Source organism: Roseiconus nitratireducens (assembly GCF_008629675.1).
GTDB classification, from domain to species: domain Bacteria; phylum Planctomycetota; class Planctomycetia; order Pirellulales; family Pirellulaceae; genus Stieleria; species Stieleria nitratireducens.
The window spans coordinates 1-57,671 of record NZ_VWOX01000016.1 but is presented as its reverse complement, the minus strand read 5'-3'; the positions used below and the strand labels follow the sequence as shown (position 1 = coordinate 57,671).

General features: G+C 61.0%; 41 protein-coding genes and 1 pseudogene (1 of these 42 running past the window's edge). 17 read left to right on the top strand and 25 right to left on the bottom strand.

Annotation, left to right across the window (positions count from 1 at the left end):
• Window positions 1–806, bottom strand: the 5' portion of a protein-coding gene (locus FYK55_RS22820; RefSeq protein ID WP_150078939.1) for a sulfatase-like hydrolase/transferase. The gene continues 550 nt to the left of window position 1, outside the view; the window shows 806 of its 1,356 coding nt (coding positions 1–806); the start codon lies at window positions 804–806; its stop codon lies beyond the left edge, outside the window.
• A gap of 451 nt (window positions 807–1,257) precedes the next feature.
• Here FYK55_RS22820 and FYK55_RS22815 point away from each other — a divergent pair, with 451 nt between their 5' ends.
• On the top strand, window positions 1,258–2,271 hold the full coding sequence (locus tag FYK55_RS22815; RefSeq protein ID WP_150078938.1) for a DUF1573 domain-containing protein: 1,014 nt from the start codon (window positions 1,258–1,260) through the stop codon (window positions 2,269–2,271).
• Between the two features lie 101 nt (window positions 2,272–2,372).
• A complete protein-coding gene (locus FYK55_RS22810; RefSeq protein ID WP_150078937.1) occupies window positions 2,373–3,947 on the top strand; it encodes a sulfatase family protein in 1,575 nt (524 codons plus the stop codon).
• Window positions 3,948–4,217: 270 nt separating this feature from the next.
• Here the strand turns inward: FYK55_RS22810 and FYK55_RS22805 are convergent, their stop codons facing one another.
• Window positions 4,218–5,171, bottom strand: a complete 954-nt coding sequence (locus FYK55_RS22805) for an SMP-30/gluconolactonase/LRE family protein (RefSeq protein WP_201743785.1) — start codon at window positions 5,169–5,171, stop codon at window positions 4,218–4,220.
• A gap of 218 nt (window positions 5,172–5,389) precedes the next feature.
• Complete coding sequence (locus tag FYK55_RS22800) at window positions 5,390–6,046, bottom strand: NAD(P)H-hydrate epimerase (RefSeq protein WP_150078936.1); 657 nt, start codon at window positions 6,044–6,046, stop codon at window positions 5,390–5,392.
• Between the two features lie 253 nt (window positions 6,047–6,299).
• Between FYK55_RS22800 and FYK55_RS22795 the strand changes: the two genes are divergently transcribed.
• On the top strand, window positions 6,300–6,527 hold the full coding sequence (locus FYK55_RS22795; protein ID WP_150078935.1) for an FmdB family zinc ribbon protein: 228 nt from the start codon (window positions 6,300–6,302) through the stop codon (window positions 6,525–6,527).
• 154 nt (window positions 6,528–6,681) lie between these two features.
• Here FYK55_RS22795 and zwf read toward each other — a convergent pair whose 3' ends face one another.
• The 11 genes from zwf to FYK55_RS29225 all read right to left on the bottom strand — a co-directional run bounded on the left by zwf (window position 6,682) and on the right by FYK55_RS29225 (window position 23,298).
• Complete coding sequence (gene zwf, locus FYK55_RS22790; RefSeq protein WP_150078934.1) at window positions 6,682–8,139, bottom strand: glucose-6-phosphate dehydrogenase; 1,458 nt, start codon at window positions 8,137–8,139, stop codon at window positions 6,682–6,684.
• A 241-nt stretch (window positions 8,140–8,380) separates the two neighbouring features.
• Complete coding sequence (gene bcp, locus FYK55_RS22785; protein WP_150078933.1) at window positions 8,381–8,851, bottom strand: thioredoxin-dependent thiol peroxidase; 471 nt, start codon at window positions 8,849–8,851, stop codon at window positions 8,381–8,383.
• 356 nt (window positions 8,852–9,207) lie between these two features.
• Window positions 9,208–9,780, bottom strand: coding sequence for a keratin-like protein (locus tag FYK55_RS22780; protein WP_150078932.1), 573 nt, complete (start codon window positions 9,778–9,780; stop codon window positions 9,208–9,210).
• A gap of 425 nt (window positions 9,781–10,205) precedes the next feature.
• Window positions 10,206–10,499 (bottom strand): hypothetical protein, encoded by a 294-nt coding sequence (locus FYK55_RS22775; RefSeq protein WP_150078931.1) that lies wholly within the window; start codon window positions 10,497–10,499, stop codon window positions 10,206–10,208.
• Between the two features lie 47 nt (window positions 10,500–10,546).
• On the bottom strand, window positions 10,547–13,636 hold the full coding sequence (locus tag FYK55_RS22770) for a valine--tRNA ligase (RefSeq protein WP_150078930.1): 3,090 nt from the start codon (window positions 13,634–13,636) through the stop codon (window positions 10,547–10,549).
• 88 nt (window positions 13,637–13,724) lie between these two features.
• Window positions 13,725–15,320: a citramalate synthase gene (gene cimA, locus FYK55_RS22765; RefSeq protein ID WP_150078929.1), complete on the bottom strand. Its 1,596-nt coding sequence runs from the start codon at window positions 15,318–15,320 to the stop codon at window positions 13,725–13,727.
• Between the two features lie 392 nt (window positions 15,321–15,712).
• On the bottom strand, window positions 15,713–16,105 hold the full coding sequence (locus tag FYK55_RS22760) for a hypothetical protein (RefSeq protein WP_150078928.1): 393 nt from the start codon (window positions 16,103–16,105) through the stop codon (window positions 15,713–15,715).
• A 302-nt stretch (window positions 16,106–16,407) separates the two neighbouring features.
• Window positions 16,408–17,907, bottom strand: a complete 1,500-nt coding sequence (locus FYK55_RS22755; RefSeq protein ID WP_161604694.1) for a tetratricopeptide repeat protein — start codon at window positions 17,905–17,907, stop codon at window positions 16,408–16,410.
• 1 nt (window position 17,908) lies between these two features.
• Window positions 17,909–19,795: an exosortase U gene (gene xrtU / locus FYK55_RS22750; protein WP_150078926.1), complete on the bottom strand. Its 1,887-nt coding sequence runs from the start codon at window positions 19,793–19,795 to the stop codon at window positions 17,909–17,911.
• 186 nt (window positions 19,796–19,981) lie between these two features.
• Window positions 19,982–22,747 (bottom strand): polysaccharide biosynthesis tyrosine autokinase, encoded by a 2,766-nt coding sequence (locus tag FYK55_RS22745; protein ID WP_150078925.1) that lies wholly within the window; start codon window positions 22,745–22,747, stop codon window positions 19,982–19,984.
• A 404-nt stretch (window positions 22,748–23,151) separates the two neighbouring features.
• Window positions 23,152–23,298 carry a hypothetical protein gene (locus FYK55_RS29225; protein WP_161604693.1) on the bottom strand — a complete coding sequence of 49 codons (147 nt, stop codon included), beginning with the start codon at window positions 23,296–23,298 and terminating at the stop codon, window positions 23,152–23,154.
• A gap of 12 nt (window positions 23,299–23,310) precedes the next feature.
• Here FYK55_RS29225 and FYK55_RS22740 point away from each other — a divergent pair, with 12 nt between their 5' ends.
• Window positions 23,311–24,297, top strand: coding sequence for an SDR family oxidoreductase (locus tag FYK55_RS22740; RefSeq protein ID WP_150078924.1), 987 nt, complete (start codon window positions 23,311–23,313; stop codon window positions 24,295–24,297).
• 204 nt (window positions 24,298–24,501) lie between these two features.
• Here FYK55_RS22740 and FYK55_RS29220 read toward each other — a convergent pair whose 3' ends face one another.
• A complete protein-coding gene (locus FYK55_RS29220) occupies window positions 24,502–25,194 on the bottom strand; it encodes a BON domain-containing protein (RefSeq protein ID WP_161604692.1) in 693 nt (230 codons plus the stop codon).
• Window positions 25,195–25,644: 450 nt separating this feature from the next.
• Between FYK55_RS29220 and FYK55_RS22730 the strand changes: the two genes are divergently transcribed.
• Both FYK55_RS22730 and FYK55_RS22725 read left to right on the top strand, forming a co-directional pair.
• Window positions 25,645–27,597, top strand: a complete 1,953-nt coding sequence (locus tag FYK55_RS22730) for a hypothetical protein (RefSeq protein ID WP_150078923.1) — start codon at window positions 25,645–25,647, stop codon at window positions 27,595–27,597.
• Complete coding sequence (locus tag FYK55_RS22725) at window positions 27,594–28,502, top strand: alpha/beta hydrolase (RefSeq protein WP_150078922.1); 909 nt, start codon at window positions 27,594–27,596, stop codon at window positions 28,500–28,502. The genes FYK55_RS22730 and FYK55_RS22725 overlap by 4 nt, the downstream gene beginning before the upstream one ends.
• Before the next feature lie 157 nt (window positions 28,503–28,659).
• On the opposite strand, the gene dnaB is transcribed toward FYK55_RS22725, so the two are convergent.
• Complete coding sequence (gene dnaB, locus FYK55_RS22720; protein ID WP_150078921.1) at window positions 28,660–30,123, bottom strand: replicative DNA helicase; 1,464 nt, start codon at window positions 30,121–30,123, stop codon at window positions 28,660–28,662.
• A 452-nt stretch (window positions 30,124–30,575) separates the two neighbouring features.
• A complete protein-coding gene (locus tag FYK55_RS22715; RefSeq protein WP_161604691.1) occupies window positions 30,576–32,465 on the bottom strand; it encodes a DnaA/Hda family protein in 1,890 nt (629 codons plus the stop codon).
• An 828-nt stretch (window positions 32,466–33,293) separates the two neighbouring features.
• Between FYK55_RS22715 and lexA the strand changes: the two genes are divergently transcribed.
• On the top strand, window positions 33,294–33,902 hold the full coding sequence (gene lexA / locus FYK55_RS22710) for a transcriptional repressor LexA (protein ID WP_150078919.1): 609 nt from the start codon (window positions 33,294–33,296) through the stop codon (window positions 33,900–33,902).
• 341 nt (window positions 33,903–34,243) lie between these two features.
• On the opposite strand, the gene ndk is transcribed toward lexA, so the two are convergent.
• The gene (gene ndk, locus FYK55_RS22705) at window positions 34,244–34,702 is read right to left on the bottom strand and encodes a nucleoside-diphosphate kinase (protein ID WP_150078918.1); all 459 of its coding nucleotides are present in this window, start codon (window positions 34,700–34,702) and stop codon (window positions 34,244–34,246) included.
• A gap of 305 nt (window positions 34,703–35,007) precedes the next feature.
• Between ndk and FYK55_RS22700 the strand changes: the two genes are divergently transcribed.
• A complete protein-coding gene (locus tag FYK55_RS22700) occupies window positions 35,008–35,760 on the top strand; it encodes a hypothetical protein (protein ID WP_150078917.1) in 753 nt (250 codons plus the stop codon).
• Window positions 35,761–35,776: 16 nt separating this feature from the next.
• Here the strand turns inward: FYK55_RS22700 and FYK55_RS22695 are convergent, their stop codons facing one another.
• Both FYK55_RS22695 and aroH read right to left on the bottom strand, forming a co-directional pair.
• Window positions 35,777–36,796 (bottom strand): hypothetical protein, encoded by a 1,020-nt coding sequence (locus FYK55_RS22695; protein ID WP_150078916.1) that lies wholly within the window; start codon window positions 36,794–36,796, stop codon window positions 35,777–35,779.
• Between the two features lie 3 nt (window positions 36,797–36,799).
• Window positions 36,800–37,228 (bottom strand): chorismate mutase, encoded by a 429-nt coding sequence (aroH, locus tag FYK55_RS22690; RefSeq protein WP_150078915.1) that lies wholly within the window; start codon window positions 37,226–37,228, stop codon window positions 36,800–36,802.
• A gap of 511 nt (window positions 37,229–37,739) precedes the next feature.
• Between aroH and FYK55_RS22685 the strand changes: the two genes are divergently transcribed.
• Complete coding sequence (locus FYK55_RS22685; RefSeq protein WP_150078914.1) at window positions 37,740–37,994, top strand: hypothetical protein; 255 nt, start codon at window positions 37,740–37,742, stop codon at window positions 37,992–37,994.
• Between the two features lie 56 nt (window positions 37,995–38,050).
• Here the strand turns inward: FYK55_RS22685 and FYK55_RS22680 are convergent, their stop codons facing one another.
• From FYK55_RS22680 to def, 3 genes are all read right to left on the bottom strand, one after another.
• Window positions 38,051–38,290, bottom strand: a complete 240-nt coding sequence (locus FYK55_RS22680) for a hypothetical protein (RefSeq protein ID WP_150078913.1) — start codon at window positions 38,288–38,290, stop codon at window positions 38,051–38,053.
• A gap of 415 nt (window positions 38,291–38,705) precedes the next feature.
• On the bottom strand, window positions 38,706–39,659 hold the full coding sequence (gene fmt, locus FYK55_RS22675; RefSeq protein WP_261344963.1) for a methionyl-tRNA formyltransferase: 954 nt from the start codon (window positions 39,657–39,659) through the stop codon (window positions 38,706–38,708).
• 58 nt (window positions 39,660–39,717) lie between these two features.
• Window positions 39,718–40,302 (bottom strand): peptide deformylase, encoded by a 585-nt coding sequence (gene def / locus FYK55_RS22670; RefSeq protein ID WP_150078911.1) that lies wholly within the window; start codon window positions 40,300–40,302, stop codon window positions 39,718–39,720.
• 230 nt (window positions 40,303–40,532) lie between these two features.
• Here def and mch point away from each other — a divergent pair.
• The 4 genes and pseudogenes from mch to FYK55_RS22650 all read left to right on the top strand — a co-directional run bounded on the left by mch (window position 40,533) and on the right by FYK55_RS22650 (window position 45,992).
• Window positions 40,533–41,532, top strand: a pseudogene (gene mch, locus FYK55_RS22665) (methenyltetrahydromethanopterin cyclohydrolase).
• 11 nt (window positions 41,533–41,543) lie between these two features.
• Window positions 41,544–42,479 carry an ATP-grasp domain-containing protein gene (locus tag FYK55_RS22660; protein ID WP_161604690.1) on the top strand — a complete coding sequence of 312 codons (936 nt, stop codon included), beginning with the start codon at window positions 41,544–41,546 and terminating at the stop codon, window positions 42,477–42,479.
• A 12-nt stretch (window positions 42,480–42,491) separates the two neighbouring features.
• Window positions 42,492–44,174, top strand: a complete 1,683-nt coding sequence (locus FYK55_RS22655; protein WP_150078908.1) for a fatty acid CoA ligase family protein — start codon at window positions 42,492–42,494, stop codon at window positions 44,172–44,174.
• Between the two features lie 450 nt (window positions 44,175–44,624).
• Window positions 44,625–45,992 (top strand): rhomboid family intramembrane serine protease, encoded by a 1,368-nt coding sequence (locus FYK55_RS22650; protein WP_150078907.1) that lies wholly within the window; start codon window positions 44,625–44,627, stop codon window positions 45,990–45,992.
• A gap of 33 nt (window positions 45,993–46,025) precedes the next feature.
• Here FYK55_RS22650 and FYK55_RS22645 read toward each other — a convergent pair whose 3' ends face one another.
• Together FYK55_RS22645 and FYK55_RS22640 are read right to left on the bottom strand one after the other, a co-directional pair.
• Window positions 46,026–47,786 carry a divalent metal cation transporter gene (locus FYK55_RS22645; RefSeq protein ID WP_150078906.1) on the bottom strand — a complete coding sequence of 587 codons (1,761 nt, stop codon included), beginning with the start codon at window positions 47,784–47,786 and terminating at the stop codon, window positions 46,026–46,028.
• Window positions 47,787–48,098: 312 nt separating this feature from the next.
• Window positions 48,099–49,169 (bottom strand): NAD(P)/FAD-dependent oxidoreductase, encoded by a 1,071-nt coding sequence (locus tag FYK55_RS22640; protein WP_201743784.1) that lies wholly within the window; start codon window positions 49,167–49,169, stop codon window positions 48,099–48,101.
• Between the two features lie 255 nt (window positions 49,170–49,424).
• Here FYK55_RS22640 and FYK55_RS22635 point away from each other — a divergent pair, with 255 nt between their 5' ends.
• The 4 genes from FYK55_RS22635 to FYK55_RS22620 all read left to right on the top strand — a co-directional run bounded on the left by FYK55_RS22635 (window position 49,425) and on the right by FYK55_RS22620 (window position 57,482).
• Complete coding sequence (locus FYK55_RS22635) at window positions 49,425–51,308, top strand: carbon starvation CstA family protein (RefSeq protein WP_150078904.1); 1,884 nt, start codon at window positions 49,425–49,427, stop codon at window positions 51,306–51,308.
• A gap of 748 nt (window positions 51,309–52,056) precedes the next feature.
• Window positions 52,057–53,883 (top strand): sigma 54-interacting transcriptional regulator, encoded by a 1,827-nt coding sequence (locus tag FYK55_RS22630; protein WP_150078903.1) that lies wholly within the window; start codon window positions 52,057–52,059, stop codon window positions 53,881–53,883.
• Complete coding sequence (locus tag FYK55_RS22625; RefSeq protein ID WP_150078902.1) at window positions 53,884–55,128, top strand: glycosyltransferase; 1,245 nt, start codon at window positions 53,884–53,886, stop codon at window positions 55,126–55,128.
• Window positions 55,129–55,304: 176 nt separating this feature from the next.
• Window positions 55,305–57,482 carry a TolC family protein gene (locus tag FYK55_RS22620; RefSeq protein WP_150078901.1) on the top strand — a complete coding sequence of 726 codons (2,178 nt, stop codon included), beginning with the start codon at window positions 55,305–55,307 and terminating at the stop codon, window positions 57,480–57,482.
• Window positions 57,483–57,671: the final 189 nt, after the last annotated feature.

The window sequence follows — 57,671 nt, the reverse complement described above, 5'->3', positions numbered from 1 at the left end:
ATCACCAGCGTGTTGTCCGCCAAGCCACAGGCGTCGAGATGGTCGACGACTTTCCCGACCACCTTGTCCGTGTAACGCACCATCGCGTCCCAGTACTTGTCGTCTTTGTAGCCGCCCGGTTCGGATTTCTTGTCGCGCCACATCGTCGGATCCCAATCCGGATGGTCGGGTGTGGGAACGAACGGCCAGTGCGGCGCGATCATCGGGTAATACACAAAGAACGGCCGGTCGGCATGCTCGCTGATGAATGAATTGATGTAGTCCGATGCGACGTCCGGACCGAACTGGCCTTCCTTGAAATCCACCTCCCGACCGTCGATTTCGAATCCCGGATTCGGATAGCGGCTTGGCCGACGCGTCAGTTGCCACAAGCAATAACGGTCAAACCCGAAACGTCTTGGACCGTCGAACCCGCCGCCAAGCTGCCACTTGCCGGCGATGCAAGTCGCGTAGCCTGCCCCCCGCAGCGCATTACCAAAGGTGTAGGCGGCCGGATCCAATACGCCGAAACGCAAATAATTCCGGTTGTTGTAGATGCCCGTCATCAGCTGGACACGGCTGGGCGTACAAATGGGCTGTGCATGGGCGTTTTCAAACCGCATCCCCTGCTGGGCCAACCCGTCCAAGTGCGGGGTGGCGTACTGCTCGCTTCCGTAGCACCCCAGACATTCGACGCCGATGTCATCCGCCATGATCATCACGACGTTGGGCGGACGATCGCTCTTGTCAGCCGCTGCCCCCAGCGATGGGACCGCGACGAAGATCGTCCACAACAAACACAGAAAGAGCTCATTTCGATTTTTCATGGTGTCCCAGTCTAGCCGGAACTCGAATGCGAGCGGGACGCGTCGCGGGACTTTCGTCGTGGCGACCCACCCAAAATGAGGCCTCTTGGCAAGGTGGAAAACCTGTTGAAGATATGCGGATTGGCTTGTCGATTCCGGGGGATTCGGCCATCATGGCGCCGGCCGGCGAAACCGATCATTTGAACTCGCTTTCGCCAGCCCTTTGGCCGCTATCGACGACGGATTTCGCGGTGAACGACGGAAAATCGGCTGCTTGGGAGATTGCTCCCGCCAGCCCGACTTCTACCCGCCACCCGATCGACCGGCCGAATTTTACGGCTCCCTCAGGGGAGTTTGATGCCACCGCTGTCAGGATGACCTAGTGTCCCTCCAGTGGGACTCTTACGCCGATATCCCGCGCATTCCGAATTTGTCAAAAGACCCTTAGCAACACCCGGGGGGGACGACCAACATGCTGAGCGCAAGATCCGTCACTGCGTTTGCCTATGCCGTTTTGATTTCAAGCTGGTTCGCGGTACACGACAGCGCGTCAGCGGCTGCTCCGAAATGGCCCGACAACGCATTCGCGGTCCAAAAGCACAATTTCGGAACGGTCGCGGTGGCCGCAAAAACCGAATTCCGGTTCCCGGTCTTCAACCCCTACAACCAGCCGTTGCACATCCAGACGGTCCGGCGCAGCTGCGGCTGCACGACGCCGATCGTCGAAACGGAATACGTTCAACCCGGTCAGACGGGGTCGATTCTTGCGCGGTTCAATACCGACACGTTCCGCGGGACCAAGGGGGCCGACCTGACGGTCGTGATCGACCAACCGTTTTACAGCGAGGTCCGGCTTCGCGTGGACGGCTACATTCGCAGCGACATGGTGTTTCATCCCGGTTCGATCAAGTTCGGCAGCGTCAATCAAGGCGAGGCGGTTCGAAAGTCCACGCGCGTGATGTACGCGGGACGGGACGATTGGGAAATCGCCGACGTCCGCAGCAACGTTCCATGGTTGGTGCCGAGCAGAAAGCTGACCAGCCGCGGTGCCGGAAGCTGTGAATACGAATTGACCGTCGCGATCCGCGAGGACGCACCCACCGGTGTCTTCCAGAATGAAATCGTGGTGATCACGAACGATTCCAAACGGCCCGAGGTTCCCCTGCCGGTGTCTGGAAAAGTGAGCAGCCCGCTCAGCATCGCGCCTCAGGCGATTGCCTTGGGCAGTCTGAAACCCGGTCAGGAAGTCCGAAAGACTTTGGTCATCAAAGGCGATCAGCCCTTCACGATCAAGACGATCACTTGCGCCGGATGGGACGTCGAATTCCCCGAGGTACCGGTGGCCAAGACGATGCACATCGTTCCGACCCGGTTCATGCCGACCGATGCGTCCGGTCCCCAAAAGGTTGCCGTCGAGATCACCACGGCCGGTGAGGCGTCGGTGACCGCCAAAGCGATTCTGACGGCGGACGTCCGCAAAGAGTGAACGCGGAAGAAACGTGAAGGGGCAGATCGGCGGCGTGGTGTGTGCCGCGGCGCTGAAGTATGGTGGTGCGTTTATCCGACCACCGCCATGAGTTCGCTCCGATGCCCGTTGACTTCCCACCGGGCCGCCACCTTGGCGGCCACTTGATCGTTTGGCTTGCCGGCATGATCGGCGTGACGCTGAACCTGCCCGCGGGTGCCGCTGAGACGCCGCTGAACATCGTGTTCGTCCTGTGTGACGATCACCGCTTCGATTGCCTCGGTGTCGCCGGCCACCCCTTCTTGGAAACGCCGCACCTGGATGCCTTGGCGGCGTCCGGAGCACGTCTGACGAACGCCTACGTCACGACTTCGCTGTGCTCACCCAGCCGGGCTTCGATCCTGACGGGCCAGTACGCGCACAACCACCGCGTCGTCGACAATTATCACCCGGTCGATCCACGCCTGGTCTTTTTCCCTCAACACCTGCAACAAGCCGGCTACCAAACCGCTTTCATCGGCAAGTGGCACATGGGCGGTGACATCGATGATCCGCAGCGAGGCTTCGACCACTGGGTTGCGTTCAAGGGCCAGGGTACTTACTGGCCGGACGGACACGGGACGACGCGTGAAGTTCCGCAGACGACCTACGATGGATTGAATGTCAACGGTCAACGTGTTCCACAACGAGGCTACATTACCGATGAATTGACCGACTACGCCCTGGAGTGGTTACAGCGTCGCGATCGTGATCGGCCGTTCTTTCTGTACGTCAGCCACAAAGGCGTGCACGCCGATTTCGTCCCCGCGGATCGGCACCGGGGGCGCTATGACAACCAACCCCTTCCGATCACCATTCCCACACCGGACCAAATGCGTGAAGGCAAACTGCCGATGTGGGTTCGCAATCAGCGCAACAGCCGGCACGGCGTCGAGTTTGGCTACAACCTCGCGGACTTTTCACCGACGGTCTACTACCGCCGCTACTGCGAATCCATCCTGGCCGTGGACGACAGCGTTGGTCGGTTGAATCGCTACCTGAACGAAACCGGCTTGGATGACAACACGCTGGTGGTCTACATGGGCGACAACGGTTTTCAGTTTGGCGACCACGGGTTGATCGACAAGCGCACGGCCTACGAGGCGAGTGCCAAAGTGCCGCTGCTGATGAAGGCTCCCGGCCGAGTTCCGGCGGGCGAAGTGTTCGACCAACTGGTCGGCAACCTTGACATCGCACCGACGATTCTGGAGGCCGCCGGCGCTCCGCCCTTGCCGAACGCCGATGGCAGGAGTTTTTGGAAAGCCCTGTGCCGACAACCGACCGATCAGGCGCCCCGCCAACACCTGCTGTACGAATACTACTGGGAACGGAACTACCCGCACACGCCGACGTTGCATGCCGTGATCGGGGGCCGCTGGAAGTACATTCGGTGTCACGGCCTGTGGGACCGTGACGAACTGTACGATCTGGAAAACGATCCCGCCGAAATGCACAACCTGATCCATTCGGCGGAGCATCAGGAACGAGTCCAACAGATGAACACCTTGCTGTGGGATCTGCTTCAATCCAGCGACGGTGACGAGGTGCCGCTGCTGGAGGACCGAGGCCCGGTGTTTCCCTGGCGACACCCGGACCACAGTGGTCAGGCGCCGTTCCCGCAGGAGTTCTTTCGGACCAGCGAACACGCCGACGGCTGAGCCGCCGACGACCAAGATCAACCACCTCACGCCTCAGCAAAGAGCTCGTGCAGCTTTGAATCACCCTCCCTCCGGGAGGGTCGCGGAGGAGCTTGCGACGACGCGGGGAGGGTTGTCCGGCCCGATTGATTTCAGTGGGTTCACGAACACACCCTCCCCAAAGGCTCGTGCCTCGCCTTTGACCCTCCCGGAGGGAGGGTGAATTTCAGAAAAGCACGCTTTTTCCTGGATCGGAAAGCTGCACGACCTTCAAACCCCCGGGGATCAGGCTCAGGCGTCGAATCGAGGCGGTTGCCAGCCTTCGCTGGCGAACCCGCTGTCGGCGACGAAGATTCTTCCCGCGCCGGTGCAAACCGCCTGGTCGGCCGGCGTCATGTGCTCGACGGCGGTGGTGATCACCAGTTTCAACGTTCCCTGGTGCTGAACCAGCGCCGGGCAGGTGTTCTGGGGCGACAACGGAGTTCGCCAAACCTTTTGACATTGCCCGCTGGACAACTCATACAGCCGTGTCTGGCCATAGGCGGCTGATTCGGGCAAGAACATCGAAACGATCAATCCGGATGCGTCCGGCGTCAAAATCGCTCCATCGGGAACCGCCGCGTCATCGCTCAAATCCAACACGACTTCCGGCTCGCCCAACGTTCCGGCGTCGATGTCCAACCGATAGCGAACGACTTTGCGTGTGGGGGAATCGATGTCCAGCAGCCACAAAGATCCGTCTTCACCCAGCGTGGCCTTCCCGTTGCTGCAGATCTGGTCGTCTCGCAATCGGATCAACTTTTCGTCGCGTCCTCGGTAGAGATACAGACCGGCCTTCTTTGTTTTGAATTCCAAGTCCTTGGTTCCGAACACCAAATTATCTTCGTACGCCAGGCCGTCATTGATGATCGTGTTGCTGACGTCCGCATCGACCCCTTCGCAGAACGGCTGCCAGTCGCCGGTCGAAACGTCAAAGAAGCCCAGCGATCGCTCGCACCCCACGACAAATCGATTCTCGGTGTTGCATGGAAACGCGAACCCGGGACGCCCGGGCAGGTCCAGCGATACATTCTCCCCGGCGTTCAGGTCGTATCGATTCAGACTGCCGTGCTGGACGTCAGCGCCGTGCTGAATGGCCACCCAGGAAAACTGTCCCTCGCCGATCTGGTAGGGCCCCTCGGGCAAGTAACGCAGGGCGTCGGCATCAGATACATCCAACGGAACGGCTTCAACAACTTCGACCACGATGGGACCTCGGTGAATTTCAGTCAGAGTCAACGAATGGGCAAAGGTTGAAGCTAGCGCGTCAGCCGGACTCTGACAACCTCCCAGCCGCCAGTTGCGGGCCGCCCGAGCGACGCCTACCGGTCACGTGCGCCCGCCGCCCGCGTTCCGTCCCAGTGAGCCCCCGAGACATGCCGCGTGAAACGGGCCGGCGCAAAAGTCCGGCACGCGTCGCCCGTCTAAACCACGCCGAACCGCCGCAGCAACACCCGGGGAACGCCGATGCCCACGGTTTCAACGTGGCCCAGAAATGGAGCCGCGTCCGGGTTCTGGAACCCATCCTTCGCCGCCACAAACGTGATCGTCAAATCGGCGCGGAACGTCATCTCGCTGGGCTGCCCCGTGTCACAATCCAGCCCGGTGGGAAGATCGATTGCAACCCGTTTGCGATCGGTTGCGTTGGCCAGCCGGACCGCGTCGTGATACAGCCCCCGCGGGGCCCCCTTCGCTCCGGTCCCCAACAAACAATCGACCAACACGTGGTTCCCATCGATGGATTGTTCCAACTCCGAAACGGATTCCGCCGTGACAATCGGAATACCGGACCTTTGGGCGATCATCGCGTTGGCCGACGCATCGCCGGAAAGTTTTTCCGGTGGCACCAGTGCGACCAGATCGACCGCGAATCCCAACAGTTCCAGATGCCGCGCGATCACGTAACCGTCGCCGCCGTTATTGCCCGGGCCGCACAGAATTCGCACGGCATCAGAGCGATCACACCAGGCCGCGATCCGCTCGGCGGCTCCCCGTCCGGCATTTTCCATCAGCACCAGTCCGGAGATCCCGTACTCGTTGATGGCGATCGAATCGACCTGCCGGACTTCGTCACGTTTCATCCCAATTCCCCCCGGGCCGCAGTTGCCAGCCGGCGCGTTCAAGCTAAGAATAATCTGGTCTTCAAGGGTTCATCCTAGCACTGCCGGAGCGTCGCCGTTGGGGCGAGAGAGTCGAGTGGCTTCCACAGGCGGCTTCCGCGGACACGGTCCAACGGGATGCCTCAGCCAACCGACGTGATGGTGGCGTGGAACGTCCGGCGATGACGTTTGGTCCAGCCCTTTCCCCTTTGCGTCTGTCAGATCAGGTGTGCTGATGCCACTGTACGAATACGAATGCCCGCGTTGTGAACGCACCGTCGAACTGTTGGTCCGCTCCGGCGATGAGAAGGTTGCCTGTCCGGAGTGTGGCGAGGTCAAGCTGGAACGGTTGATGAGTGCCCCTGCCGCTCCGAACATGAACGGATCATCGCGTTCACTGCCGACGGCCGGCCCCGGTGAGGGTTGCGGTGCTCCGCGCTGCTGTGGCGGGATCTGCCAGTAGCTTCCCGAGCGGCCAGCGGGTTCAGACGCTCGTGCCCGGAGACGCACTGCGGCTGACTCGGCTTGCTCACGGAGCCGCGTGTCAGATCAGGCAGAGCCTGATACGCAGCGGGTTCCAAGGCGGGAGCCTTGGAACCAGGTGTTCGTTCCGTACTTCAGTGCTTGGTCAGCACCGGGCAGACGTCGAACCACTCTCTTCGTTGCGCCGCCATCCAATCGTTGGACTCTGGTGGTCCCCACAACCCGACTTCGTACGGAAACAGCGGCGGGGCAGCGGGGCTGCGCCAAGCGGCATCGATCGGGTCGACAATCCCCCACGCCAGTTCCACTTCGTCGCTGCGGGCGAACAGACTCGCATCTCCCAGCAACGCGTCCAGCAGCAATCGCTGGTAGGCGTCGGGCATGCCACCGGAGGCGGCCTGGTTGAAATCAAAGTCCAAGGTGCTCGTGCGGGTCTTCATTTCGCTTTCGGGGACCTTGGCTTCGAAATGCAGCTGGATCCCTTCGGCGGGCTGCACCTGGATGACCAATCGGTTCCCAACCGGCGTCCTCGTCTTGTGGCCGAACAGAATGTGGGGCGCCTGGCGGAACTGGATCACGATTTGAGTGGTGCGGCAGGACATGCCCTTGCCGCTGCGAAGGTAGAACGGCACGCCTTTCCACCGCCAGTTGTCACAGTACAGCTTTAACGCTGCATAGGTCTCGGTCTGGCTTCCCGGCGGGACGCCTTCTTCCTGCAGGTAGCCTTTGTACTGCCCGCGGACGGTATTGGAAGCGAAATCCCCACCGGACATTTTTCGGACGCTGTGCAAGACCTTGACCTTTTCGTCACGGACCAGTGATGCGTCGTACCGCGCTGGCGGCTCCATGGCAGTGATCATCATCAACTGCAACAAGTGGTTCTGGAACATGTCCCGCAGGATACCAGCCTTGTCGTAATACCCGGCCCGCCGCCCAATCACGACTTCTTCCGCGACCGTGATTTGCACGTGGTCGACGTAGTTGCGGTTCCAAATCGGTTCAAAAATCGAATTGGCGAACCGCAGGGCAAAAATGTTCTGCACCGTTTCCTTGCCCAGGTAGTGATCGATGCGATAGATCTGGTCCTCGCGAAAAACGCGGTGGATCGACGCATTGAGCGCCTCGGCGGTTGCCAGATCCGTGCCGAACGGTTTCTCGATGATGACTCGACGAAACCCGTCACTGTCGTCCGCAAGACCGGCATTGCCGAGCTGTTCGATCGCCTTCTCGTACAACTGCGGCATGGTCGAGAGATAGTACAGCCGACCGGCCTTGTCACCGTTCTCGATCTTCTTCAGAAACGTAGCCAGCTCCGTGAAATCCTTGGCTTCGTTGATGTCACCCGGCTCGTAGTACAGGTTCTCCGCGAACGCGTTCCAGCTCTCCGAATCGAACAACGATCCGGTGAATTTTTCCGTCGTTTCGCGCAACGAATCCCGGTACTCCTCGTGTTCAAACGGTGACCGCGACACGCCGACAATCCGCAGCGTCTCGGTCAACTTGTCTTTCTTGAACAGGCTGTAGAGGGCCGGGATCAACTTGCGACTGGTCAGGTCACCGGACGCGCCGAAGATGACAATGGTTTGAGCCATGAGCAGGGCGAAGGGCTGGCGAGAATGGATGGGATCGACAAATCCGCCTGGAATAGCCGCAGCCTATCCCGCTGCCCTGGGCCGTGCTAGGGGATGACGGGCGAGCCGTGCCGGGCAGGCGGTGCCGGGGGTCCGCCGGTTGGCGCACGGCCCAGCGGTGCAAGGTTGCGACCCGGTCGCCGCCCCCAGCACCCCGCGTTTGAGTCCGACGGATTCAGGGAGCAAGAATCTGATCGCGTGGCTAAAGTTCCTTCAGGGCGTCGATCACTTGCTGGTCGTGGCCGTCGACCTTGACGCGTTTCCAGACCTTGGCAACCTTGCCGTCGGCGTCGATCAGATACGTGCTCCGCTGGATCCCCATCGACTTTTTGCCGTACATGTTTTTCTCCCGCCAGGCACCATATTTTTCCAACATGGTGTGCTTGCCGTCGACCAGCAACGGAAAGGGCAACGAGTACTTTTCTCGGAACTTGGTGTGGCTTTCCGCCGTGTCGGCACTGACACCGTAAAGTTGCGCCCCCAGCTTTTTCAGTTCGTCGTATCGATCGCGAAAAGCACAAGCTTCTTTCGTGCAACCGGGCGTGTCGTCGCGAGGGTAGAAGTACAGGACGACCGGCTTGCCCTTCAATTCGCTCAATTTGACCTGATTGCCCTGATCGTCGCTGAGCGTGAAGGCGGGTGCTTTGCTACCGGGTTCCAACCAATCAGCCATCGATGGTGCTCCTTGAATCGTGTGGAATGTGAAGGCGTGCGGCCGACCGAAGTCCGGCCACATCGGTCGCCATGAGGTTCATCGAGGTGAGTGTATCAACGCGGCGATGGAACCGACAAGAATCGGGCGACATCCGGCGATCTAAGCATCAAAAAAAGCCCCGACGGCCGTCTGGCCATCGGGGCTCTTTTTCAGATTGCTTTTATCGGATTCGAAGGGGAGCGTTGCACCACTCGGCGGTGAGTTCCGGTGAGGGAGACGAGACCCGGAGGATCACGACCGAGTTGCTAGAACGTTGTGCTTGGCAGGGGCTCCGCTGAGGTTTCGAATCCGCGTCGCAGCATCCAGGGCGTCAATCAGTGACCGCAACCGCAGCTCGGTGCAGCAACTTCGCATCCGCATGCGGGCTCGATCACTTCGCAGCCGCAAGCCGGTTCAGCGTAGGTAGCGCATCCGCTGTCGCAGCAGTCGCTTTTGCAGCAGTTGAACAGCTTGTGCAGCAGTCCGAACTTCTTCTTGCCGCAGCATCCGCTGTCGCAAACCGGAGCAGCAACTTCGCAACCGCAAGCCGGTGCAGCAACTTCGCAGCCACATGCGGGCTCAACAGCGCAACCGGTGTCGCATCCGCAACCGCGATGCTTTCCGAACAGCTTGGCCAACAGGCCGTGCTTGTGTCCACATCCGGTGTCGCATCCGTAGGGCTCGCAACCACAAGCGGGCTCGACGATGCCACAGCCGCAAGTCGGCTCGGCAACTTCGCATCCGCATGCCGGTTCGATCACTTCACAGCCGCAAGCCGGTTCAGCGGCGCAGCCGGTGTCACAACCCTTGTGACACAACTTGTCAAACAGGCCGAACGCCGAAGCGTTGGCCGAAGAGCCTGCGACCATGACAACGGCCAGCAGGGCAGGAACGATTACACGACGCATCGTGATTCTCCATGAACGTACTTGGGAAGGGTCTTGCCAGCGCTCTCACTGTGCCCGACGGTGGGGTGGCCCGTTCGTCGACGAATCCGTTTCAGATCGTGTCTTGCAATTGCGATCTCGATTCGCCAGCACGATCGGCTGGGACACAGCGTTAGCAACACGGCGCTCGCAGACACCTAGGCCTGCATCATCCGTGCACAGACAGCTATCGGCCCGGCCGCAATCGATTCCCCGACTTTCCTTCAGAATTTCGCTATCAAGCCGCCCGCGGCGGTGCAGTCACCGCAGTTCTCTTGGACGTGACGGCTGTAGCGCCTGTTCCGCCCCACGATCGGCCAGCGGAAGCCCCCACAACTGGCGTGACCCGTCGGATTGGCACCGTCGTTGACCCAAGTTCAAGCCCGATCAACCACCGGCCGGCGCAATCACCACTGCAACTTCCAAGTCTCCGGCGGCTGCCGGAGATCGTACCAGCCGTCGAAATCCTCGCGGGCATCGCCAGGAGCCAGCTCGACGGCCCCCTGTTGGGCCAGGTCATAGATCAGGTCACCGACTTCAGAGCTGGAACCGAATCCCCAAGCGATCAGTTCATCCTTGCCGCGTTCGGCAAAGTGATCCACGGCCAATTCCAACAAGACGCGACACACGCCGCCCGCGTCCACGTGGCCGCGACGCGTCAGTTGGCGGTCCCGGAGCGCCACGCGCACGGCGTGCCGCACGAACTCGATGCGTTCGGGTTGGCCCGATTCGAATCTGGGATCGTGATTCAGTTTGATGACGCCTTCTCCTTCAGACGCTCGATGTCGCCCTGAACCGATTCGCGTTGAACCACCAAATCGCTTAACGATTCGCGTTCCTTTTCAACCACGTCGGTTGGAGCCCGAGAAACAAAGTTCTCGTTGGACAACTTCGATTCCTTGCCTTGAATCTGTTTGACCAATTGCCCCAACAGCTTTTCCAGACGCGTCAGTTCGGCTTCCACGTCGATGAACTTCTCCAAGTCCACGTGAACTTCCATGTCGATCGACGGCAAGGCCAGCGGGGCATCGGTGGCAAACGGCTTTGCGTCCGGCCCGAGCGCAACGACCTCGGCCCCGGCCAATGAGCCGAAATACGACTTCATGGGATCCAGCAACGCCTGGCTTGCCGCGTCGCAACGAATCGCAACCGGAACCGTCTCACGCGGAGCAATGTTCTGGCTGGCTCGAATCTTGCGCACCGCGCCGATGACTTCTTGGAACTGCGAAAACTGTCGCTCGATCGTTTCGTCAAAATGCTCCGCGTGACTGGTGGGCCAACTTGCCGTCATCGCGAATTCGGACACCTTGGCGGGCTGCAAGCCACGCTCGGGAGCCAACTGGCCCAGGTACTCCCAGATCGATTCGGTCACGAACGGCATGATCGGGTGCAGCAACCGCAGCAGTGTATCCAGTCCGTGCGCCATCACGTTTTGCGTTGCGGCCCGCAGCGAATCGTCGGCCAAGCGAGGCTTGGCGATTTCCACGTAAAAGCTGCAGAACTCGTCCCAGGCAAAGTCGTAGAGGATTCTTGCGTTCTCGGAAAACTTGAACTGATCGATCCCCTCGGTCACCTGCCGGGTCACCGTCGCCAATCGGCTCAGCAACCAACGGTCCTCCAACGGCAGGGTTTCGACATCGATCGGTCGCGGCTGGTAGTCGTCCAGATTCATCAGCACGAATCGGGCGGCATTCCAAAGTTTGTTGACGAAGTTGCGGCTGGTTTCAAACTTCTCGCTGACCACCGCGGCTTTAGGGAACGCACGATGCCCTTCCGTTTCCGCCCACTGCGTCGAAAACCGTTCCTTGCATGAGGGACAATCGACGACCGGAGCCGTGCGATTCTTCTTGGTTTGATCCACCAGCTTTTCGCAGTGCGGGCACTCGTATTGCACCGGCAGCCGAACGTCTTGCGTCTCGGTGGCCAAACGTGCCAGCCCGAAGCGAAGCGCATCAGGACCGAACTTGTCGATCACGTCGATCGGATCCACCCCGTTGCCTTTGCTCTTGCTCATCCGCTCCCCGTTTCCGTCCAGGATCGTGGGGTGGATGTAGACGTCATGGAACGGGACTTCGCCCAGGTTGTTCAACCCCATCAGCACCATTCGAGCAACCCACAGGGTGATGATGTCGCGCGACGTGCACAGGGTCGAAGTCGGATAGAAGTACGCCAGTTCCTCGGTCTGTTCCGGCCATCCCAACGTGCTGTGGGGCCAGAGGGCCGAGGAGAACCAGGTATCGAGCACGTCGGGATCGCGTTCCAAGCCCAACGCTTCAACCTTGGGTTCCAGCGGCGAATCTTCTTGCCGAAGACAGACGAACACGCTGAATTGGCCGGTCTCCTCGTCCGCCTGCACCTTGGCGTCGACTTCCCCGGAAGCACCCATCTCACTCGCCGCGGCGACCACCTGCTTCGCCTCACTCTCCCGGTCGTAGGTCGCCGACCAGATCGGAATTCGGTGGCCCCACCACAATTGGCGGCTGACGGGCCAGTCACGTTTTTCCCCCAACCAGTCCAGGTATCCCTTTTCGTACCGTTCAGGAATGATGTCGACCTGTCCGGAAGACACCGCGTCCATCGCGGACTGGGCCAGCTGGTCCATTGCGACAAACCATTGATCCGCCAGGTAAGGTTCGATCGCCGTCTTGCTGCGGTCGGATAACGGCATTTCGATGTCACGATCCTCGATGTCGCCCAGCAGACCGGCCGCTTCCAAGTCGGCAACCACCTGCTTTCTGGCCTGGGCAATGGTCAGCCCCTCGTAGGCGGGCGCGGCGGAGTTGATCGTGCCGTCGGGGTTCAGGATGTTGATCATCGGCAACGAACGCCGCATCCCGACCTCGTAATCGTTCGGGTCGTGGGCCGGTGTAATTTTCACGCAGCCCGACCCCAGCTCAGGCTTGGCCCACTCGTCCGCCACCAGCGGGATTTCGCGCTCGACCAGCGGCAGCATCAGCTTGCGTCCATCGGCCGCCATCTCGCGCAACATCTCCAGATCCGCCAGCATCGCATCCTGCCGTCGCTGAATCGCCTCCAACTGCTGCTCCAGTTCAGACTTTTCCTTGGCACTCGCCTGGGCGATCTTGCCTCGCAACTCTCGCTCGATCTTGGCGAAGGCCTGGGAAGGGTCCGGATGGACGGCAACTGCGGTGTCGCCGAGCATCGTTTCCGGACGCGTGGTCGCGATTTCCACGTGCGAGGGTTCACCCGGCTTAGGATCGATCACGGGATAGCGGAAATGATAGAAGTGACCTTTCCGCGTCACGTTCTCCACTTCGTCGTTGCTGACGGCCGTCTGCAGGAAGGTGTCCCAATTGACCAGCCGCTTGCCGCGATAGATCAAGCCTTTTTGGAACAGATCAAAGAAGGTGGCGCGGACCGCTGCGGCGCAGCGTTCGTCCAGCGTGAATCGCAGCCGTCGCCAGTCGCAGCTGCACCCCATCCGCTTGAGTTGTCCGATGATGCGTTTTTCGTACTGGTCCTTCCAAGACCAGATCCGCTGGACCAATGCTTCACGTCCGATGTCGTGACGCGTCAGGTTCTCCTGCTCCTTCAAGCGGCGCTCGACCACCGCTTGTGTCGCAATTCCGGCGTGGTCCGTCCCGGGCAACCACAACGCTTCAAACCCTTGCATGCGTTTCGCCCGGATCAAGATGTCCTGCAAGGTGTTGTTCAACCCGTGGCCGAGGTGCAACGCGCCGGTCACATTCGGCGGCGGGATCACGATCGTGTACGGTTCTTTGTCCGGCGAAACTTCGGCGTGGCTGCACCCGGCGTCATCCCACTTTGCCGCAATCGGCCCGGCGGCCGTCGTATGGTCGAATCGGTTGGGAATCATGTTGAACTGGCGAAACGCAAAAACGAGTTGAGTTGACGGAACAGGGAAAGTCGATCAAACGCAGGCGGCGGTAGCGGGACCTGCCCAGCTAAGTCGCTGGCGTCACGTTGTCCTTGTGCAATTTGTACTCGACCGAATCGATCAACGCTTGAAAACTGGCCTCGATGATGTTGTCACTCACACCGATCGTGCCCCAGGTTTCCTTGTGGTCACCGCTTTCGATGTTCACCCGGGTTCCGGCGGCCGTCCCGGCTCCGTTGTCGACGACGCGCACCTTGTAGTCGATCAGGTACATGTCGCGCAGCTGGGGATAAAACGGCAACAACGTTTCCCGCAGCGCGGTGTCGAGCGCGTTGACCGGCCCGTGTCCTTCGGCGGCGTTGAAACAATCCTGGTCACCGACACGGATCTTCAGAATCGCCTCCGCGTAAACATCTTTCTCGTCGGCCGAGGTTTCCCCGGCAACGACGCGGTATTTGATCGGACTGAAGTGCGGCGAGAAGGAACCGACGATTCGCTTGACCAGCAGATCAAAAGAACCGCCGGCGTTCTCGAATTGGAAGCCCTGGTTTTCCAACCGCACGACCTCCGCCAGGATCTTGTCCTGCAACTCGCGGTCGTCTTCGATGCTATGCCGCGTGGCGACGGCAACGATGTTGCTGCGACCGGACAACTCGCTGACCAGAATCCTGCGCTCGTTGCCGACCAAGGAAGGGTCGATGTGTTCGTACGTGGACGCGGCTTTGTTGATCGCGTGAACGTGCATCCCGCCCTTGTGCGCGAAGGCGCTTTGCCCGACGAACGCCTGGCCGCCACGCCATTGCAGGTTGGCCGTTTCGTAAACAAAGCGACTCAGTTCCGTCAGAGACTGCAGGCCCCGACCACCCAGTACGGAATAGCCCTTTTTCTTCAGGGCCAGGTTGGCCATGACCGAAATCAAATCGACATTGCCGCAACGTTCTCCGATCCCGTTGATCGTTCCCTGCACCTGAGTCGCCCCCGCGTCGACGGCGGCCAGCGAATTGGCCACGGCAAGTTCACTATCGTTGTGACAGTGGATCCCGAATGTCACCTGCGGAAAGTCTTTCAACGAATCGATGGCAACCGCAGTCACCTCGGCGATCTGTTCGGGCAGCGATCCGCCGTTGGTGTCGCACAATGCCATCACCGTCGCGCCGGCAACGGCCGCGGCCCGCAACGTTTTCAAGGCGTATTCCGGGTTGGCACGGTAGCCGTCAAAGAAATGCTCGGCGTCGTAGATCACCTCGGCATGGCCCGCCAGGAATTCGACGCTTTCGCCGATCATGTCCAGGTTCTCCTCCAACGAGACACGCAAGACCTCCGTCGCGTGGTAATCCCAGGTTTTGCCAACGACCGTGATCACGGGTGTCGCCGCCTGGACCAGCGCCTGCATCCCCGGATCGTCCTCCGGCTTCAGCCCGCGTCGCCGCGTCATTCCGAAGGCGCACACCTTGGCGTCGCCGAGATCCATTTCGCGGACCTGCTCGAAAAAAGCCACGTCCTTTTCATTGCTCAACGGATAACCGCCCTCGATGAAGTCGATCCCGGTCTCCGCCAGTCGCTTCGCGATTTGCAGCTTGTCGTTGAGTGAAAAGCTGACTCCTTCGCCTTGGGAACCGTCGCGAAGGGTCGTGTCGTAGATCTGAATTGGTTTTACGTTCATGGCAGTTTCAATACGAAAAAACCCCCGGAGCTTCTTCAAAGCCACGGGGGTCAAGCTGTGTCAGTCAGAGCTGTTGCAGACTGTGCCGGAACCGACCAGCGGCCACGGTCAACGACCGGCCGACAGGTGGTTCAGTCCCCCGCGTCATGACCGGCGAATGATGCCGGTGACGCGGCTGATAATGACTCGGCGGAAGGGCACAGTGTTCATGAAAGGTTTGGGGGGCTGGCAATTCAGGCCAGAGGATACGACCTGCAGGATCGTCCGTCAATCGCCGTCGCTGGTTGGCACTGCGGCGAAGGGATGCGCCCAGCCAAATCTCGAATGGTCGCTGTTGGGGACGCGAAAGTGGCTTCGATTTCGCGGCTCGCAGAGCGAAACGATCCTTGCCGTTAACCGCCGCTGCGGTTGAGGAACATCATGCGGAATTTACGCCGCGCCGACCAATTCCAGGCGTATGTCGCCAGGTACGCGATGCAAACGCCGACCATCAACAGGACGATCCGCGTGTAGTGCAGGTTCACCGCTCCGACGTTGCGCCACAGCGAAAACAGATGAATCAACTGGCCGAACCCGATCAGACACCCAAGCCCCCCCAGAAGTGCCGCGGTCGCCAGGGCCTGCTTGCGTCGGTGCGGGTTCAGTGCCACGACGCCGAAAAACAGGATCGGGATGCCCAGCATCATCGGGATGAACAACAGTGGTGCCTTGTCCAACGACCCGAACAGCGCCACGGTCGTGTCGATGCAGAGCAACAACCCGGAAAAAATGCCAAATCGAGCCATGGAAGTCCGTTGGAACAATTCGAAGAAACCGCCTCACGCGCCGGCGGAACCGCCCTGGGGAACCATTCCTGAGAGCCCAACCGCGCCAGTTTTCGTCCAAGTTTAACTTTCGGCATCCGGAAACGTCAGCCCAAACCGAATCAAGGAAATCCTAGCGGGGCAGGAAGGGCCATTTGGGTTATTCCGAGGGACCGGAAGATGACTTTGTCCGGCCGGGCATTTCGTCGCACTCGGGAGGCCGCCAAGCAGGACACGTGGTCTCGCCCCATCCGCTGCCGATCACCTGCGGGCGGACCGCCGGATCACGAATCGCCGGCCGCGGCGCGGTGCGATTCAGCCAACTCCTCGTCGCCTTCCTGCTGGTAACAATCGGCCAGCATTTGATGTGCTTTTTTGGACAGAGAAGGCTCGGCCAAGGCCCGTTCCAAATCCGGAATGGCCTGCCGAAACCGGCCCATCCGAAACAGGATCTGGCCACGGGTTTCATAGAAGTGCGGCGTCGGCTGTTCCACGAATTCGATCGCCGAGTTGGCGACCTTCAGCGCCCGCGGATAATCCGGTTCTTCCTTCATCGCCAACGCGACGGCCAAGTTGTTCAGGATCGCGCCGCTGCGAGGCATCATTTCGGCGGCCAGTCCCAGATGAAAGGAAGCCTGCTGGGCGTCTTCGGCCATCAGCGCCGAGGTGCCCTTGATGAAATGCGCGATCCCGGGCGAAGACCCGCTGACCAACGCCTGGCGAACGCTCTCCAATTCCGCCCGCCGCTCTCCGGCCGATTCGGAATCGCCCGAGTCATCGGTGCTGCGCAGCACGTGGTCGGCGACCAAGGTGACCACGCGTGGGTTGTTGGGGGCATACCGCAGAGCGGCTTGCAACATTTTCAACACACGCAGCCGTCCCTGGATGGTGTCCACCGGAGACTCTTCAATGAATTTGACCCAGGCGACGATGGCATCGCCGAGCGCCTGTGAAAGGACTTGGCGCTCCTCGGGCGTTTTGGCCACCTTGACGCTCCGGTCCAACGTCTTGACCGCATCGGCGTGTCGCTGCAGAAAGACCTGGTTGCGAGCCACCGCCATCGCCAACGCGGTATTGGTCGGGTCGTCCTTGGACATCTCGGTTACCCGCGAAAGCGCCCGCTCGGCAAATCGTTCCGCGGCAACCTTGTCGCCGATTTGCCGGGAAAGCGCCGCAGCCTGCAAGCCACGCATCGGTTCAACTTCGGAGAGTTCATCCAGCAGCGGAATCGCCGAGGCATATCGTTGCGAGACGATCAGGTACTCGGCGTACATCTTTGTCACCGCCGTGTCTTTCGGGGCGCTACGATGGATCATTGCCAGCACCTCGCCAAACTGATCCCGTTTCTCCGCGTCCAAACTGCCCCACTGTTTTCCGACAAATTCGTTCTTCAGCAACCATCGGGCCGCGGGCAGATGCCGGCGGTGCAATAACTTTTCCATCAATACGCGGGTCTCATCGGAAAAGCCTTGGGCTTCGCGGATCAGCGCAAAGCGATGCACCAGGTCGATATCGTCCGGGTCCGCGTCCAGTTGACGACGCACGACGATTTCGGCGGTGGCGAAGTCATCGCGGTCCAGCGAAACTTGCAGCTGTCGGTTCAACAATCGGTTGCGCCAACCTGTCCCGCCGCTGAACGCGATGAAGCCGGTCGTGAACAAGACGATCGTCAAGATGATCGCCGGAATCGCCTTGGGAGCGTCATTCCAGGGGATCGCCACGAACCATTCGTGCACAAACTGGCCGATCCAGCGGAACCAACGAAGCGGATTGAGGTAATGCATCTTATCGCTCCGTGCCGCTGGGGATGACAACCGAGCCAGGCACGAAACGCCCGCCCTTGCGATCGGCGTCTCCCGACGGCGGTGCGATCGAGCGCGTCGCCTGTTTGGGAAGCTCCCGCCCGGCATTCACCCGGATGGCGTCGGCGACCTGTGCCCGCACGGCGATGAACTCCCTTTCCAATTCCTTCAGCTTTCGCGGCGTCAACTTGGTCGGTGATGTCAGCCACATTTGCAACATGATGACTTCGGTCTGGTCCCACACACCCGTGGTATCGATTCGGTTCCAGACGCGGTGCGTGAAGGCCGAAAAGCTGTCCGGGGCGTCGAGCAAGGTTCCGTCGCTGCCGATGCCGGCAAAGATCAAGTAACCGATGTGAACGGGTTCGCGTTTGAAACGTGCCATCACGTAGGAGGATCGCAGGGCGTCGGGGTGACGGGTCTCCATGGCCAGCGGCGCCACCTGCTCCAACGACTCGGGAGTGCGCACGTCCCGGTCCAACAGGTTCCATTCCAAACGCTGGTAGCAATCGCACAACTCGTGCCAACCCTGATGGGGCTGGCTGATGACGAACTGCGCCACCACGTCGCCCCACTGACATTCCCAAATGTCGGAGTTGGCACCCAAGCGTGGATTCTCGTAGCCGCGGTTGGCGACGTGATCGACCACGGTCAAAACGTTCAACGACGGTTCCAACAGGTCTTCCGGCGGATCAAAGACCAACGCCTTCTCACTGCGAATCAGCTCCGGCGGCTTGCGTGAGACCAAGACCTGGAACAGCGAGAGCGCGCAAACGATCCCCACGACACCGGCGAATCCGTACCGGACCGTTCCGTTTGCCAAGGCCCGTTGCGACCAGGCGTAGGTCGGGCTGCTGCGGTCCCACCGCTGAACCTCGTTCAAGTCCCGCTGCTGAACACCTCGACCGCCGTGCTGCCCTTCATGGGAAGACAATGACAGCGTGTTCCAAAGCGCAATGATCGGGTTCAGTTCGTCGTCTTGTGGAACCCGATGGAACACCGTGACGATGAGATGGTCAAACGAAATCAGGAACGCACCGGCACACGCGAGCGCGATGTAACCGAGCAAGTCGTGTGGCCATCCCGAAGCCAGGTCGGCGTCGTACCACGTCGAGGCCAGTGCGACGATCGTCACCCGGATCACGTTGGCGAACACGGCCAACAGGCAGGCGATCACCAGATAAATCGGAGTCATCCACAGCCGGCGACGCCGCCAAACAATCAACAGGCAGGCCAAGAAACCCAAGGTGAACACCGATTGGATGCCGCTGCAGGCCTCCGCGACGAAGAGCTCGCGATCGGACAGTTGGATCACGTTGTTGGCCACCGCGTGTGGAACCGCCATCGCATCCAACAAAACACTGGACATCCAGGTCGTGATCCCTTGCAGATACTGCACCAGCAAGACATCGGCCCGGATCGGCTGCACCACGGTCATCAACGGCAGGACCAAAGCAACCAAGGTCCGATCTTCAGGACCCCGCATCGCGTACAACATCGCCCCGGCGATCAAAACCAGTGCGACGGCGGCAAACCAGGTGAACTGCAAAACCGCGCCGGCGACGACCAGGAACAATCCGATCGCGATGGCCGCCCAGCTGATCCAGCCTCGGGGCGGATAGAATTCGCCGTCACTGCGATTCCACGCTAGCGCCACGACCGCGGCGATGGCGAACGGAAAGTAGCGGTACCGCTCCAGCGCCCACATGCCAGTGAAGTAAGGGATCAACAGCGGCAGAATCGCCAGCAACAATCCCAAGTAGAACCATCGCCATTGCTCGGCCGGATGACCGGATCGCCCGGCTCCAGACGCGGCGTCGCCCCGCGCGGGTCGCTCGATCGTGGTCTGAGCGGAGTCAGTGGTGGACATCAGTCTGGAATTCGTTGAGGGTGAAAGGTTGATTCGCCCAGTGACCGGTCGGTAACTGCCGGCCTCCGAAGAGGCGGACGAAACGACGAATTCCGCGGCAGGCCGTCCGATGCGATTGAAATTCACTCATGGGAGCTCCCAGCGAACACCGAATGGTTGCGCAACCAGGAACGTTCGCCGTCCCGATCAGCCCGGTGAATGTGCTCGTCCCACGCCGGCTTCATTTTCCGAGGCGGATTGATCTGCGGTCGGGCTGTCAATGTCCGCCCTTTTGGTCTCCGGCTCGACGGAGTCGGATAAATCGACGGGCTCGGGCGAAGCTGACTCCGGGACCTCTCCTTCGGAGGAAATCTGTTCGGAAAGCGACCTGTCGGAACGGGAACGCCACTCCGCAACCGCCGGCGAATCCGGTGGCACAAAGACCTGCGCCTTGGATGTTCCGTTGGATCCGTTCGCCGCGGGCTGCCCACCGGCTGCAGCCTGCCCACCAGCCGCAGGCTCCGATGCCGAACGGGCCGAATGATTCGCTCCGTTGACCGGTGTTTGAATTTGCGATTCCAGACGCCGGAGCGGTTTGGAGTGGGACACCGCCACGCTGGTCGCGTTCCCCTGACCGTTGCGGCGGCGGTACTGACCGCCGTACCGCCCATGCTTGTAATACCCGTAGCCACGGTACCCGTCGCTGGAACCGGCTTCGTCTGAATTGTTGATGACCACGCCCAACACGTTGGCCCCGACGCCCTGCAGGATGTTCATCGCTTCCCGGGCATTGGGTTTACTCTTGCGACGAATCCTTAACGTCAAAACCAGCGCATCGGCCATGCTGGCGACAATGCTCGGATCGGTCACCACCAACAACGGCGGGGTGTCCAGCACGATGTAGTCAAAATGTTCCCGCAAATGATCCAACAGCTCATTCATCAGCGGCAGCGAGAGCGCTTCGGCCGGGTTGGACGGAATCGGTCCACAGGGCATGATCGACAGCGTCGGCAGTGGCGTCTGATGCGTCGCCTCCAACGGATCACAGTCTCCGTTAAGCACGCTGGTCAGCCCCTGCTTGTCATCCAAATCAAAATTGTCCGTCAGCTGCGGGCGCCGCAGGTCACAATCGATCGCCAGAACACGTTTGCCGCTTTGGGCAATGGAGCAGGCCAGGTTGCACGCGATCGTGCTCTTGCCGTCACCGGGCAGCGGGCTGGTCACCTGCAGAACTCGGCCACCTCGGGCCCCCGCCGCATCGAAGAACACGGCGGTCCGCAGCGACCGGATCGCCTCGGCGACCGTCGATGACGGCTGGTGCACCACCGCCAAATCGGTCGACAGGGTTCCATACGGATCCACATCTCCCTTCTTGACCTTGCGTTTCTTGCCGCGGAAGAATGGGACATGCGTCAGGATCGGAACGCCAAGCAGCGAACTGATTTCATCGGGATCGCGGAAGGTGTTGGCGTTTTTCTCCAGCAGAATCGCCAGACCGCCTCCCAGCAACAAGCCCAGAACGGTTCCGACCCCGGCCATCTTCAGCAAACTGGGACCAACCAGGTACGCCTTGGTCGGGGCCCAAAGTTCGACGACCTGGGTCAAACCCTCGTCATCTTCGGATAATTCGATGCGGCCCATGTTTTCTTTCAACTGGCCCATCAGCTCTCGATACTGCTCGATCTCGCGAAGCAACTGCTCATTGGTCTGTTCGGCATCCGCCAGCTCAACCGCCTTCAACTTTTCCGACATGATCTGCTCGTCCAGCTCCTTGATGTGAGCCTGCAGCATTTTCACTTCGGCGCGCTTGGAAAACAGCACGGCTTCGACCGTCTTTTCCGCCTGTTCGATGGGGTCCCCGAGATCTTGGAACCACTCCTTGCGGAGCTTGGTGACTCGTTCGGCCTGATCGCGGACCAGACGCAACAGCTCCGTCCGCGTCGTCTCCAGTTCGTTGTCCAACGCCTTGACGGTCGGGTGCGAAGCACCGAACTCGCGTTCATTCCGGTTTCGCTCCACAATCAGTGGCAGCAACTTCTTTTCCAAGTCGATCTCGGCCAACAAGCTGTCGCCGACGATCGGATCGGGATCGCGCTGGGCACCGATCGTGCTGACTTTGACTCCCAGCAGCTGACTCATCACGTTCAAAGCAATCCGGGGATCGGTTGCCTGCTCGGCAACCGATTCCATCGACGCCAAGATGGTTTGGGCACGCCGCAACTCTTCGTACTGCGTCGCTCGACGTTGAGTCAGGTACTGCTGTTGCTCGCGGTGCGGGTTGATCGCCTTGCCGTCGTTGTCCCAGGACAAGCCCGCGTCACGGCGGAAGTCGGCATACCGTTGCTCGGCATCTTTTAGGTCCGGTGCCAATTCGCCGATGGCGGCATCAATCAATTTCTTCAGATCGCCCTGCGAACTCTTGTGGCGATCATTGAAGTACTGCTGCAGCGCGCGGCTGTAAGACTTGATGGCGGCTTCACAAAGCTCGGTGTCCGGGCTCTCGAAATGCAGCAGGGTGACCAGCGACTGGGCCGTTTTGACGTCGGTCACCTCCGGCTCCAGTTCCAGTTGCTCCTGGACCTTTTTGATGAAGACCTGAACGTCGCTTTCGTACCGCCCACGAAACGGCTGCATTTCGACGCTGCTGTAGGCCATGGTGGCGACCTTGTCGCTGTACAACTGCGCCTCCAGGACTTCGATGTCCGGCACGCCGCCGACGACCTCACCGGTCATCGCGTCAAAAATGGGCGGCCGGTTGGACTCGACCATCAGCCGAGTCGTGCAGCGATAGGTCTCTTCCGTCCGCAGATACACCAGAAACCCGATCACACCCAGCAGCAACGCCGGCAACACCACGGCCCAGCGGTAACGCCATAGCGCGCCGACGACATCCACCGATTGCGGAAACGGCGACGTCGGGGTGACCGAAGAAGGACGGGACGCCCGTGTCGGGCCGGGTTGTTGTGCGATCATCGTCGTTGGGCAATAGGATTCGGCTTAAAAGCTTGGGCGCCATTGCGGGGCCAACGGCAAGCGGAGCATTCGCCCCGTGCGGGCTCGCGCTCGGACTGGAAAGGTCGACGTTCAGAGCAAAGGCGTCGAGGCCCCTTCCACAGATCGTCGCTGTTTGCGGTTCCAACGGACTCGTCCGTTCGGCGGCATCAAATCATCGGGAAAACAGTGTCGGGACTGAAGCAATGGCAAATGCGCAGCGACCGGGATAGATTTCAAGCTCTACCGGGCATCGGGTCTGTCACAGTCTAACCCCCGGTTAGATTGCTCCATAGCGATTTTGCGTCCCGGAAGCGGCAAAAACTCTTCCTGGTCAGCAGAATCCCCTTGATCGACAGAATCTTTTAGGTCCAGCAAAAACTGGATCACGCAGACTCTGCGGCCGACAACACCGTACTTTCGACGACCATTTCGCGGATTTGATCCGCCCAATCTAAGTTTTCATCAAAGCTTCGATATTCGGGCATCTCGCCCGACCCGAAGTGATCGGCCGCCAACGACCAACTACTCATTTGTTCACCTCCATGACGAATCCTCATTCCCTTCCCGCCGGAACGCAGTCGCTGCGGGACAGCACCTGTCTGGTCACCGGCGGGGCCGGCTTCATCGGATCCCATCTGGTCGACGCGTTGTTGGAGCAGGGGGCACGGGTCCGCGTTCTGGATAACTTCAGCACGGGTTTCGAATCCAATCTGGACCATCTCGGCGATCAGGCCGCGATGGAACTCTTACGCGGCGATGCCTCGGATCCCTCGGTTGCCGCCCGAGCGGTTGCGGATTGCGATTGCGTGTTCCACCTGGCGGCGATGGCCAGTGTCCCCCGCAGCGTCCGAGAACCGGAACTGTGCCATGCCTGGTGTGCCACGAGTACGGTCAATCTGCTGGCCGCCGCCAGCGAAGCCAAGGTGCGACGGATGGTGCTGGCAAGCACCAGCGCCGCTTACGGGGATTCCAAATTCGTCAGCAAACGCGAATCCGACCCGCCGGCTCCGCTGTCCCCCTATGCGGCGGCGAAACTAGCCGCGGAAGCCTACATGCAGGCGTTCGCCAAAACGACCGATCTGGAAACGGTCATCCTGCGTTTCTTCAACGTGTTCGGCCCCCGACAGGATCCCCAAAGCGAATACAGCGCGGTGATCCCCCGGTTCGTATCGATGATTCTTAGCGGCGAGCGTCCGGTCATCTACGGCGACGGCACACAATCCCGAGATTTCGTCTTCGTGCGGGATGTCGCGAAAGCGAATTTGCTCGCCGCGACCGTGCCGGACGTCAGTGGCAGCGTGTTCAACGTCGCTCGCGGGCAGCGCACCACCCTCTTAGAACTTTTGGATGCCCTGCGAGACATCTTGGGCAAAGACATCCAGCCGATCCACGAGCCGCCCCGACTGGGCGACGTCAAAGATTCGTTGGCCGACGTCACCGAAGCGCGACAGCGACTGCACTTTGAACCAGAAGTCGACATCCCGGACGGTCTGCGTCGCAGTGTGGATTACTACCGCAGCCTGTTTTAACTGAAGGGCGCCAGGGCCTGGCGGACCGTCTGGCACACCGATGCAGCGAATGTCGTCAGACGGTGGCGAGGCTGCATCGTCCACGCTCTGGTGAGCGCGGCCACATCAAGTGCATCGTCCACGCTCTGGCGAGCGTGGCTACTGCAAGTGGACCGTCCACGCTCTGGCGAGCGTGGCTACGGGACTACCAACCGCATCACGCCGTTAGGGTTGCGACGCTTCCTGCACGACCAGCTGATTGTCGACGCGGCTGATTCCCGGCTCCAGTCGCAACAACAGTTCGCTCATCCGCCGGTCCTTGGCGGTTCCCACCACACCAGTCAGGACTGCGGTGCGACCGTCCATCGACACATTCACGTTCTCCAGTCCGGCGCGTCCCGGCACCGCGACCAATCTGCGAACAGCCGTCCGCCGAACGGTGGTCGGAACCAGGGGCTGAACTTCGACGGCCGACCGCAGCCGCACACGGATCGCGGGCGGCTGCGTGGATGTTCCTTGACCGGCACCGCCCAGAGCTCCGAACAATCCTCCCAAGCCCCCAAGCCCGCCGCCAAATCCGCCTCGACCCAAACCGCCGCCGCCCAAAGCACCGCCTCCAAACGCGCCGCCAAGGCCACCGCCGGTCCGCGCGTTTCCGGTCGTCTCGCCGCCCAAGCCAAATCCCTGGGTGTCGGTGCTGCCGACGGTGTCGCCGCGCTGAATCCCTTCGAAGGCACTCATGTCCGGACCGTCGGGAGAAAACTGGCTCCCCGCGCCCACGCCGGTCGTACCGGAGCCGGCCTGACCGCCAGTTTGCCCCGTATCGATTTGTTGTCCCTGAACGTTCGTCGCGTGGATTAGAATCGCCACCATCGGGACGATCGCTGCAACACGGAACAGTTGGGTTGGTCTTCGCATTTCAACTCCTCGATTCGACCCCACCACGACGCGTCGCGGCCGGGCCCGATCGTTTGGTCGCTTCCCTGGTTTGTTTCGTTTTTTTTTCGTCCGTCACCCCGAGACCGACTCAGTCCGGCGGCGTCGGAATGGGCACCATCGGCCAGCTGGGAAAACCGAACGCGGCAATCGGCCCGCTTTCCCCATGACATTCCTATTCTAACCGAGCGAGTGAAGGTTCGTTTCGGAGATACTTTTCCTCACCGCAACAAGATTCGACTGCGACGTACGAATGATGACGCGTGGCTCCAGGCCGGGTGGACAGGCACTCACCCGGGACGGAAAACAGCCAACCCACAGATGGCGTCGCCGCCCATGCCGGCGGATCGGTCGTCAAATTGAGCACTCCCGGCCGGCTCGGGTCGCCCCGCCGGTCTTTCCCCATCTTTTCGCTAGCTGATCAGGCATCCCATGAACGCTGGTTCTTCACCCGGTACACCATCACGTCCATCGGCATCGCGCCCGTTGCACGTCGCTGCCCTTTCGGTTTTGCTGGCAGGATTCGGATGGACGGGCTCCGCATTTGCCATCGAGAACGAATCTTCGGATTCCACCACGTTGCCCGGCGCCCCGCGCCTGTTGCCCAGCGACACGCTCGCCTATGTCCGCTTGGACGACGCCGACGACCTTCGTGAGGATTTGCGCAACTCTTCGATGGGCAGGATGCTCAACGACCCCAAAATGCGTCCCTTCGCCGACGAGTTCTACGTCACCGCGAGGGAACTGTTTGACCGCATCAGTGACGAGGTCGGCGTTTCGCTGGACGAATTGTTGGCCATCCCCCATGGACAGGTCGCCATTGCGGTGCATCCGGCCAAGCCGCTGGACGAAGATGACAAGCCGGAGTTGGACTTTGACGACGAGGATGATGACACCCGCCAACGCCGGATGGAGACTCTGCGTCGACGCGAGGCCTACTCGTTCGGCGGCACGTTGATCATTGACGCCGGCGAGCACATCGATTCGTTGATGTCGATCGTCGATCGCTTGCAACAGCGGGCAACCGAAGGACCGTTTCGCTTGCGAACGAAGAAAGTTGACGGCACCGAGGTGACCCGCCTCCTTCCCAGCCGACCAGGACGGATGCCGATCGAGTTCTTTGAGAAGGAGAATACGCTGGTCATCGGTGTCGGCCACCGCAGTGCCCAAGACGTGCTTGATCACTGGAACGGTGAAAGCGACGAGCCGACGTTGGCAGAAAACGCCACGTTCGGAACCATGATCTCCCGGTGCGTGGGTGCGGAAGAGACTCGGCCGCAGTTGACGTTTTTTGTCGATCCCCATTCGATCATCGACCGCGTCGTCAAACGCAGCGGTTCGCTCACCGCCGGATTGTTCTGGCCGGTCTTTCAGGAACTGGGTGCATCGCGGATCGGTGGGATCGCGGGCAGCTCCTTTCGCGGCGGCGATGTGTTTGAGGGCATCGCCCACTACCACATCAACATCCAGCCGCCGCGGGATGGCGTCCTGGGGGTCCTGCGGCCCGAAACCGGTGACACCTCGCCGCCCAATTGGGTCCCCGCGTCCGTCAGCGGTTACACCTCGATCCACTGGGACATTGCCCAAACGTACACGAACCTGAGCAAAATCTTTGAACGTTTCCAGGGTCAAGAAGCGCTCAAGAACGCCGTGGAGACGCCCCTGAAAACCCGCCTGGGTGTCGAATTGCAGGAAGACGTGATCGACAACCTGACCGGACGGGTCATCCGGGCCGCTTGGATGGAAATGCCAATTCGGTTCAACAGCGGTGTCAATGTTTTCGCTTTCGAGTTGAGCGACACCATCAAAGCCAAATCGGTGATCGCCAAAGTTCGCGACCGGATGCCGAACGCCCTCACCGTGGAAACCGTTGGCGGGCACGTCGTCTATCGGCTGCGCGGGCCCGGCCCCAACTTCCCCGAGAACATGCGCCGGCCCGAGCCTTCCCTGGTGATCCTGGGCGACTGGCTGGTGTACGCCGACAGCACCAAGTTCATCGAAAAAGCCTCTTTGGCCGCCGGCGGCAACCTGCCACGCCTGGTGGATCTGCCAGAGTACGGATTGGTGTCCGGGGAACTGGGCGGCCAGTTGAAAGGTGAGTCGCCGTTCCTGCTGTCGTTCCTGAAAGGCAGCGACAGCATTCGAGTCATTTACGACCTGGCTAAAGACGAGAACTCACGAAACGCCCTCCGCCACGCGGGCGAAGGGAACGTGGTCGCGCGCAAGTTTTCTGAACTGCTTGATCGCAACGAGTTGCCGCCGTTCTCCGAATTCGAAAAATACTTTGCCCCGACTGGCGTATTCGGTTATGACGAACCCGATGGAATCCATTTCGGTTTCTACACGCTTCGCGCCGACCCGATTGAGGATGAGGACAAGGAATGAGACCGGGACTGCTTGGTGGGCTGGTGTTGTTGGCGGTCGTTTCGGCGACCACCAGTTTTGCCGCTTCGCCGACCCACGCCGATGTCCGATACGGTCGCTTTCATCGCAACACGCTGGATGTCTACCTGCCGCCCGATCCCTCCGGCCCGACCCCCGTGTTGATCTACCTGCACGGGGGAGGCTGGATGATGGGTGACAAGGGCGGCATTGCCCCGTCCTGGTACCTGCAGCAGGACATCGCTGTCGTCAGCGCCAACTATCGGTTCACCGTCGGCAGCCCGGACGCCGCACCCTACCCGGCGCCCATGGAAGACGCTGCCCGGGTGGTGCAATTTGTCCGTAGTCGCGCCAACCAATGGAATCTCGATGCGGAGCGCGTGGCCCTTTCCGGAAGCTCCGCCGGAGCCGTGATGGCGATGTGGGTCGCCTACCGCGACGACATGGCCGATCCGGAATCCGACGACCCGGTGCTGCATCAAAGCACCCGCGTCCGCTGCGTGCTTCCGCTTGATGCCCCGACCACCTTGGATCCCGATTGGATTCTGAAACACGTCGGTGGTCCCGAACGGATTCACATCGCGGCCTATCCCCTGTTCCGGATTCAGGCGTTGTCGGAATTGCAGGACCCGGAGAAACGCGTGTTGGTCCGCCAGGCCAGCCCGGCGACCTACGTGACGGCTGATGACCCGCCGACGTACCTCCGGTACCACATGCCACTGACGCCGACTCCGCTGCCACCGACGGCCAACCCGAACGAGTCGATTCATCACCCGCGGTTCGGTCAGTACCTGAAGGAATGCCTGGACCAGGCCGGGGTGCCCTGCGTTTTTCGGTACCCCAATCTCCAGCCGTCCGAAATTGAAACGATTTTGTCGCCGGAAGAATTCTTGAAGCAACACCTGTAGGCGGTCACAGCATTCGGCGGGATTGGTGCAACTTTCACGCTCTGGCGAGCGTGCCTACTGCATACGCTGGCGAGTGTGTTTACTGCACACGCTGGCGAGCATGGCGACTGCATCGCGCCGCTGTCCAGCTGTTTTAGCGACGGTTTGCAAGCCGCGATCAAAAGCCGCCCGGCGCCGTGAACTCGGCGTAATCGCTGAACTCGTCGTGCCGCTCGGGCGCACGGTTGCTGAACCGGGTGAAATCAGATTCCCATGTCAGTTGCACGTCACCGACCGGCCCGTTCCGCTGCTTGGCGATAATGATCTCCGCCTGACCCGCATACTGCGCCCGCTCTTCGCCGCGATGGTAGTACTCCTCGCGGTGCACGAACATCACGACGTCGGCATCCTGCTCGATGGCGCCGGATTCACGCAGGTGGCTCAGTTTGGGACGGTGATCCTTGCTGTCTTCCGCTTGGCGGTTCAGCTGCGACAGGCACAGCATGGGGACCTCCAGTTCCCGCGCCAGGCCTTTCAGCCGACGCGCGATCTTGGCGACCTGCTCCTGACGAGGGTCGCGAGAGTTGTCCGGTTCGATCAGCTGCAGGTAGTCGATCACGATCAGCCCCAGATTTCCCTCGCCGCCGTTCTTTCCATGCCTCCGCTTGATCCGCCGTGCCGCCGCGGCGATTTCGCTGACCGTTCGGCTGGGGGAGTCATCGACAAAGAACGGAGCGGCGCTGATTTCGTTGGCCTTGTTGATCAAACGGGATTGATCGTCGGCGCTGATCGTTCCGTTGCGGAGCCGGTGTCCGTTAACGCGGGCCAGCGAGCACAGCATCCGGTCGGCCAATTCGATCCCGGACATTTCCAAGCTGACAAACAGCACCGGTTGCCGCATCTCGATCGCGGCGTGCTCGGCAATGTTCATCGCCAACGCCGTTTTGCCCATCGACGGCCGCGCCGCCAAGATGATCAGTTCGCCGTTGTGCAGCCCACCGGTCATGGTGTCGTAGTCCGTCAATCCCGTTTCCACCGTGCCATCGGTGACCTCGCCACGCAATCTCGCCTCCATGCGATCCATGGCGGCATGCAGCACATCGCTCATCGAATGCAAGGAGTTGGTCGAGCGTCCGTCCATGATGGAAAAGACTTTCTGCTCGGCCTGGGCGCACAACTCCCGGGCATCGCTGCTTTGGTCGTAGGCGTCGCGCAGGATCTCCGTGCTGGCCTCGATCAGATTGCGATACACCGCCTTTTCGGACACGATCCCCGCGTAGTAAACCGCGTGGGCCGCGTTGGGTACGGAATTGGCCAGGCGGGCCAGGTAAGCCCCGCCTCCGATCGTTTCGTACTCGGACGACGTCTTCAAACGCGAAACCAGCAACGTGACATCGATCTTGTCACCGCTGTCGTACATCTCGCGCAAATGACCGTACAGGATTCGATTGGCATCGTCGTAAAAGTCTTCGGCTTTCAGCGATGCGATGTCGTCGCAAACTTCCGGCAACAGCAGGACGCTGCCCAACACCCCCATCTCCGCTTCCAAATCGTAGGGCGGCTGGCGCTGCAGTATTTCCGCGGCACTTTGCGGGCGCTTCTTGTTCTTTCTTCGCGAGTTGTCGAAATCGTCGGCGATCAAAGTTCCGGTCCTTGGATGGCGAAAGAATCAGATGACGGTGGCGGTAAATAGACGACGGCCCGAATCGTATTAGACTCCAACCGGAGACGACCTGTAAAACGCTGATGGAAAGTCATTTCCATCCGGCACGCCGTGCATCGGTATTTAGCCGTGCATCGGTATCGACAGCAGTGCAAACACTCAAAAACAACCTTCACCCTTCCGCTAGCAGGTTGTGCAGCATTGCTTCACCCTCCCTCCGGGAGGGTCGCGGAGGAGCTTGCGACGACGCGGGGAGGGCCCGTCCGTCGCAACTGATTTCAGCTGGTTCATTAAGGCACCCTCCCCAAAGTCTCGTGCCTCGCCTTTGACCCTCCCGGAGGGAGGGTGAATTTCAGAAAACGCGTCATCTGCTGGCCCGAAAAGCGGCACGACGTCCTAGGAGACCGTGGCTGTTGCAACGTCGACGCCGTTTAGCCGGTTTTCAGCATGGATTCGATCCGTCGGATGGCCTCGTCGGTCGACAGGGCCGCCCGCCCGCGGCCGATGGCTTTACCGCCGTCGATCCATTGCCGCACCCGCTGGGTCGCCAGGATTGCCGTACTGTGGCTGCGTCCCCCAAAGTGACCGCCGATTTCCGAAAATGCGCTGCTGGTCATCTCGCGCGACAGAAACATTGCCAACATCCGCGGCTCGGTGATCGCCTTGGTCTGCGATTTGGACTGCAACGACTTGGAGTCCAATTCGAATACCTTTTCGACCGCCCGCTCGATCGCCGACAACGTGATCGGGACGCCCGAGGAACGCAGCAGGTGGCTGCCGTGTTGTCGGATCTGCTGCATCGTTGGCATTTCCCCCAGCATCCGCTGGAGCAACGCGACCAGATTCACGATCCCGCTGAGCACCCGCCCCTCGCCATCGGCCAATTCGGCAATTTCCTTCAGCGTCTCACGCGGCCACGCAAAAGAACACCGCTGGTCGGCGTACCGCTGCAACAGTTCCATCCGAGTGGCAACGTCCAACGATTGCACCTGACAGACCAGCCCGGAAGCCAGGCGGCCAGACAACTCGCTGCCCAAACCCTGGATTTCCGTGGGCGCCTTGGTGCCGGCGAAGACCAACGGCTTTCCAAACTCAGCCAGTGATTCGATCGTGTGGTGCAACTCCCGAATCGTTGCCTTCTTATCGACGAAAAACTGAATGTCATCGATCAGCAAGGCATCGACATCGCGAAACCGCAGCCGGAATGCCGGCAAACAATTCGTGTTCAACGCCTTGATGAAATCGTTCGTAAACTCCTCGGCCGACATCAACACGACGCGACGCAGTCGGTGCAATCCGCGAAGCTTGCCCGCTACCGCGCTGAGCAGATGTGTTTTGCCGCAACCGGGCGGCCCCCACAACACCAGCGGAGACGCGACGGACGGATTCTGAATTGCCATCTGACAGGCGGTTCGCGCCAATTCGTTGCAGCTGCCGGCGACGAAGTTCTCCCAGGTGTGCCCCGATTTGCAAGGTTGGCCCGACGGAGATGGCTGCGTCGCCTGGGGCGCCGACTGTGCCGGACGGCCAGCGGGGCCCGTCGCGGACGCCGCGCTCAGCCCGGCTTCCAGTTCCGGCAACGATAACTGTCGGGCGTGCTCCGCCGCGGTCGAAGGTCGACCGGTGCCCTGCCGCGGTGCTCCCGGCCGCCGAGAATTCGTGCCGTCGCTCAGAATCGAACGCAGCGATTTGGCTCCGGATCCACCGTGGCCTTTTGTGGCGCGGCGCGAAATGGAAGCCGGTCGGGAAGGCACAACCGCCGGGCCGTCGACGCGCTGCACCCCGGTGGACTGCAAATCGGTGGACTGCGCCGCGGTGGAATCCGCACCCCCGGCACCCTCCGTCGGAGCGTCACAAAACGGCAACGGAACCTGTTGGGCCGGCGTGTCGTCGACTTCGATCACCACCGCGGTATCGCCGCCAAAAACGGTGGCAGCCGCACCACGCATGGCCGACAGAAAATGTTTGCTTAGCCGATCGGCCGCGAACTGACCCTGCGCAATCGCGGCCAGTTTTCCCCGCGCCCTTCCCCGGGTCGTTTCTCCGCGACTGGGTTTTCCGCTATCCGGTTCTCCGCTATCCGGTTCTCCGCTATCCGACGGGTCCGATGCTTCGGTCCTGCATGGATTGGCAACGGGACCTTGGTTGGCAACCGCAGCGTGCTCTGGCGGATCAGAGCCGGGGGACTGAGGGTCGCGGTATTCGAATCGGATTCTGGCGAACCAAATGTCGAACCGCTCGGGCCCCACACGCTGCTCCAATGCCTCCTTGAATCGATCGACGACGTCCCTGTCATCGTTGCAGCCTTGCGTTGTTGACATACCGGGAGCGCAATCCTCCATCATGGACGTTCGCGAGATCGGTGTGGGGAGTGGGCGCCCAATGCAAGCGGACCCGATTCGAGACACGTGAACCGAGTGAGCTGATTGGGCGGGGACGACAACCGAACTGACTCGGAAAAGCAGCCAAAGCGTTGGCAAGACAAGCAGCCAACCTAGCTCCGCTGGGTGGCATCTCAGCCTCCCTCGTCAATTCAAACTCGATCCGCCTCCTGAACAGCCAGGCTCGGGACTGACCCTTGCCGCGTTCTTCATCTGACGTTCATCGAGTGGGCGAGATTCTAGGTTTGCTAGCACGCAAGTCAAACCGATTGATAGCATCTTGATCGGCCTTTGATCAGATTGCTTCCCGATGTGTCGGTTCGGGCAATAAATCCCGGTCAGGATGGGCTGTCAGCCGGGGGCAATCTGCCGGGGGAAGTGTCCCCCGGCGAGTTTTCCGGGAGGTGGAAAAAATGTCGGATTTCGTCCCCGAATTCTCTCAAGCGACCCACCCCCTCGGCTTTAACTCCTTTTACAGCAACCGCTTGCAGCATCCACTCCGAATCTTCACCGGACCCGATTCGCAACCGATTCCCGGCGTCCTGACGGGAAAAAATGGCCCATTTCGGCACGGCGTGTGAATTCCCCGATTGGCTTGCGTCGGGAACTTTGCGAGGCTTCCGATTATCTCAGTGACATTGGACAAATGTCATCCGGTGCGGCGTCACGCCGACGGGTGGCTTCATGGACTGAAATGCATCCATGAGCTAAAGTTACGATTGTTGTCACTGCGACGACACCTCTTCTCTTCTTTGTTAGGGCCAGCGAATGTCGACCAGACCGCTCACCGATCGCCAGCGGCGCGTGTACGAACTCATCCGGGAATTGATCCTCAACCGAGGCTATGGACCGACCGTCCGTGAGATCGGAGAAGCCTTCGGTATCAAGAGCCCGAATGGAGTGATGTGCCACCTGAGGGCATTGGAACGCAAAGGGCTGATCCGACGAAGCCCGAATAAATCGCGAGCGATCGAGCTGACCGAAAGCATCGATCGCCGCGGCCACAGCCTGCCGATGGCCGGTCAGGTAGCCGCCGGCGCAGGCACCCTGGCATTCGAGAAGAACGATCAAGTCGATTTCAGCGGCATGTTTTGCCAGAACGATCGTTTCATCCTGCAGGTTTCCGGGGACTCGATGATCGACGCCAACATCCAAGATGGCGATTTCGTCGTGGTCCAAAAGCAGGACGTCGCCGAGCCCGGGCAAATGGTCGTCGCCGAACTTCCCTCCGGCGACTCGACGCTGAAATTCTGGTTTCCCGAGCCCGAAGACAATCGGATCCGCTTGCAACCGGCCAATTCAGAGATGTCGCCGATCTTTGTCGATGAAGCTAAGATCATTGGCGTTGCTGTCGGGGTCGTCCGCAACGGGCTGTAAAACCCTCACCCCATGCCTGGTTCCAAGGCGTTCCCGCCTTGGAACCCACTGCAACGCAGGCTCGCCTGCCGATCGCCAAGACATCGCGGTCAGCCAAACGAGGCCAGCGAACCGTGTGTCACTGATTCCCTGGTTCCAAGGCTCCCGCCTTGGAACCCACTGCAACGCAGGCTCCGCCTGCCGATCGCCAAGACATCGCGGCCAGCCAAACGAGGCCAGCGGCCTGTGTGTCTCTTATTCACTGGTTCCAAGGCTCCCGCCTTGGAACCCGCTGAAACGCAGGCTCCGCCTGGCGATCTTCGTGACCGACCGTTTCTTCGCGGCCGGTCCCAGGGCAATCTCTACTCGTCGTCCGCCCGCAGAAACGGCGTCAAAACCGACGTGTGATCGCAGAACTCGTCGGCCGTGAAGTACAAGTCCAGCTCGCGCTTCGCCGCTTCGGGACCATCGCTGGCGTGAACCAGGTTCATCTGTCGGCTGCTGCTGAAATCGCCACGGATGGTGCCGGCGGCGGCTTTCAGACCACTGGTCGCTCCCAGCATCTCACGGACGACCGAAATGGCTTCCAGCCCGTCGATCGCCATCGCGACGATCGGCGCGGAGGTGATGAAGGACTCCAAGCTGGGATAGAAGGGCTTTTCGACGTGCTCAGCATAGTGTTGCTTTGCCAGATCGGGCGTCACACGCAACATCTTCATGGCCACGATGCTCAGCCCTTTGGCTTCGAAACGCGAGATCAATTGTCCGATCAGGCGGCGTTCGACCGCATCGGGTTTCAGCAAGACAAGGGTGCGCTGCATCGAATCGCTCATCAAACAAGCTCCGGCAAGTTTCATCTGGGAAGGGACCCGGCGACCTGCGAGAAAGCACATCAGGCCGCGGAAATCGGGATCAGCGCCGGATTATCGACTCCGCCCCTGACGGCGCGAAGCGGGCGTGTCGGGGATTAAGCGGGACCATCGGACGTGCTAGAGTCAAGCGTTTGACGAGGTGTCAAAGCGGCGATGCGGCGCGCCCCAAAGCAGCCCTTTCGGGGCCCAACCAAAAAGCCCCGTCCGACAAGCAGCACCAGTCCGCGACGGATCATTCCCACAAGGCGAAATGAATGAGCACAACCGAATCTGAATCCAGCGCGACGGCAAGTCGTTCCGAAGCTGCGTCGACGCACAAGAAACGCAAACGGATTTACCTGATCCCGTATCCGAAGTTCATCTTCATGTATCCCACGTTGATCATGTCGTTGATCGCGACGGTGGTCCTGTGGGCCGGCGAATACAGCAGCGTTTCCCCGGAGCAAACGACGCCGGTCGTGGTGACCGGTTTGTTCCTGGGCGTCATGATGGCCAACCTGTTTGTGATCGTGTTCGACTTTCCCAGGGCCACCTCCCTGACGTTGGTATTCGTCATCACCACCTTCGCCCTCGGCGCCTGGATGCTGTTTCTAGTCTATCCCGACTGGTTGCCGACCTTGGGAGACTATGCCGTTCGCATCCGACCGGTCGCGAACACGATGTTCTTCTTGTGCATGAGTGTCGCGATGACTCTGATGTACATCGCCATGTTCATCAGCGCACGATTCAACTACTGGGAACTGTCCAACAACGAATTGCTGCACCACCACGGATTGCTCAGTGACCTGAAACGCTACCCGGCACCCAACCTGCGTGTGGATAAAGAGATCAATGACGTGTTTGAGTACCTGCTGCTGGGAGCCGGACGTTTGATCCTGCACCCCAGCACCGAGAAACGATCGATCGTCCTGGACAACATCCTGTTCGTCGGTCGCAAGGAAGCCGACATGACCAAGATGCTGGGGTCGATCAAGGTCAAGATCGGTGACGACAGCGGCGAACGATGATCGGCGTCGAGAGTCTTCAGCGTCGAGGATGCTCAGTGGTGTTGGCCGATCCGCGCCGCGCGGCGCCGCCCGCGGCCTCGCCGGCCCGACGCAGCGGTTCCAACATCCGGTCCAGTGCTTTGAGTGCCACCGGTGTCGGCGCCTTGGAATCGCCCCACTGTTGCCACCACTGATCGACGACCTGGCCGACGGCGGGGTCGCCCAAGCGCCACAGCCGAATTGCGTCGGCGATCGGCAGCTTGTCGGTCCGCAGAATTTCCAACTCGTGTCCGGCAGCCAGCACAACCGGGACACACCCCAGGTCCCAGGGAAGTGACGAGACGCGATGGGTGCCCGACCCAAAGTCCTCCGGCGCCGACGGTTCGCTCGGAACGCCCAGCGTGGCACTCAAATGCCGCCCGACGGCCACCCGCGTGATCCAATAGGCCAACCGAAACAATTCGCTCACCTGCGGATCGGCATCGGTCAACATCGCCTCCATCCAAACCCGGCCTTCGCTGGAATCGAATCCGCCGTCGCCACCCCGCATCGGTTGCACCAACAACACATCGATCCGCGGCGGCCACCAGTCATCCGGCGGCGCGGCCGCCCAGATTTGACCGGCCGTCTGAATCAACAAGCCCGGGCCATAGGTCTGCCAACGATCCTTCAACGGCCCCGAACGCAGTTGCAATTGTTCGCGCAGTTTCGGGAACCGTTTGGCAAACGCGATACGACATTCATCCAGTCGGCTGGCGATCGCCGGCGCGGTCTGGTCCACCTGAAGTTCACTGCACCCGGCAGCCAACAAGGCCGGTTCACAGGCGTCGCGGGCTGCCTGCTTGGCCGCCACCGCGGCGAACAGTGCCGACCAGAATCCCCGCACATCGACCGAGGCGGAAATCAAGCGGGTGTTGATCTCGGTAGTCGGCCCGACCAGCGCCGCTTCCGTTTTGGCATCCCCACACGGTCCCCCCGTCGCGACGACAAAAGCAGCATGGATGACGCTCAAGTCCACCGCCGCGTGAAATCGGACCTCGGTTTTTCGACGTGCCATTGCTCAGTTCTTGGGACTCACCTGGGTCTGAATCCACTCCTCCAACTCCTCGAAATCCACCGCCGGCAGTTCGGAGAGATCGGGGCGCAACTTCACCGCATCGTGAAGGTAGATGTGTTGGATTTCCGATTGGGCTTTGGTCGTGTTCCAGTGCAGCAGCACGCGGATGCAGCGCGGCAGCGACCTTTCGACGGTGATCTCGTAACCGCACATCAGCGGCACTTCCAGCCATCCCAACTGTCGCGCCGCCAGAGCGGGAAATTCTGCCGAAAGATCGCTGGTGACCGTGAACAAGGCGCTGGCCAGATCGGCCGTGTCGATCTCGTTTCGCCGAATCATCAATGCCAGCAACTGGCGTGTTGCCAGCAATATTTCGTCGCGATCATCGACCGGAACCGTCGTCGCACCGCGGACTCCTCGGCAAACCATCATTCGCGCTGAACCCTCATCAATCGGTACAATCTTGTTGCTTTGCTGGTGGCATTTTTGCTGCGCTGGCGGCATTGTTGCTTCGCTGGCTGCCGTTTCGGCCCGGATTCAACGGGCCGGCCGTGTGCCCGGCCGTTTCGGGATCGGGTCTTCCGCCAGGTCCGGTTTCGCCCGACTGCTCCGTGCAGCCCGTGTCGCATTCCGTTGGCGGCCGGCCGGATCGCTCCCCAAATGGCCGCGCGTCGGGTTTCCGACGACTGCCCGAACAACCGGTCCCTGGACCCGCTTGGTCTTCCGCCCTTTCAAATGCCTACTATAGGCGGTCGGCGGCCAATCCGATAACCGTGGAGGCCTGCCGATTTTGTCTGCACCGTTTTCTCCGCCGATTGCCTGCACGGTGAACAGCCGGCAGCGATTTCGCCCACGAATCGACGGTCCAATTCCAAGCCGGGCGTCGAAAGTCGCCCCTGGGCCCACGCAATCCTTCACTCACCGACGCCGGGAAATCAGCTGAATGAGCGCTAATCGATCGCGATACCAAGAACGGATCATCAAGAATTACTACCAGAACCGTGACGCCATCGGGCTGCAAAAGGCCCAGGAGGCGGTGACCGAGTTGTATCTCAGCGAAGGCAAGAAACGCGAGACGGTCTGGAAACGGCTGTGCAGCCATCTGGAGAAGGCCGGGATGTCCCCGGAACAGATCCAGCACCTGCGTCAGAGTGACGACCCGGCACTGGTCGCCGAAGCGATCGGAAAGCTTTCCTGATCGGTCAGGTTCCCGATCGGTCCGTTTTCCGAGCTATCGGCGCATCCGGCCGCGGGCTACCGACGATCCAGCTTCTCTTGGGCCCGGGCCGCTTTCAACGCCGCGGCTTCACGCGACAGTTTGAACTCGGGACCGCTGGGGAAGTACTGCACGTCATCCTGCAGGTAATACGGACTGGGCAGCGTCTGGCCGTTCATCGTGACCTGGCAACCGGTCGCGCCAACAAGGCAGGTGCCAGTCAGAAGGGCAAGTGCGGTAGCTCGTGTGATGCGTCCAGAAGTCGATTTGCGGCTCATGGCTTCATGCCTTTGGTGGATCTTCACGTATCGGGACCATCGAGGAAACAAGGGCCCGTCACAACCGGTATCGGACAGATAACCGGCAAAGATTAACTGCACCGTCCGAAAAATCGAAATCCGCCCTTCGGGACACCGTCGCAGGGAACGTTCCGCGACTTCCCGCGGGCTGACTTGGCACGCGTCAAACCGTTCCGTTCCGAGCCTGGAAAAGACGTGATTCCAAAGTTCACCCTCCCTCCGGGAGGGTCAAAGGCGAGGCTCGAGCCTTTGGGGAGGGTGGCTTAGACAACCAGCTGAAATCAATACCGCCCGACGTGCCCTCCCCGCGTCGTCGCAAGCTCCTCCGCGACCCTCCCGGAGGGAGGGTGAAGTACAGCGACACGACCTCATCTTCTGAATGCACCTCACTGTTTCACGACAACGACGTTCCACGGCTCAACTGGTGTCCACGAACGAATTCCTGGCCCGTCATTTCCCGTTTCCCCGCGGGCCGCAGACGATCGATCCGCAGCGAACCGTCTTGCGTCGCCACGGTGAATTCCTGGGGGTCGACGATTTGGCCCGGCGACAGGTCGGTCGGTTCGCAGTCGGCCGGTGAAACTTGCAAGATCGCAAGCCGCAACGGCGGTTTGTCCGGACGCACGGCCAACTGCGCGAAGGCGACCGGCCAGGGCTGCATCCCACGGACGTGGCAATCGATCTCTCGCGAAGTGCGATTCCAATCGATCGCGGCCTCCGACTTACTCAACCGAGGTGCCTTGCTGACCTTTGCCGCCTCCTGCGCCGTGCCGATGGCGGTTTGCCCATCCCATTGGCTCAGCTGGTCGATGCACTCGAGCGTCAATGCGACCCCCAAATCCGCCAGCCGCTCCTCCAACTCGCCCGCCGTCTCGTCCGACCGAATCTCGGTCACCTGCTGACCCAGCACCGGGCCCGCGTCCAGCCGCGGCGTGATGTGAATCACGCTCACGCCCGTTTCACGATCTCCGCTGAGCAATGCCCGCTGCACCGGCGCGGCGCCGCGGTAGGCAGGCAGCAGCGAGCCGTGCAAATTGATGCCGCCAAGCGTTGAGCTCTCCAACACCTCCGGTTTCAAGATGCGTCCATAGTCACACACCACCAGCAAGTCGGCGGCTTGCCGATTCAATGTCTCGACGGCGTCGACATCATTGACGTTTTCCGGATCAAAGACGGGCAACTCGCGGCCGACCGCCCACTGACGGACCGGCGCCGGGGGCGGCCCCTTGCGGCTCTTGACCGGAGGTTCGGGTTTGGTGACGACCAGGGCGACTTCGTGCCCGGCGGAACAAATGGCATCGAAGGTCGGCACCGCGAACGGGCCGGTTCCCATCAAGATGACTCGCAAAATATTCTTCCTGGACGGTGAAGGAGACGTTGGGATACGCGGATCCCGCTGCGTCGCGTCAACAGTAGCGGTCGGTCCAATCCGAAAGCCGCCGAATCAATTCTTCATCCGACGGCACCGAACCGGTCTTCTGACGGGAGCGGAAATCGATCTCCAACTCTTCCAGCCCCGGTTGCAGCTCTGACGCAGCTTCCTTGCTCATCCGATCGAAGAACAGCGTCCCATCCAGGTGGTCGTTCTCGTGCATGAAGATCCGGGCGAGAAACCCTTCCAACGTGGCTTCAAATGGGTTGCCCTGAATGTCAAAGGCACTGACGCGGACCGATTTCGGACGGATCACGTCTCCCTGCAGCCCCGGCAAGCTCAGACACCCCTCCTCGGCAGTCTCGCTGCCTTTGGGGCGTTGGATTTCGGGATTGATGATGACGAATTCTTCGCCACTGCCTTTTTCGCCGGTCGGATTGACGACGAACATCCGGATCGGCAGATCCACCTGGTTGGCCGCCAAACCGACGCCCTTGGATTCGTACATCAAGTCCAGCATCTCGTCGGCGATGCGGCGCAAATCGGCGTCCACGCGACGCACCGGCTTGCTGACGAAACGAAGCGTCGGATGCGGGTAATAAATGACTTCAAGCGGCATGGCGGAATGCAAAACGGAAGTAACTCGGACCAACCGAATAGGATGACCGATTGCGACGATCCTGTCATTCGGGGTAGCACGAATTCTGGCGTTTTGATGCCCCGCGGCGAACCTGGCAGACCGGTCAACGGACGCCCGGTCGGCGACGCGGGGGCAACCAGGGTCGTCCGCCCCCTCTCGACAGGCGGACCCGCTTGCGGCACGATCGGACGCATGAATGCACGCTCCGAATCACGGTCGAACTCCTCCCCGAAGACTCCCCCCGCAGCGGACGCATCGCCGGGGCCAAACGCAGCTGCGGGACGGCGTTTGACGGAACTGGCCGATCGCGATCCCCGCGGCGGAAAGGTCGCTCACGTGGCGGGAGCGGAGGTTTGGGATTTTGGCGTCGACACCACCGGAACACTCGCCGGCGGACTGGAATTGGCGCGGCTTTGTTTGGCCGATCTGGCCGACGTCGTGCTGGTACCGTGTGATCCCGACCGGTTGGTTTCCAACAACGCCGTGTACGTCCGCACCGACGCGCCGTTGCTGGGTTGTTTGGGATGCCAGTACGCCGGATGGCCCGTCAAAAGCGATGATTTCTTTGCGATGGGGAGCGGTCCGATGCGATTGCTCCGCGGACGCGAAGACGTGCTGCGAGAGTATGCGCTCGCGGACGCAGACGCCCGCCTCGCCTGTGGCGTCCTGGAATCGGACCAGCTGCCGACGCCCTCGGCAATCGCGGTGATGGCCGAAGAATGTGGCCTTCCGCCAGAGTCGATCCGCTTGGCCGTTGCCCCCAGCAGTTCGATCGCGGGATCCGTACAGGTCGTTTCGCGAAGCGTGGAAACCGCGATGCACAAGTTGCATTCGCTTCACTTCGACGTTGGTCGCGTGGTTTCGGCAACCGGTTGCGCTCCCTTGCCGCCGCCGGCAAAGAAAGCGGACACCGTTGGCGGGATCGGACGCACCAACGACGCGATGCTGTACGGTGCCACGGTGACGTTGTGGGTCGATTGCGAGGACCAGGACGTGGAATCGGTTTACGATCGTGTTCCCAGCAGCCAATCGCGGGACCACGGACGACCGTTCGCCCAGATTTTTGCGGACTACGACCACGACTTTTACGCGGTCGATCCCGCGTTGTTCAGTCCGGCGGTGGTCACGATGCACAACCTGCGATCCGGAAAGACGTTTTCAGCGGGCCAGGTGATGACCGACGTGTTGCGTGAGTCCTTCGGTGTATGAACGGAGCCGGCTTGAATCGACACCGGTTTCTGATGATCGGTCCGTCCGCAGGATGGCACGCCGAAGAGCTTCGCGCCGCGGCGCGACGCATGAATTGCCGGCTTCAGATCGTGCCCTACGAAGCTCTGGCCGCCAGCGTCGCGACCGGCAAGCTGCGCCTGAATGCGTCCGGATCCGGGCTTCCTGGATGTGAAGATGGCATCCGGTTGCAGGACCACGACGCGATCCTGACACGAACCATGCCGATGGCGTCGCTGGACCGTCTGACGTTTCGCCTGGCGATTCTTCACGCGCTTTCGGATCGGATCGGGGACCAACCGATCCCGGTCGTCAATCCGCCGCGAGCGTTGGAACTGGCGATCGACAAGTTTGCCACGCTGGCGCGACTGGCGGCGGCAGGCTACCCGATCCCCGAAACGCGGTTTGTGCAATCACGTTCCGCGGCGATGGCCGCATTCGACGACTTGGGCGGGGACTGCGTCGTCAAACCGGTACTTGGCGGTGAAGGGCGGGGCGTGATGCGGATCCGCGACCCACAGCTTGCCTGGACGTGTTTCTCGACCCTGGACAAACTGGAATCGGTTTTGCAGGTGCAGCGTTTCATCCCGCCAGGCGGACGTGACACGCGATTGCTGGTCATCGGCCACCGGGTGTTCGCGGTCCGGCGCGAAAACGACGAAGGATTTCGCAGCAACGTGTCGGCCGGAGCGGTCTGCCGCGCGGCTTCGGTTTCCGAGACAATGGCCGAATCCGGACGTCGAATTGCCGCCATGCTGGGGCTGGTCTATGCATCGGTCGATCTGATCGACAACGACAATGGGCCTCCCCTTTTTCTGGAGGTCAACGCGATCCCAGGCTGGAAAGGCGCCCAGAGTGTCATCGAGCCGTCGTTGGCCGAATGCATCGTCGAAACGCTGCAACGACAAACCTCCCTCATCCAGGCTTGAAGCGCCCCGCCCATGACCAGCCACGTCCGAGACGGAAACGTCGCCTCACGGCTACGCGTCGTCAGCTCGCTTGCGCCCGGAGCGATCGCGATCGCGCAACCGAGCGGGCCGCCGACCGCTGACGGCAATCGAAGTTACGCGCTGACGACCTTTCAAAGCCTGGACGACCGCAGCGAAGCCATTGCTTGCGGGCTGGTGCGTTGGGGCATCCAGCCCGGAATGCGGATCGCGATGCTGGTTCCGTTTGGCGCCCCGTTCATTGAACTGGTGTTCGCCCTGTTGAAGGCCGGCGTGGTGGTCGTCCTGATCGATCCCGGAATGGGACGAAAACATTTGTTGCGGTGCCTGGCCGAAGCCAAACCGGACGGTTTCGTCGGCATCCCCAAAGCCCAGGCGGTGCGTTCGCTGCTGCGGAACCGGTTTCCCGACGCCCGCTGGAACGTGACGGTGGGACGGCGGTACTTCTGGGGCGGCAAGACGCTGGACCAGATCCTGCAAATCGGCGAAGACGTTCCGCAAGCCAAGCGCGAAGCGTTGCTTCCGCAGATCAACCGCCCCGACCCGGCCGCGGTGATCTTCACCACCGGCAGCACCGGTCCACCCAAAGGCGTGCTGTACACCCACGCAACCTTCCACGCGCAAATTGATCGCATCCGCGAACGCTACGACATCCACCGTGGTTCTCGCGACCTGGCCTGCTTTCCGCTGTTCGGATTGTTTGATGCCGTGATGGGCGTGACCACCATCATCCCCGACATGGATCCGACGCGGCCGGCCGATGTGCACCCGGAACGGTTGATCGAAGCGGCGCGTCAGTGGGAGATCGATCAGGCGTTCGGTTCGCCGGCGCTCTGGAACACCGTCGTCCGCTGGTGCGAAGCCCAAAACATCGACCGTCCTTTCCCGACACTGCGTCGGGTCCTTTCGGCCGGGGCGCCGGTTCCCGCGGCGACTCTGGCGAAGCTTCGCCAATTGGTCGCGGAGGATGCGGAGATTTTTACTCCGTACGGTGCCACCGAAGCGCTCCCGATCGCATCGATCGAATCCCGCGAAGTGATCTCGCAAACCGGACCGGCCGCGGCCAAGGGCAAGGGCGTGTGCGTGGGAACGCGATTCGACGGCGTCCAGTGGAAAGTGATCCAAATTGATGACGGTCCAATCGAATCGATCGATCGGATCCAGGAGATGCCACGGGGAAAAATCGGCGAGCTGATCGTGACCGGCCCCATGGTCACGCGACGGTACGTCGTCCGGACAGATCAAAACCCGATGCACAAGGTCTCCGACGGAGACATCGTGTGGCATCGTATGGGTGACGTCGGATACCTGGATGCGGAGGACCGTTTCTGGTTCTGCGGGCGCAAGGCACATCGCGTCACGCGCGGTAAACGGAGCTGGTACACCGTTCCCTGCGAAGCGATCTTTAATGCGCATCCTCGCGTTTACCGATCCGCCCTGGTCGGCCGCGGCATCCCCGGTGACCAAACGCCGGTGATTCTGATCGAGCCCGTCAAGGAACATCGCCCGCAGAACAAGGCCCAGTCCGATCAACTAGCTGCAGAACTCCTGGAATTGGCATCTCGTAATCCGCTGACGCGGACGATCGAAGACATCATCATCCGCGACACGCCGTTGCCGGTCGACATCCGGCACAACAGCAAGATCTTTCGCGAACAGTTGGCCGCCGAACTGTGACGACCCCACGACGGCAGGTGAGAAACGATGAGGATTTCATTCACAGCCACCGTCTGGCGACGGTAGCTACCGGGCGAGACCGGCTAGATCACACGCCGTAGTCACGCTCGCCAGAGCGTGGTTCGCAACCAAAGCGTGAGAAACACGCGACAGCCACCGTCGGGCGACGGTAGCTACCTGGCTCGAACACGCGTCGTAACCACGCTCGCCAGAGCGTGGACGATTCGCAACGCCGCTACCCCGCTCCGCCAGCTCTTTCAGGCTGATCCGCACCACAAAAACGCTCGCCAGCGCCCGGGGTTCCCCAAACAGCCGGCAAATCGGTGTACAGTAGACGGCCGCACCGTCCCCGCCCGCGCCCGCCGATGTGACCTTTCCGCGGTTCAAAGCGGGCAGCTTGTCTCACGAACCTCCCTTCTCCCTCGTGGCATCCACCGGCACCGGATCTCCATGATCATCCCCTACAGCACCGACGCGCCGCTGTACCACTGGCCGATCGCGACGGCCAGCATCATCGTGGCAAACATCGCAATCTTTTGTGCCACGACCGTGCAGCTGATGCTGGGAAATGTCGAAGTCGAAAGCATCGAATGGCTGTTTCTGCAGTTCAACCAGATCAACCCGCTGCAATGGTTGACCTGCGCCTTCATGCATGCCGACATTTTTCACCTGTTGGGAAACATGTTCTTTCTGTTCGCCTTCGGATTGATCGTCGAGGGCAAGATCGGAACGGCCAGATTCACTGCCGTCTACTTTGCCATTTGCATGGCGATCGGGGCGATCGCGCAGATCCCGATGTTTTTCCTGGCCGGTGAAGGCAGCGTGCTGGGGGCATCGGGTGTGGTGTTTGGACTGATGGCGATCGCCATCATCTGGGCGCCGGAGAACGAATTGGAATGTTTCTATTTATTCTTCGTCGCGTTTGGAACGTTCGAGGCGAGGATCATCTCCTTCGGTGCTTTTTTCATCTTCTTGCAACTTGTCGATCTGATCCTGGGTGGATTCAGCATGTCCGGCGCGATGGGACACATGATCGGCGCCCTGGTCGGTGCTCCGATCGCATTTCACATGCTGCGCGCCGACACCGTCGATTGTGAAGGCTGGGATGTGGTGTCACGCAACGACTGGATGAAGGCGTACCCGTTTTTCTACGGCGCAAAGCAACGCCAGCGGGATTCCGAGCAGCACGAAGAGATCCATGACCCCGTGGGCACGGCACTCGCCTTGGGCGGTGGTGACGCGTCGGCAACGCGTCGCTTGGGAGTGGCGATGCCCGTCCCTGCGGCCGCCCCCGCGCCCCCGCCGGCGCGCAAATCCTCCCCCACGGTAAAGCCCGGCCGATTGAAACGCGGCTTGCGTCACAAGAAGAAATCGCAGCAAACAACGCCCGAGGAGATCTCGGCCCGCTGCCAGGCGCACCCGGAGTTCAATCGGTTGGCCTACATCCTTCGAAACAGCCTGCAGACACGGAACTTGCCGGCGGCCCAGCAAGCGTTCCTGAAAATCGACGAACTGAAAATTGCCGCGGGACTGTCCGAGAAGACACTGCTGCACTACTCCCAATCGCTGGGTGCGGCGAAGCAATGGGTCAACGCGATCCGTCCGCTGGCCGTGGTCATCGACCAGCAAGGCCCCGCCAGCGACGATGCCTGTCTGCGTCTGGCCCAAATCCAACTTCGCGTGCTTCGGCGGCCCGACCAGGCGATCCTGACGCTGGGCAAGATCCAACCGCCCGTCGATCAAGCGGCCGACGCGGCGAAACGCCAACGCCTGCAGAAGCGTGACCAACTTTTGGCGCTGGCCCAGTCGTCGTCATGAAGCCATCGGTCACGCCGCGGCGCTAAAGTCTGCTCACGCGGTCTGGCCACGTTTGGCGGTGAACCCGACCACGATGGCAATCCCGTAAACGACCAACAATCCCATGATCACGGGGAACGCCTTGGGGTCGTTGGCCTTTCCATGAATGGCGGAAACGGCTGCCGCGATCGCGCCAATCACGGCGAACAGCATCAGCACGTTCCAGACGATCATCCTGCCCCCGGTCGGCTTCTCGTCGCCCAAGATCCGCTTGCTGTTCATCATCAGGAAGAACGTCACGTAAGCGATCGGCAGCAACATCGCACCAAAGCTGCTGGCAAAGATGGCCAGCCAGAATTTGGCTTCGCTGTCCCAGACGTAGAACCAGCTGGCCCCACTGAGTCCCGCCACCAGACAGCCAATCACGAACGGCGTGGTCCCGTCAGGCTGCCCGGCCATTTCTCGGAACGCGTACCCGTTGATCAACATCAGGATCACGATCGTGGAGAACCCCATTCCGAACACGCCCAAGCCGAAGACCAGGTTGGCCAGCTTTGCACCGAGCAACGGTTGCAACGTGGTCGAAAGTTGAAACGCATCACGTTTGACCAATGACAGGGCCACTCGTTTTTCGTTCTCGTCCAATTCCGCCGCCAGCTGCAGTTTCTCATCGACGGGCATCGACTCTGCTTCCGATTCGGTCAGCTCGCTGTCAATACGCGACAACAGAATCGGCTCCACACTGGCGTAGTAGGGACTTTTCTGCATGGTCGCCAAATCGTCGCTCGCAAGTGAGGCGTCGATCTTGTTGTGCATCGATGCGGCCGCTGCGATCACCACGCAGCTGGTGACCAACACGTAGGGAATTGCCATCCCGGTGGACAAGTCGAACCTTGCCAGCCCGCGGAACGGCTTGTCCCAACCGCGTGCCAGCATCGAGTACGGCAGCAGGAACGTCATGTTGATCCCGACGGCGGTGGCGGCCGCGGCGATCATGACAGAGCGTTGCGTGCTGACCAATTGATCGGTCCAAAACGCCTGACGCGGCTCGCTCATCCCAGCCACCGCCGCGGCCATGTCCCCGGCCGGCTGATTCCATTGCGAAAAGTCGGGGATGAACCCGGCCAGGATGGCGGCAAAATCAAGTTGCCCCTTGGCAGCCAACAGGATGACCACGCCAAAGAAACAGATCACCACCATTCCGACAAGCGACTTGAGCACAACGTCGAACAGCTTCGCCGCGCGCCCCTGGCGCGTGTTCAGCAAGACGACGAAACCGGCCGCCAAAAAGAGAACCACCGTCACGGCGATCTTAGGACCCAAACCGTCGCCCAAACCGCCGCCGGTTCCGGACAGGTCCGCAAGGTTCTTGTCCAACGCGTCGTAACACAGACTGAATTGGGGCATGCACCAGATGATGTTGGCCATGGCCGTCGCAATGATCCAACCCCAGCCAAGCGCGGGATTGATCTCGCGGTTGATCGCTTCAAACGGTCGGCGTCCGGTCGACAGCGTGACGTAGCTGATCGCCGACAGCATGATGACTCCCATCGTGATCGCCATCAGTTGCAACCACAGCAGGCTGGTGCCGCCCAGCACGCCTAAAAACAGAGACCCGGCGAGTGACCCGCCACCGAGTGTGATCGCCGATTGCAACCAACCGGGGCCGGATAGCCGAACGTAGGCACCGAGTGTTTTTCCGCTGGCCTGCGCCTCGCGAAGCAACTCCCGATCCGCCTGAACTTTCTCGTTCCCCATGGAGGCGGGAACCGGCGACGAATCATTCTCGAGGGTCGACTCAGGGTGATCAGACATCGAAAGGGTGGCGGGGAAGAGAGGTGGAAGGAGGGGCAGAATCTTAGGGGCGGAATATAGTCGATCGTCCCCCGAGGATGTTACCTCCGGTGGCGTTCCTGCCTGCTTCCCCGGCCAAAAATCCTCTCGGGGTCGAGCCAATTCTTCCGGCCGGGCAAGTCGTGGCGGTCGTGTCGGAGACGACCCCCGGCAGCAGGTGGACCCTCCACCGGGGGCGGCAGCGCCGTTTTCGTCGGCCACGCCGTCGGCAGGAGGCGGTCGTCACTTCGGGAATGGGTGATCGCCCCTGTTCCCACCGTCGCGTCGATGCGGTCAGCCTTCCAGTTCGGCCAGGTAGCGTTCGGCGTCGAGGGCTGCCATGCAACCGGTTCCCGCCGAGGTGATCGCCTGGCGGTAATAATCGTCGGCCACGTCTCCGGCGGCGAACACGCCGGGGACCGACGTGATCGTGCGGAAGGCTTTCTTCCAGCGAATGTAACCCGAGTCATTCATCTCCAACGCTCCTTGCAGGAAAGCCGTGTTGGGTGTGTGGCCGATCGCCACAAACATTCCGCCGACCTGCAACTCCTTTTCCGTGTCGTCGACCGTGCTCTTGGTTTTCAGCCCCGTCACGACGTTGCCGTCACCCAGCACTTCATCAACAACGGTGTTCCAAAGCACTTCGATGTTGGGGTGGTTCAAGGCACGTTGCTGCATGACTTTGGAAGCCCGCATTTCGTCGCGTCGGATCAACATGTGGATCGTCGCGGCGCCCTTCAAGTTGGCCAGGTAAACGGCTTCCTCGACGGCCGAATCCCCACCGCCGACGACTGCCAGCGGCTTGCCGCGGTACAGCGGCAAGGCTCCGTCACAGACGGCACAGGCGCTGACGCCCTTGTTCTTGTACTCCTCTTCGCTGGGCAATCCCAGGTAGTTCGCACGCGCCCCCGTGGCGACGATGACCGTTTTCGCCCGCGCGACGTCGCCTTCGCTGGTGGTCAACTCGTACGGGCGGTTACTGAAGTCGACGCTGACGATGTCCTGGCCGATCACGCGGGTTCCAAAGTTGATCGCCTGCTGCTTCATCAGTTCCATCAGCTCCACCCCCTGGACGGCGTAATGCGGTTGGCCGTCCTTTTCGTGGCCCTGGGGCGCCGGGGGGAGGTTCCAATGACGGTCCTTGTCGACCGCCGATTCGACAAAGGCGCGAACGTTCCCCGCCGGAAAACCGGCGTAGTTTTCGACTTCGGTGGTGAACGCCAATTGGCCCAGCGGAATCATCTCCGGTTTGACCGTTCCCTCGTAGACGACCGGATTCAGGTTGGCGCGTGCCGCGTAGATGGCGGCTGACCAGCCGGCCGGACCACTGCCAATGATGACGGTCTTTTCGATCTCGTTGCTCACGGTGCCAGGACTCCTTGCTGGTCGCAGATCCTCAGGAAGACTGCAAAATCTCGGATAAATTGGATTAGAACGGCGGGATTATAGGAGCCGGACAGCGGGTGTTCCAAGCGGTCGAGCCGACGGCACCCCCGATCCGCCGGACCGCCCGTTTGACGGAGATGTCCAAAGGCCCCAGGGATGGAGTAAGATTCGGATTCACCCCGCGCTTCCCGTCGCGTCAAATCCGACGCCCCTCTCCATCGCCCCACATCGCACATGAGCACTCTGGCTGTCGCCGTCCTGTCCATGGTCGGATTCCTTGTTGCCTATCACACCTACGGTCGTTGGCTGGCAAAGAAACTGTTCGGCTTGACGGACGATTACCTGATGCCAAGCGAGGAATGCCACGACGGCGTCGATTTCGTCCCCACGCGAAAATCAATCGTCTTTGGGCATCATTTCACCAGCATTGCCGGGACCGGTCCCATTGTCGGGCCGGCTCTGGCCGTCTTTTGGGGTTGGCTTCCGGCGCTGCTGTGGGTGGTCTTCGGTTCGATCTTGATCGGCGGGGTGCACGACCTGTCCGCCCTGGTGATTTCGATCCGCAACAAGGGCCAGACGGTGGGGCAGGCGGCCGGGCGTTTGATCTCGCCGCGGGCCAAGCTGCTGTTTCTGCTGGTCTTGTTTTTGGCATTGTCGGTGGTGTTGGCCGTCTTTGGACTGGTCATCGCCAGCATCTTTGCGATCTATCCGGAATCGGTGCTCAGCGTCTGGATTGCGATGCCGATCGCCGTCGTGATCGGCTATCGGGTGTATCACGGCGGCGGCAGCATCCTGGTGCCCAGCATGCTGGGGCTCGCCGCGTTGTACTTGGCGGTCTACGTGGGCGCTTATTACTTGCCGGTCGATTTGAAGCCCTGGTTGCCCGCCGAGAGCGAATTCTGGACTCCCACGGTGGTCTGGACGATCGTCCTGTTGATCTACGCCTTCGTGGCGTCGGTGCTGCCGGTCTGGCTGCTGCTTCAACCGCGTGACTACATCAACAGCCTGCAACTGTTTGTCGCGCTGGCGCTGCTGGTGGTCGGACTGGGAATCGCATCAGTGTCGGGTCGCGCCGACCTGGGCAACTCGGCTCCCGCGATTGCCAGCGAAGTGCCGGCCGATGCCCCCAGCATGTTCCCGTTTTTGTTCATCACCATTGCCTGTGGCGCCTGCAGTGGTTTCCATTGTCTGGTCAGTAGCGGAACGACCAGCAAACAACTGCAAAAAGCCAGCGATGCGCAGGCGGTCGGCTACGGCAGCATGTTGCTCGAAGGCATGCTGGCAGTGCTGGTCATCCTGGCCTGTTCGGCCGGAGTCGGGATGGGGCCCCTGAATCGCAGCGTGGTCAGTGTCGGTGAAGGAGCCGCCGCGACGAGTGTGGTGGACATCCAGCGCGGCCAGGAAACGGGCCGCACCGCGTGGCGGCAGTACTATCGGACCGGTGCCGATGGGTCGCCCGACGCCGGTTGGAAGAAACAGAACCTGGCGAAAAAGTTGCGGGCGTTCGTCGACGGCGGAGCCAACTTTCTGAGCACCTTGGGTATTTCCATCCGACTGTCGATCGCAATCATGGCGGTGCTGGTCGCTTGCTTTGCGGCCACGACGTTGGACACCGCAACCCGTTTGCAGCGTTACGTGATCAGCGAGCTGGCGCTGTCGATGAACGCCAAACCCGTGGCCAACAAGTACGTTGCCACAACGATCGCCGTGGGTGTGGGGCTGGCCATCGCGATCTTCGCCGGGGACAGTCCCGGAACGGGCGGCTTGGTGCTCTGGCCCCTGTTCGGGGCGACCAATCAACTGCTGGCCGGACTGGCGTTGATGGTGGCGTTGGTCTTTTTGGCCCGCCGCAGTAAACCGTTGGCCGCCGTGATGTTGCCGATGTTTGTGATGTTGTTGATGCCAGCCTGGGCGATCACGTACGACCTGATCTACAACTGGATCCCGGACGGCAACCTGGTCCTCAGCGCGTTCGGAATGACCATCCTGGGCTTGCAAGCCTGGATGGTGGTCGAAGGCATCCTGGTTTGGAAGGGCTGTCAGGGCGTGTTGGAAAAGCCGGCGGAATTGGACGCTCAACCGCCGACCTTCCAGGATCAGGCGGCGGTCAACGTTTAACGTGGACCGGTCCCGATCGAGAGAAGAGTCAATTCGCCGACTTGCAGTCGCCACGTTCGCCAGAGCGTGGAATGAATTCGGGTTAGCTGCAGTAGCCACGTTCGCCAGAGCGTGGATTGAACCGTCGCCAGCCACCGTCTGGCGACGGTAGCTACGTCAATCCTCCAGCTGCAGTCGCCACGCTCGCCAGAGCGTGGACCGAACCCGGAGCCAGCCACCGTCGGGCGACGGTAGCTACGCCAATGCGCCAGCTGCAGTAGCCACGCTCGCCAGAGCGTGGATTGAACCCGGATCCAGCCACCGTCGGGCGACGGTAGCTACGTTGATTCGCCAACTGCAAGCCTGGGCCCGACCGAGCAGGGGCGATCGGCCCACCCCCTCTCCCTTTGGCAATCTGGGATAAAACGGGGCCGACGCCGGAATTCTGCCGAAATCCGGAGCGACCGAACGGAGTCGCCGACGCATCCGGAGAGAACCTAGTCTAAAATTGAGACGCTGCGTAGACTTGAACATCGGTCTGCGATGGTTGGAGTTCGCGGCGGGGCACTCCCGGCGGACGCATCCCGCTTTTCCAAAGTTCCCCCCGACAAACTCACTCGCCAAACTCAGGCGCATCGTGGAGCGTGGAGTCGGCGATTTCGATTGATCACGAAATCGACCGACGCTTTCGACGACGGAATTCGAAAGTCGCTTCGCTCGCGGATCTTGCAGACCGATTCGCCTCCATTCCTTACGCTGTGAACGAATCATGGTCGCGTACCTCGCGGTCCAATCGGGCCCTGAAAAAGGTCGTCATTTTCCGCTGGACCCTGACCGTCCGATGCACATCGGTCGTGGTTCGACGTGCGAGATCATGCTCTCCGATCCGGTTTGCAGCCGGTTTCACGCGGTGATTTTTTTCGACGAAGACGCCTGGCAGATTCGCGACACCGACAGCCGCAACGGGACGCTCGTCAACGGACAAAAGATTGACACGGCTCAGCTTCATGACCAAGCCTTGCTGACCGTCGGAGCCACGGAACTGCGATTCGTCAGCGCCTCGGCCGACAGCATCGAATTGGACGACGCGTTTCAAACGATCGTCCAGGACATTGCAATGCGGGTCGACGGCAAGGCCTATGACTCGGTGCACGGGGTCGCCAAGGTCGGCTACCTGTTTGACCTCTATTCGCTCAGCCTGTCGTTGCTTCGACTGGAAAACCCGGACGAAGTCATCGACACCGTCCTGGCTTTGTTGCGACAGCGCACGGCCGCCGACGTGGTGGGAGTTTCCTTTGATCCCGGCGACGGCCGCCAGCGGCCCCATCGCGTCGACCCGCCAGAGCAGGGCGAAAAGATTCGTCTGAGCCGTCCGCTGTTGCGACGGGTGATGAGCGACGACGAAGCGATCTGGGTGAACGACACCCGTCCGCGGGAGCAAGACGATTCGGACAAGCTGCCCGACGCCTCAAAGTGGTCCGACGCCATCTACGTCCCCTTGGATACACGCGAAACCACCCTGGGCGTGTTGCACCTGTATCGCAATCAGCCTTCGTTCAACGAAAACGACTTTGAGTTTGCCGTCGCGGCGGCGCAACTGCTGGCGGTCGGTCTGGACCGGGCGATGAAGCATGACTCGTTGCGCGTCCAGGCCAAACAGCTTGCCACGCGAAATGCCGACACGGAAGAGCTGATCGGAGAGAGCCCGGTGATGCTGCGTTTGAAGGAGAAGATCGCCCGGATCGCCAACGCCAATGGCAGCGTCTTGATCCGCGGTGAGAGCGGTTGCGGCAAGGAACTGGTGGCCCGCGCGGTGCACCGGAGCAGCAAGCGGAAGATGCGGCCAATGTTGACGGTCAACTGTGCGGCAATCCCATCGGAATTGATTGAGAGTCAGCTGTTCGGGCATAAGAAAGGCTCGTTCACCGGAGCCGACGCGGATCACGAAGGCTGGTTCCAACAAGCCCATACGGGCACGTTGTTTCTGGACGAAATTGGCGAATTGACGCTGGAAGGCCAGGCGAAGTTGTTGCGGATTCTGGAAGGCCACCCGTTCTTGCCGGTCGGAGGCAGCCGTGAAGTCAGTGTCGACGTGCGCGTGATCGCCGCAACCAACCGCGATCTAGCGGAATTTGTGCGTGAGAAACGCTTTCGCGAAGACTTGTTCTACCGGCTCAGTGTGTTCGAATTGGTCCTCCCACCGCTGCGAGATCGCGGTGACGACCTGGACCTGCTGATCGACCATTTTCTGGATCACTTTCGCCGACAGCACGGTCGCAACCAGCTGACACTGTCCTCGGCGGCTCGCAACCGGTTGCAGGACTACATGTGGCCGGGCAACGTGCGTCAATTGCGCAACGTGATCGACAGCGCCGTCGTGATGGCCGACGACGAAGAGATTCAACCCGATGACCTGGGCCTGCGCGACGCGGGGCTCAGCCGGCTGGACACGCTGCGGATCGATGAATGGGAGAAACGCCTGATCAAAAAGGCAATCCGCCGCACCGGTGGGAATGTTCCCGAAGCGGCAACGCTGCTGGGAATCAGCCGAGCGACCGCGTATCGCAAGATCACCGAGTATGAGATCGAACGTTAAATGAGTTCGCCGCCCCTGGCCATTCTTTCCGCGCCGGGCTCGCGTGGGGACGTCAACCCGATGATCGCGATCGGCGTCCAGCTGCGGGAACTGGGATATGACGTGGCGATCTCGCTGGCCGAACCCTACGCGGCGTTGGCGCGAGACGCCGGCCTGGACCCTCATCCGCTGATCGATCGGGAAACCTTTGACGAACTCTTGTCCGATCCGGCGTTCTGGAAACTGGCCCGAGGAATGTACCGGGTCATTCGGGGCATCGTGGCCGACTACCTGCCGCTGCATTTCCAGAAGATCCAAGAACTGCATCGACCGGGAAACACGGTCCTGGTTTCCCATCCGCTGGACTTTGCCTCACGGATTTTTCGCGACTTGGATCCGACCACGCCGCTGGTGGATGTCCACCTGGCACCGTTGATGCTGAGGGTTCCTGAACAGCCGGCGCACCTGACGCCGTGGCGATTGGAGCCCACGCGTCTTCGCAGCACGTTCAAACTGGCGTATTGGCTGGGTGACGCGTTGTTCCTGGATCCGTTGATGACCGGACCGATCAACCGGATCCGAAGAGCAAACCGATTGCCGCCGGTGCGACGGATCATGCATGACTGGTGGCTTTCACCCGACCGGATTCTGGCAATGTATCCAGGCTGGTTCGCACCCCAGACCGAAGGGGCGCTGAAACAACTACGGCACGTGGGATTTCCGTTGGACGATGGTGCCGGCGAAGCATTCACGCCGCCGACCGATCGGCCCGTCGTTTTTACAACCGGAACGGCCAACCGACACAGCCGCGAATTCTTCCAGCGGGCCGCCTCGCAGTGTTCGCGACAGAACATTCCGGGATTGCTGTTGAGCAGTCACTCGGAATGTTTTCCGGCGGAGTTGCCACCCGGCGTCCGCGGGCTCGGCTACGTCCCGCTTTCCCAACTGTTGCCCCACTGTCGAGCGATCCTGCACCACGGAGGCATCGGCACGACGTCCCAATCGCTCCGGGCCGGGATCCCACAGATCATTCGCCCGATGGCGTTTGATCAATTCGACAATGCCGTTCGGGTCGAGCGTCTCGGATGCGGCCGGACGTTGCGGCGCGACCGTGATCTAGGCGAGTTGCTGCAGCAAGTGCTCGCCGATTCGCAGATCGCAGTCTCCGCCCGCGAAGTCGCCGGGCGTTTCGCTGGCCCCTCCGGAGCCACCCGAGCCGCGCAGGAGATCCACGCCGTCATGAACGGCAGAACCGTCAAAGTTTGACTCCGTTTGGTTGACTTTGCCGGATACACGGATGATCGGGGTGCGAAACGGATGCCAGCAGGTCCAGTTTTGTCGGTCGCGACGACGATAGGTGATCCAGCGAATTCACCTTTCGGCGGGATCACGCGGCATTTGACACGGCCACGGGGTCTTTGCATCCATCCGCGGCAAAACTGATGACGATCCAGAACGAGTCCCCCAAGCAATTGAAGCGTCGACGGCTCCGCGAACTCGTGACGGCACTGGCCGTGGCAATCACCGTTCCGGCGACGACAGGATGCCGCGTCTGGGATCACCTGGGCCCGGGGCCGCACGATACGACCGAGTCGTATCACCGCAACGTTGACATGGCGATCGAGTACCCCGAAGTGGCCCAATGCGCCACGCCGGTGACGGCGGCGGCCGAAACGGCGGCGGAGCCTCGCGCGTTGGTCGATCCGGCGACGTTGCCGACGCTGGAATTGACGCTGAACGACGCGGTGGCGATGGCCATGCAAAACAGTCCGGTCATTCGCCGGATTTCCGGCACTGTCAATTCGGTAGGAGGAGCCGCGACGGTCTACGATCCGTCCCTGATCGCTACCAGCCAACAGGGAACTGAAGCCGCGCTAGCCGCTTACGACGCGCAGTTCAACCAGTCGCTGAATTGGTTCACGACGGACCGTCCCAACAACATCCAAACCGGCGGTCTGGGCGGGGCCTTCACGCCGCGGGTGACCGTCGGAACCGCCGCAGCATTTCAGGCCGAGTTGCGAAAGCGGACGGCCACTGGAGCGAGCTTCGCGCTACGCCACGTCGTGGACTACGATCGAAACAACCGTCCATTCCGCCAATTCAGCAGCGATTTCAATGGTTGGGTCGAAGCCGAATGGCGACAACCGATCTTGCGTGGAGCGGGCCTGCAGTACAACCGCATTGTCGGCAACGCGACCGCTCCGGGACAATACAACGGCGTCATGGTCGCCCGGATCAATGAAGACACGGCGTTGGCGGATTTTGAATCCGACGTGATCGCTCTGGTCTCGGACGTCGAACAAGCTTACTGGGACCTGTGGACCGCATATCGGCTGCTGGAAGCGAATGTCAAAGGCCGCGAATCGGCATTGAAGACGTTTCAGTACCAGCGGGCACGTCTGGAGGTCGGGGCGGGTCGCCAGGATGAAGAAGCCCAAGCCCAGTCGCAGTTCTATCAGTTCCAAGCCAGTGTGCAGGCGCGGCTGGCCAGCGAAGACGGCTTGTATGCGCGCGAACAGCGTCTGCGGTACTTGCTGGGACTGCCGGCAACCGACGACAAGCTGATCAAACCGACGACCGACCCGATCGACACCAAAGTTGTCTACGATTGGAACTCGGCGCTGGCCCAGGCACTTGACCGTCGGGTCGAAATCCGCCGACAGCGTTTTCAAGTCAAGCGCCGCGAGTTGGAACTATACGCTGCTCGGCTGAACAAACGCCCGCAATTGGATCTGGTCAGCCTGTATCGCTATCGCGGGCTCGGTAACAACTTGTTTGGGGACACCGACGACGGACCGTTGAACGGTTTGTACTCCTCGATCACCGATGGAGACTATCAGGAATGGCAGGCCGGATTCGAGTTCTCCTTGCCGGTGGGGCTTCGCCGTGCCAGCGCGGCCGTCGCCAACGCGCGGCTTCAGGTCAACCGTGAACGCGCCGTCCTTGCTGAAACCGAATTGGCCATCAGCCACGACCTGTCCGACGCCGTGCGGAGTCTGGAATTGACGTTCCAACTGGTAGAAACGAACTACAACCGCTACCAATCGGACCTGCGACAGTCCTCGGTACTTGAACGCCGCTACCTGGACGGACTGGATAACATCAACTTCCTGTTGCAAGCCCAACGGCAGGTCGTCGTCAGCGAAAGCGACTTTTACCGCTCGCTGGCAAACTACAACCTGGCGATTCGCGAATTGCATCGCGAAAAGGGTTCGTTGCTGGCGTACAACCAGGTCCAATTGGCCGAAGGCGCCTGGGCTCCAGGAGCCCAAATGGACGCCTACGAGAAAGGCCTGTTCCTGGCACCGCGACTGCATCCCGAGGACGTCACGATCCCGGCCCCGATCACGCGTCAAAGCTTCGACCCGTCGGCGATCCAATCCACCGGTGGTGTGCCCGCGGACGGAGCGTCCATGCAATCGGGTCCGATCGAAACGCTGCCGGCAGATTCGGGACTCCTGGAATCATCGCCGGTGGAGATCCTGCCCGGTGCCAAGCAGCTTTCCGACGAGGTGCCTGCCGAACCGGGCCGGCGCGTGGGTGGACCGTTCGAAATGCCCGCCGATGGCGGCCGCATCAACCAGGACGGAATCCTGGAACCTCCGACAACCGCCGAATGAGGTCGGGGATGGCTCCGGCGACCGTGGTGACGTCAACGTGGTGTTGTTCAGCTCGTGGTTCAGCGGCTCTGCATTTGTGGGTCAGTTCCGCAGAAGTCCATCGAGCGATCCATGTCAGGCGTTCTCTGGTTCACCCTCCCGCTAGGAGGTCGTACAGCTTTCCGAGCCGGGAAGAGACGTGCTTTTCTT

Bases quoted from the DNA above. Each gene is read 5' to 3' on its own strand.
- FYK55_RS22680 (WP_150078913.1), bottom strand. From the start codon at position 38,290: ATGAGCCGCAAATCGACTTCTGGACGCATCACACGAGCTACCGCACTT.
- FYK55_RS29225 (WP_161604693.1), bottom strand. From the start codon at position 23,298: ATGAGTAGTTGGTCGTTGGCGGCCGATCACTTCGGGTCGGGCGAGATG.
- FYK55_RS22745 (WP_150078925.1), bottom strand. From the start codon at position 22,747: ATGATCGCACAACAACCCGGCCCGACACGGGCGTCCCGTCCTTCTTCG.
- FYK55_RS22780 (WP_150078932.1), bottom strand. From the start codon at position 9,780: ATGCGTCGTGTAATCGTTCCTGCCCTGCTGGCCGTTGTCATGGTCGCA.
- FYK55_RS22800 (WP_150078936.1), bottom strand. From the start codon at position 6,046: ATGAAACGTGACGAAGTCCGGCAGGTCGATTCGATCGCCATCAACGAG.
- FYK55_RS22730 (WP_150078923.1), top strand. From the start codon at position 25,645: ATGAACGCTGGTTCTTCACCCGGTACACCATCACGTCCATCGGCATCG.
- FYK55_RS22635 (WP_150078904.1), top strand. From the start codon at position 49,425: ATGAGCACTCTGGCTGTCGCCGTCCTGTCCATGGTCGGATTCCTTGTT.
- ndk (WP_150078918.1), bottom strand. From the start codon at position 34,702: ATGCAGCGCACCCTTGTCTTGCTGAAACCCGATGCGGTCGAACGCCGC.
- cimA (WP_150078929.1), bottom strand. From the start codon at position 15,320: ATGAACGTAAAACCAATTCAGATCTACGACACGACCCTTCGCGACGGT.
- FYK55_RS22685 (WP_150078914.1), top strand. From the start codon at position 37,740: ATGAGCGCTAATCGATCGCGATACCAAGAACGGATCATCAAGAATTAC.
- FYK55_RS22630 (WP_150078903.1), top strand. From the start codon at position 52,057: ATGGTCGCGTACCTCGCGGTCCAATCGGGCCCTGAAAAAGGTCGTCAT.
- FYK55_RS22795 (WP_150078935.1), top strand. From the start codon at position 6,300: ATGCCACTGTACGAATACGAATGCCCGCGTTGTGAACGCACCGTCGAA.
- FYK55_RS22655 (WP_150078908.1), top strand. From the start codon at position 42,492: ATGACCAGCCACGTCCGAGACGGAAACGTCGCCTCACGGCTACGCGTC.
- FYK55_RS22755 (WP_161604694.1), bottom strand. From the start codon at position 17,907: ATGCATTACCTCAATCCGCTTCGTTGGTTCCGCTGGATCGGCCAGTTT.
- FYK55_RS22695 (WP_150078916.1), bottom strand. From the start codon at position 36,796: ATGGCACGTCGAAAAACCGAGGTCCGATTTCACGCGGCGGTGGACTTG.
- FYK55_RS22700 (WP_150078917.1), top strand. From the start codon at position 35,008: ATGAGCACAACCGAATCTGAATCCAGCGCGACGGCAAGTCGTTCCGAA.
- xrtU (WP_150078926.1), bottom strand. From the start codon at position 19,795: ATGTCCACCACTGACTCCGCTCAGACCACGATCGAGCGACCCGCGCGG.
- aroH (WP_150078915.1), bottom strand. From the start codon at position 37,228: ATGATGGTTTGCCGAGGAGTCCGCGGTGCGACGACGGTTCCGGTCGAT.
- FYK55_RS22815 (WP_150078938.1), top strand. From the start codon at position 1,258: ATGCTGAGCGCAAGATCCGTCACTGCGTTTGCCTATGCCGTTTTGATT.
- FYK55_RS22620 (WP_150078901.1), top strand. From the start codon at position 55,305: ATGACGATCCAGAACGAGTCCCCCAAGCAATTGAAGCGTCGACGGCTC.
- lexA (WP_150078919.1), top strand. From the start codon at position 33,294: ATGTCGACCAGACCGCTCACCGATCGCCAGCGGCGCGTGTACGAACTC.
- zwf (WP_150078934.1), bottom strand. From the start codon at position 8,139: ATGGCTCAAACCATTGTCATCTTCGGCGCGTCCGGTGACCTGACCAGT.
- FYK55_RS22715 (WP_161604691.1), bottom strand. From the start codon at position 32,465: ATGTCAACAACGCAAGGCTGCAACGATGACAGGGACGTCGTCGATCGA.
- bcp (WP_150078933.1), bottom strand. From the start codon at position 8,851: ATGGCTGATTGGTTGGAACCCGGTAGCAAAGCACCCGCCTTCACGCTC.
- FYK55_RS22810 (WP_150078937.1), top strand. From the start codon at position 2,373: ATGCCCGTTGACTTCCCACCGGGCCGCCACCTTGGCGGCCACTTGATC.
- FYK55_RS22770 (WP_150078930.1), bottom strand. From the start codon at position 13,636: ATGATTCCCAACCGATTCGACCATACGACGGCCGCCGGGCCGATTGCG.
- FYK55_RS22725 (WP_150078922.1), top strand. From the start codon at position 27,594: ATGAGACCGGGACTGCTTGGTGGGCTGGTGTTGTTGGCGGTCGTTTCG.
- FYK55_RS22625 (WP_150078902.1), top strand. From the start codon at position 53,884: ATGAGTTCGCCGCCCCTGGCCATTCTTTCCGCGCCGGGCTCGCGTGGG.
- FYK55_RS29220 (WP_161604692.1), bottom strand. From the start codon at position 25,194: ATGCGAAGACCAACCCAACTGTTCCGTGTTGCAGCGATCGTCCCGATG.
- def (WP_150078911.1), bottom strand. From the start codon at position 40,302: ATGCCGCTTGAAGTCATTTATTACCCGCATCCGACGCTTCGTTTCGTC.
- FYK55_RS22760 (WP_150078928.1), bottom strand. From the start codon at position 16,105: ATGGCTCGATTTGGCATTTTTTCCGGGTTGTTGCTCTGCATCGACACG.
- FYK55_RS22650 (WP_150078907.1), top strand. From the start codon at position 44,625: ATGATCATCCCCTACAGCACCGACGCGCCGCTGTACCACTGGCCGATC.
- FYK55_RS22740 (WP_150078924.1), top strand. From the start codon at position 23,311: ATGACGAATCCTCATTCCCTTCCCGCCGGAACGCAGTCGCTGCGGGAC.
- FYK55_RS22645 (WP_150078906.1), bottom strand. From the start codon at position 47,786: ATGTCTGATCACCCTGAGTCGACCCTCGAGAATGATTCGTCGCCGGTT.